Origin of the sequence: Micromonospora sp. NPDC049274, assembly GCF_040678875.1 — a bacterium.
In the GTDB taxonomy this organism is placed as follows: domain Bacteria; phylum Actinomycetota; class Actinomycetes; order Mycobacteriales; family Micromonosporaceae; genus Micromonospora.
The window spans coordinates 57672-115342 of sequence record NZ_JBFAQS010000021.1; the positions used below are offsets into that span (position 1 = coordinate 57672).

Annotated in this window: 49 protein-coding genes and 1 tRNA gene (2 of these 50 cut by a window edge); 30 read left to right on the forward strand and 20 right to left on the reverse strand. The window is 71.6% G+C overall.

The window, feature by feature from the left end; translation table 11 throughout:
* Positions 1 to 310 carry the 3' end of an alpha/beta fold hydrolase gene (locus AB0K10_RS29155; protein ID WP_363688755.1) on the forward strand. 494 nt of this gene lie to the left of the window's left edge, so the window shows 310 of its 804 coding nt (coding positions 495–804); its start codon lies off the left edge, out of view; its stop codon occupies positions 308 to 310.
* Between the two features lie 45 nt (positions 311 to 355).
* On the opposite strand, the gene AB0K10_RS29160 is transcribed toward AB0K10_RS29155, so the two are convergent.
* A complete protein-coding gene (locus AB0K10_RS29160) occupies positions 356 to 1228 on the reverse strand; it encodes an aldo/keto reductase (protein ID WP_363688757.1) in 873 nt (290 codons plus the stop codon).
* A gap of 189 nt (positions 1229 to 1417) precedes the next feature.
* On the opposite strand from AB0K10_RS29160, the gene AB0K10_RS29165 reads away from it, so the two are divergent.
* The 5 genes from AB0K10_RS29165 (at position 1418) to AB0K10_RS29185 (ending at position 9959) form a co-directional block, all read left to right on the forward strand.
* Positions 1418 to 5374, forward strand: coding sequence for a CHAT domain-containing protein (locus AB0K10_RS29165; protein ID WP_363688759.1), 3957 nt, complete (start codon positions 1418 to 1420; stop codon positions 5372 to 5374).
* Positions 5375 to 5547: 173 nt separating this feature from the next.
* Positions 5548 to 5913 (forward strand): YciI family protein, encoded by a 366-nt coding sequence (locus tag AB0K10_RS29170; RefSeq protein WP_363688761.1) that lies wholly within the window; start codon positions 5548 to 5550, stop codon positions 5911 to 5913.
* Between the two features lie 131 nt (positions 5914 to 6044).
* Positions 6045 to 7430, forward strand: a complete 1386-nt coding sequence (locus tag AB0K10_RS29175; protein ID WP_363688763.1) for an FAD-binding protein — start codon at positions 6045 to 6047, stop codon at positions 7428 to 7430.
* 199 nt (positions 7431 to 7629) lie between these two features.
* Entirely contained in the window at positions 7630 to 9078 is a 1449-nt protein-coding gene (pyk, locus tag AB0K10_RS29180; RefSeq protein WP_363688765.1) for a pyruvate kinase, read from the forward strand.
* Entirely contained in the window at positions 9075 to 9959 is an 885-nt protein-coding gene (locus AB0K10_RS29185) for an acyl-CoA thioesterase II (protein ID WP_363688767.1), read from the forward strand. Before pyk ends, AB0K10_RS29185 begins: the two co-directional genes overlap by 4 nt.
* A 55-nt stretch (positions 9960 to 10014) precedes the next feature.
* Here AB0K10_RS29185 and AB0K10_RS29190 read toward each other — a convergent pair whose 3' ends face one another.
* Positions 10015 to 10677 carry a YceI family protein gene (locus AB0K10_RS29190; RefSeq protein WP_363688769.1) on the reverse strand — a complete coding sequence of 221 codons (663 nt, stop codon included), beginning with the start codon at positions 10675 to 10677 and terminating at the stop codon, positions 10015 to 10017.
* Between the two features lie 235 nt (positions 10678 to 10912).
* On the opposite strand from AB0K10_RS29190, the gene AB0K10_RS29195 reads away from it, so the two are divergent.
* Entirely contained in the window at positions 10913 to 11377 is a 465-nt protein-coding gene (locus tag AB0K10_RS29195; protein ID WP_007462839.1) for an Rrf2 family transcriptional regulator, read from the forward strand.
* 206 nt (positions 11378 to 11583) lie between these two features.
* Positions 11584 to 12645 carry a sulfite exporter TauE/SafE family protein gene (locus tag AB0K10_RS29200; protein ID WP_363688771.1) on the forward strand — a complete coding sequence of 354 codons (1062 nt, stop codon included), beginning with the start codon at positions 11584 to 11586 and terminating at the stop codon, positions 12643 to 12645.
* 487 nt (positions 12646 to 13132) lie between these two features.
* Here the strand turns inward: AB0K10_RS29200 and AB0K10_RS29205 are convergent, their stop codons facing one another.
* Positions 13133 to 14572 (reverse strand): pyridoxal-dependent decarboxylase, encoded by a 1440-nt coding sequence (locus tag AB0K10_RS29205; RefSeq protein WP_363688773.1) that lies wholly within the window; start codon positions 14570 to 14572, stop codon positions 13133 to 13135.
* A gap of 236 nt (positions 14573 to 14808) precedes the next feature.
* On the opposite strand from AB0K10_RS29205, the gene AB0K10_RS29210 reads away from it, so the two are divergent.
* On the forward strand, positions 14809 to 17094 hold the full coding sequence (locus AB0K10_RS29210; RefSeq protein WP_363688775.1) for a cellulose binding domain-containing protein: 2286 nt from the start codon (positions 14809 to 14811) through the stop codon (positions 17092 to 17094).
* Positions 17095 to 17293: 199 nt separating this feature from the next.
* Here AB0K10_RS29210 and AB0K10_RS29215 read toward each other — a convergent pair whose 3' ends face one another.
* Entirely contained in the window at positions 17294 to 18316 is a 1023-nt protein-coding gene (locus AB0K10_RS29215) for an LLM class flavin-dependent oxidoreductase (RefSeq protein ID WP_363688777.1), read from the reverse strand.
* Between the two features lie 81 nt (positions 18317 to 18397).
* Entirely contained in the window at positions 18398 to 18877 is a 480-nt protein-coding gene (locus AB0K10_RS29220) for an Lrp/AsnC family transcriptional regulator (protein WP_007462834.1), read from the reverse strand.
* A gap of 83 nt (positions 18878 to 18960) precedes the next feature.
* Between AB0K10_RS29220 and AB0K10_RS29225 the strand changes: the two genes are divergently transcribed.
* Entirely contained in the window at positions 18961 to 20139 is a 1179-nt protein-coding gene (locus AB0K10_RS29225) for an aminotransferase class I/II-fold pyridoxal phosphate-dependent enzyme (protein ID WP_363688779.1), read from the forward strand.
* On the opposite strand, the gene AB0K10_RS29230 is transcribed toward AB0K10_RS29225, so the two are convergent.
* The 3 genes from AB0K10_RS29230 to AB0K10_RS29240 form a co-directional block, all read right to left on the reverse strand.
* Positions 20140 to 20790 (reverse strand): epimerase, encoded by a 651-nt coding sequence (locus AB0K10_RS29230; protein ID WP_363688781.1) that lies wholly within the window; start codon positions 20788 to 20790, stop codon positions 20140 to 20142.
* A gap of 126 nt (positions 20791 to 20916) precedes the next feature.
* A complete protein-coding gene (locus AB0K10_RS29235; RefSeq protein ID WP_363688783.1) occupies positions 20917 to 21552 on the reverse strand; it encodes a transcriptional regulator in 636 nt (211 codons plus the stop codon).
* A gap of 146 nt (positions 21553 to 21698) precedes the next feature.
* Positions 21699 to 21774 (reverse strand) — tRNA-Leu (locus AB0K10_RS29240).
* A gap of 96 nt (positions 21775 to 21870) precedes the next feature.
* On the opposite strand from AB0K10_RS29240, the gene AB0K10_RS29245 reads away from it, so the two are divergent.
* The 10 genes from AB0K10_RS29245 to polA all read left to right on the forward strand — a co-directional run bounded on the left by AB0K10_RS29245 (position 21871) and on the right by polA (position 33323).
* Positions 21871 to 22494, forward strand: coding sequence for a response regulator (locus AB0K10_RS29245; protein ID WP_363688860.1), 624 nt, complete (start codon positions 21871 to 21873; stop codon positions 22492 to 22494).
* Positions 22495 to 22799: 305 nt separating this feature from the next.
* Positions 22800 to 23963: a branched-chain amino acid ABC transporter substrate-binding protein gene (locus AB0K10_RS29250; protein WP_363688785.1), complete on the forward strand. Its 1164-nt coding sequence runs from the start codon at positions 22800 to 22802 to the stop codon at positions 23961 to 23963.
* A gap of 113 nt (positions 23964 to 24076) precedes the next feature.
* A complete protein-coding gene (locus AB0K10_RS29255; protein WP_363688787.1) occupies positions 24077 to 25027 on the forward strand; it encodes a branched-chain amino acid ABC transporter permease in 951 nt (316 codons plus the stop codon).
* 38 nt (positions 25028 to 25065) lie between these two features.
* Positions 25066 to 26121: a branched-chain amino acid ABC transporter permease gene (locus AB0K10_RS29260; protein ID WP_363688862.1), complete on the forward strand. Its 1056-nt coding sequence runs from the start codon at positions 25066 to 25068 to the stop codon at positions 26119 to 26121.
* Positions 26122 to 26224: 103 nt separating this feature from the next.
* Positions 26225 to 26989: an ABC transporter ATP-binding protein gene (locus AB0K10_RS29265; RefSeq protein WP_363688864.1), complete on the forward strand. Its 765-nt coding sequence runs from the start codon at positions 26225 to 26227 to the stop codon at positions 26987 to 26989.
* Positions 26979 to 27689, forward strand: a complete 711-nt coding sequence (locus tag AB0K10_RS29270) for an ABC transporter ATP-binding protein (RefSeq protein ID WP_363688789.1) — start codon at positions 26979 to 26981, stop codon at positions 27687 to 27689. The genes AB0K10_RS29265 and AB0K10_RS29270 overlap by 11 nt, the downstream gene beginning before the upstream one ends.
* A gap of 37 nt (positions 27690 to 27726) precedes the next feature.
* A complete protein-coding gene (locus AB0K10_RS29275) occupies positions 27727 to 28629 on the forward strand; it encodes an ABC transporter substrate-binding protein (protein WP_363688791.1) in 903 nt (300 codons plus the stop codon).
* 6 nt (positions 28630 to 28635) lie between these two features.
* Positions 28636 to 29625, forward strand: coding sequence for an amino acid ABC transporter permease (locus tag AB0K10_RS29280; protein ID WP_363688793.1), 990 nt, complete (start codon positions 28636 to 28638; stop codon positions 29623 to 29625).
* On the forward strand, positions 29622 to 30431 hold the full coding sequence (locus tag AB0K10_RS29285) for an amino acid ABC transporter ATP-binding protein (RefSeq protein WP_363688795.1): 810 nt from the start codon (positions 29622 to 29624) through the stop codon (positions 30429 to 30431). Before AB0K10_RS29280 ends, AB0K10_RS29285 begins: the two co-directional genes overlap by 4 nt.
* Before the next feature lie 192 nt (positions 30432 to 30623).
* Positions 30624 to 33323, forward strand: a complete 2700-nt coding sequence (gene polA, locus AB0K10_RS29290) for a DNA polymerase I (RefSeq protein ID WP_363688797.1) — start codon at positions 30624 to 30626, stop codon at positions 33321 to 33323.
* Positions 33324 to 33596: 273 nt separating this feature from the next.
* Here the strand turns inward: polA and AB0K10_RS29295 are convergent, their stop codons facing one another.
* Genes AB0K10_RS29295 through AB0K10_RS29310 form a run of 4 tightly spaced genes read right to left on the reverse strand, consistent with a single transcriptional unit; the run spans position 33597 to position 35655 of the window.
* The gene (locus AB0K10_RS29295; RefSeq protein ID WP_363688798.1) at positions 33597 to 33947 is read right to left on the reverse strand and encodes a DUF3140 domain-containing protein; all 351 of its coding nucleotides are present in this window, start codon (positions 33945 to 33947) and stop codon (positions 33597 to 33599) included.
* A complete protein-coding gene (locus tag AB0K10_RS29300; RefSeq protein ID WP_363688799.1) occupies positions 33934 to 34152 on the reverse strand; it encodes a DUF2945 domain-containing protein in 219 nt (72 codons plus the stop codon). The genes AB0K10_RS29295 and AB0K10_RS29300 overlap by 14 nt, the downstream gene beginning before the upstream one ends.
* 36 nt (positions 34153 to 34188) lie before the next feature.
* A complete protein-coding gene (locus AB0K10_RS29305) occupies positions 34189 to 34791 on the reverse strand; it encodes a Uma2 family endonuclease (RefSeq protein ID WP_363688800.1) in 603 nt (200 codons plus the stop codon).
* Positions 34792 to 34848: 57 nt separating this feature from the next.
* Positions 34849 to 35655 carry a class I SAM-dependent methyltransferase gene (locus AB0K10_RS29310; protein ID WP_363688801.1) on the reverse strand — a complete coding sequence of 269 codons (807 nt, stop codon included), beginning with the start codon at positions 35653 to 35655 and terminating at the stop codon, positions 34849 to 34851.
* A 449-nt stretch (positions 35656 to 36104) separates the two neighbouring features.
* On the opposite strand from AB0K10_RS29310, the gene rpsA reads away from it, so the two are divergent.
* Together rpsA and coaE are read left to right on the forward strand one after the other, a co-directional pair.
* Positions 36105 to 37604, forward strand: a complete 1500-nt coding sequence (rpsA, locus tag AB0K10_RS29315; RefSeq protein ID WP_363688803.1) for a 30S ribosomal protein S1 — start codon at positions 36105 to 36107, stop codon at positions 37602 to 37604.
* Positions 37605 to 38049: 445 nt separating this feature from the next.
* The gene (coaE, locus tag AB0K10_RS29320) at positions 38050 to 39234 is read left to right on the forward strand and encodes a dephospho-CoA kinase (RefSeq protein ID WP_363688805.1); all 1185 of its coding nucleotides are present in this window, start codon (positions 38050 to 38052) and stop codon (positions 39232 to 39234) included.
* Between the two features lie 31 nt (positions 39235 to 39265).
* On the opposite strand, the gene AB0K10_RS29325 is transcribed toward coaE, so the two are convergent.
* On the reverse strand, positions 39266 to 40717 hold the full coding sequence (locus AB0K10_RS29325) for a hypothetical protein (protein ID WP_363688806.1): 1452 nt from the start codon (positions 40715 to 40717) through the stop codon (positions 39266 to 39268).
* A 444-nt stretch (positions 40718 to 41161) separates the two neighbouring features.
* Here AB0K10_RS29325 and uvrB point away from each other — a divergent pair, with 444 nt between their 5' ends.
* Complete coding sequence (gene uvrB, locus AB0K10_RS29330) at positions 41162 to 43270, forward strand: excinuclease ABC subunit UvrB (protein WP_363688808.1); 2109 nt, start codon at positions 41162 to 41164, stop codon at positions 43268 to 43270.
* Positions 43271 to 43409: 139 nt separating this feature from the next.
* A complete protein-coding gene (locus AB0K10_RS29335) occupies positions 43410 to 44267 on the forward strand; it encodes a helix-turn-helix transcriptional regulator (RefSeq protein WP_363688810.1) in 858 nt (285 codons plus the stop codon).
* A gap of 108 nt (positions 44268 to 44375) precedes the next feature.
* Here the strand turns inward: AB0K10_RS29335 and AB0K10_RS29340 are convergent, their stop codons facing one another.
* Positions 44376 to 44669, reverse strand: a complete 294-nt coding sequence (locus AB0K10_RS29340; protein ID WP_358111217.1) for an antibiotic biosynthesis monooxygenase family protein — start codon at positions 44667 to 44669, stop codon at positions 44376 to 44378.
* A gap of 96 nt (positions 44670 to 44765) precedes the next feature.
* On the opposite strand from AB0K10_RS29340, the gene pnuC reads away from it, so the two are divergent.
* The 3 genes from pnuC to AB0K10_RS29355 all read left to right on the forward strand — a co-directional run bounded on the left by pnuC (position 44766) and on the right by AB0K10_RS29355 (position 47843).
* A complete protein-coding gene (gene pnuC / locus AB0K10_RS29345) occupies positions 44766 to 45428 on the forward strand; it encodes a nicotinamide riboside transporter PnuC (RefSeq protein WP_363688812.1) in 663 nt (220 codons plus the stop codon).
* A complete protein-coding gene (locus tag AB0K10_RS29350; RefSeq protein ID WP_363688814.1) occupies positions 45425 to 46549 on the forward strand; it encodes an AAA family ATPase in 1125 nt (374 codons plus the stop codon). The genes pnuC and AB0K10_RS29350 overlap by 4 nt, the downstream gene beginning before the upstream one ends.
* Before the next feature lie 295 nt (positions 46550 to 46844).
* On the forward strand, positions 46845 to 47843 hold the full coding sequence (locus AB0K10_RS29355) for a TerC family protein (protein ID WP_363688816.1): 999 nt from the start codon (positions 46845 to 46847) through the stop codon (positions 47841 to 47843).
* A gap of 51 nt (positions 47844 to 47894) precedes the next feature.
* Here AB0K10_RS29355 and AB0K10_RS29360 read toward each other — a convergent pair whose 3' ends face one another.
* Entirely contained in the window at positions 47895 to 48812 is a 918-nt protein-coding gene (locus AB0K10_RS29360) for an NlpC/P60 family protein (RefSeq protein ID WP_363688818.1), read from the reverse strand.
* A 60-nt stretch (positions 48813 to 48872) separates the two neighbouring features.
* Positions 48873 to 49970: a dipeptide epimerase gene (locus AB0K10_RS29365; RefSeq protein ID WP_363688820.1), complete on the reverse strand. Its 1098-nt coding sequence runs from the start codon at positions 49968 to 49970 to the stop codon at positions 48873 to 48875.
* Between the two features lie 44 nt (positions 49971 to 50014).
* Here AB0K10_RS29365 and AB0K10_RS29370 point away from each other — a divergent pair, with 44 nt between their 5' ends.
* The gene (locus AB0K10_RS29370; protein WP_363688822.1) at positions 50015 to 50812 is read left to right on the forward strand and encodes a tyrosine-protein phosphatase; all 798 of its coding nucleotides are present in this window, start codon (positions 50015 to 50017) and stop codon (positions 50810 to 50812) included.
* Here AB0K10_RS29370 and AB0K10_RS29375 read toward each other — a convergent pair.
* From AB0K10_RS29375 to typA, 3 genes are all read right to left on the reverse strand, one after another.
* Positions 50781 to 51470 (reverse strand): lysoplasmalogenase, encoded by a 690-nt coding sequence (locus AB0K10_RS29375; RefSeq protein ID WP_363688824.1) that lies wholly within the window; start codon positions 51468 to 51470, stop codon positions 50781 to 50783. The two genes, AB0K10_RS29370 and AB0K10_RS29375, sit on opposite strands and share 32 nt — an antisense overlap.
* 55 nt (positions 51471 to 51525) lie before the next feature.
* Positions 51526 to 52377 (reverse strand): serine hydrolase, encoded by an 852-nt coding sequence (locus AB0K10_RS29380; RefSeq protein ID WP_363688826.1) that lies wholly within the window; start codon positions 52375 to 52377, stop codon positions 51526 to 51528.
* Between the two features lie 113 nt (positions 52378 to 52490).
* Positions 52491 to 54359, reverse strand: a complete 1869-nt coding sequence (gene typA, locus AB0K10_RS29385) for a translational GTPase TypA (RefSeq protein ID WP_363688828.1) — start codon at positions 54357 to 54359, stop codon at positions 52491 to 52493.
* A gap of 133 nt (positions 54360 to 54492) precedes the next feature.
* On the opposite strand from typA, the gene AB0K10_RS29390 reads away from it, so the two are divergent.
* Both AB0K10_RS29390 and AB0K10_RS29395 read left to right on the forward strand, forming a co-directional pair.
* Positions 54493 to 55884: a DedA family protein gene (locus AB0K10_RS29390; RefSeq protein WP_363688830.1), complete on the forward strand. Its 1392-nt coding sequence runs from the start codon at positions 54493 to 54495 to the stop codon at positions 55882 to 55884.
* A gap of 33 nt (positions 55885 to 55917) precedes the next feature.
* On the forward strand, positions 55918 to 56799 hold the full coding sequence (locus AB0K10_RS29395) for a transglycosylase SLT domain-containing protein (protein WP_363688832.1): 882 nt from the start codon (positions 55918 to 55920) through the stop codon (positions 56797 to 56799).
* A 46-nt stretch (positions 56800 to 56845) separates the two neighbouring features.
* Here AB0K10_RS29395 and AB0K10_RS29400 read toward each other — a convergent pair whose 3' ends face one another.
* A protein-coding gene (locus tag AB0K10_RS29400) for an efflux RND transporter permease subunit (RefSeq protein ID WP_363688834.1) crosses the window boundary here: on the reverse strand, positions 56846 to 57671 show its final stretch. It continues 1301 nt past the right edge of the window; only the last 826 of its 2127 coding nucleotides appear in the window; its start codon lies off the right edge, out of view; the stop codon is at positions 56846 to 56848.

Consider the following 57671-nt stretch of genomic DNA (forward strand, 5'->3'; position numbering starts at 1 on the left):
CGGCAGCTGCGCCGGCATCGTGGCCTGCCAACAGATGACCATCGGCTCCGGCTTCCTCGCCGACCTCAACGCCGGCGACGACACCCCCGGGTCGGTGCGCTACACGACCATCCGCACGCTGCAGGACGAGCTGGTCCGGCCGACAGGCAACGCCGCCGTCAACGACGGGGCAACGAACGTCCTCATCCAGGCGTACTGCCCGCTGCGGGTGGTCGGCCACCTCGGCCTGGTGCTCGACGGCACCGCGTACACAATCGTGCGCGGCGCCCTGGTCGACGGCCCGGTGCGACCCAACTGCCTCGCGGTCTGAGAGCCGTGCGGGTGGTCCCCGCCGGGACCACCCGCGCGGCCTCGCTCAGCTCGCCTTGGCCAGCGACTCGAACTCGTCGTCGGTGAGCCGCACGTCGGCCGCGGCCACGTTCTCCTCCAGGTGCGCCACCGAGGACGTGCCGGGGATCGGCAGCATGACCGGCGAGCGGCGCAGCAGCCACGCCAGCGCGAGCTGCGCGGGCGTCGCCCCGTGCCCGGTGGAGATCGCGTCCAGCGGGCCACCCGGTCGGGCCAGCTCGCCGGTGGCGATCGGGAACCACGGGATGAACGCGAGGTCGTTGCGCTCGCAGTACTCCAGGACGTCCTCGGCGCTGCGGTTGGCGAGGTTGTACAGGTTCTGCACCGAGGCGATGGTGGTGATCGCCCGGGCCTGCTCGATCTGCTCGACGCTCACCTCGGACAACCCGATGTGGCGGATCTTGCCCTCCTGCCGCAGCAGGGCCAGCTCACCCAACTGGTCGGCAAGCGGCACCTGCGGGTCGATCCGGTGCAGCTGGTAGAGCGGGATGCTGTCCAGGCCCAGGTGACGCAGGCTCAGCTCACACTGCTGACGCAGGTACTCCGGACGGCCCACCGGACGCCAGTCGCCCGGGCCGGAGCGGGTCAGCCCGGCCTTGGTCGCGATGACCAGGTCGTCGGCGTACGGGTGCAGAGCCTCGCGGATCAGCATCTCGGACACGAACGGGCCGTACGAGTCGGCGGTGTCGATGAATGTCACGCCCAGCTCGACCGCCCGGCGCAGCACGCGCAGCGCCTCGGCCGGGTCCTTCGGATCACCCCACACGCCCGGCCCGGTGATCTGCATCGCCCCGTAACCGAGCCGGTTGACAGTGACGTCGCCCCCGATCCGGTACGTGCCGGACGCCTTCGCGGGCTGCTTGCTGATGTCGGTCGCCATACGCGCATCCCCAATCGTCTTCGTCGCGGCGGGGGAGAAGGACAGCCCACCACCTCGTGATCATCCCCCGGAAATCGCCCGTCATGCCGCCACCGGCTCGACCGAGGACTTTGACACAGGCTCTGGCGTCCGTCCTGTCCGGTCTGCTACGCCTGATCCGAGTCGGTGCGGCCGGCCGGGGGAGGCGCGATGTGGCGACGGTTCAGACCCGACCCGGTAAGTCGGCTGGGGGAGCGGCTGGACCGCTTCGACGCCACCCGCGACCCCCGGGCGGTCCTCGACTCCGGCGCGATCCGCGACGCCGAGGCGGTCATCGACCTGGTGACCGCCACGCCCACGGACGGGCCGCTGCCCGAGCGGGTCGCCGAGGGCGTGTTCCTCCTGGCCAGCCTGCACTGGTACCGCTACCACCTGCTGCCCTCGGGCGAGGACGCCGACGACCTCGCCCAGGCGCTCGGGCTCACCGAATTCCTGCTGCACTTCGCCCCGGAGCGGGTCCCGCCCGCGATGCGGGCCCTGCTGCACGCCCATCGCGCGCCGGACGCCGGCACCCCACCCGCCGGCGTGCAGCCGACCCGGCCCGGCCCACGCTCGGCCGGCCCGGGCGCCGACACCGCCGGCGCTTACTACGTCGAGGCGGTCCTGCTGATGGCCGCCGCGGAGACCAGCCGCGACTACCGGGCGACCGACCAGGCCGAATCGCTGCTGCGGCAGGCGATCACGGATACGCCGCCGGGGGCGCCGGAGCGGGTGCACTTCCTGTCCGCCCTCGGCAAGGTCCACCGCGACCAGTTCCAGCACCTCGGTAGGCGGCGGGCACTCCCGGCGGCAGTCGCGGCACACCGGGAGAGCCTGGAGGCCACCGCGGTCGGCGACCCGGAACGTCCGGTGCGGCTGTTCAACCTCGGCAACGTCCTGGGCGACACGTACGACGTCGACCGCGACCCGGCCGCGCTCGACGAGTCGATCACGTCGCTGCGCGACGCCGTCCGGACCGCCGCCACGGGCGCGCCGGTACGAACGATGGCGCGGATGAACCTCGGCCAGCGGCTGCGCGACAGGTGGCGGTTGCACGGGCGGCCGAGCGACCTCGACGAGGCGGTCGACGTCCTCGGCGCGGCCCGGGACAGCGACGACCCCCGCGTCGCCGCGCTGCGCGGCACCGTGCTCGCCGAGCGGTTCCTGCGCGACCGGACGCCCGCCGACCGGAATGCCGCCATCGAGGCGTACCGGTCGGCGCTGACCGGGTTCGGCGGGCTCGATCCGGAGCTGGCCGGCAGCGCCCAGGTCGGGCTCGCCGCTCTGCTGGCCGAACGGCACCGGGCCGACGGCGACCCGGTCGACCTCGACGCGGCGATCGAGGCCTACCGGGCGACGCTCGGTGCCGGGCCGACTCCCGGCGGAGCGGACCTCGACGAGCTGCGCCACGCCCTGGCCAGCCTGCTGGTGACCCGCCACGAGCGGCGGCGACGCCCCGACGACGTCACCGAGGCGGTGCGGCTGCTGCGCGACGGCGTGGCCGCCGCCCCGACCCCCGAGAGGCGGGCGCGCCGGCTCGCCGACCTCGGCCACGCGCTCGCCGCCGGCCACGCCGACCTGGGCGGCGTACGCGCGCTGCGCGCCGGTCGGGACGCGCTGACCGAGGCGGAACGGCTGTTGCCCCGCACCGACCCGCTGCGCCACCAGGTGCTCAACAACCTCGGCAACACCCTGCGGGAACTCTCCGACCAGGCCGGGGAACCGGCGCTGCTGGAACCGGCCGCGGTCGCGCTGCGGGCCGCCGTGGCCGCCGCCGAGCCGGACTCCACGCTGCTGCCCCGGTACCGCTCGAACCTCGGCCTGGTGCTGCAGGCGCTGTTCGCCTCGATCCAGGACCTCGCGACGTTGACCGAGGCCGTCGGGGTGCTGGCGCAGGTGACCGACACCACCCCACCGGGTCACCCGGACCGGCTGCCGGCGCTCACCAACTACGGCGCCGCCCTGAACCGCCGGGTCGAGCTCTTCCTGGACGACGCGTTGCCCGTCGGCGGCCAGCCCGCCGAGCAGGTCGCGGCTGGTGTCGCCGCGGACTCCGACGCCGCGGTGACCGCGCTGCGCGAGGCCGCCGAGCTGGCCGAACGGGAGGCCGGCCCGGTCGAGTACGCCCAGACGGTCGCCACCCTCGCCCTGGCCCACCTGCTGCGGCATCGACTGCGCGACGACCCGGCGGCGCTGGACGAGGCGATCGACCTGTTGGCGGGGTTGAACGATCGGCAGATGGCCGACATCGACAGGCATCGCATCCGTACGAACCTCGGCAACGCGCTGCTGCTGCGCTTTGAGGCGGGACACGCCGAGGCCGACGCCGACGCCATGCTGGCCGCGTACCGGGGGGCCGTCGACGTGCTGGCCGACGAGCATCCGGCCCGCACCATGTGCCTGAACAACCTCGCGACCGCCCTCGAAGCGGTCGCCGACGTCGCGGCCGACGGGTCCGCGGCGTCGGCCGAGGCGACCGAGGCGCTGCGCCTCGCCGCCCAGGTGGAGTCCGCCCCGTCGTTGCTGCGCGCCAGGACGGCCGCGCGGTACGCGACACGCGCCGCTGCGGCGGGTGATCTGACGGCGGCGCTCGACGGGTACGCCGACACGATCGAGCTGATCGACCTGGTGGCCTGGCACGGGATGGACCACGACGACCAGGCCCGCCTGCTCGGGCTGTTCTCCGGGCTGGCCACCGACGCGGCGGCGGTCGCCATTGCCGTCGAACAGCCGGAACGCGCGGTCGAGCTGCTGGAGTACGGCCGGGGCGTCCTGCTGACCCGGGCCCACGACGCCGGCGCCGACCTGGCCGCGCTGCGCGCGCGGGCACCCCGGCTGGCAGCCCAGCTCGCCGAGGTGCAGGGCGCCCTCGACGACTTCGCCGTCCCCTCGGCCGGTGCGCTGTCACCTGTCGGGGTGACCGGACCCGCGCCGGAGCGGCGGTACGACCTCGCCGTACGCCGGCGCGACCTGGTGACCGAGATCCGCGACCAGCCCGGGTTCGCCGACTTTCTCCGCCCGCCGCCGTTCGCCGCGCTGGCCACAGCCGCCGTCGACGGTCCCGTGGTGCTTGTCAACGTGGCCGCCCGGCGCTGCGACGCGCTCGTCGTCGTCGGCGGTCGGGTCGACCCGGTGCCCCTGCCCGAGCTGACCCTCGCCGAGCTGGTCACCCGGACGGCTGCCTTCCTCACCGCGATCGCGGTGCTGACCGGCCCGGCGGCGCCGAACGCCTCCGAGTCGGAGACACAGCGCCGCCGTGAGGCGGCGCGGGCCGAGGTCGGCGACACCCTGGACTGGCTGTGGCGGACGGTGTCGGCGCCGGTGCTCGACACGGCCCTGCCCGATCCGGCGCCGTCCGACCCGGACTGGCCACGTCTGTGGTGGTGCCCCACCGGGCTGCTCACCCTGCTGCCGTTGCACGCCGCCGCGCCACGGGACGGCGGCGAGGGGGTTCTGGACCGGGTGGTGCCGTCGTACACGGCCTCGTTGCGGGCGCTGACGCACGCTCGGCGCGGTGTGCCGGCCCGACCCGAACCGGTCGACTCGGCGCTTGTGGTCGGCATGCCGCAGACCCCGGGCCTGGCCGACCTGCCCGGCGTCGGGAGGGAGGAGAAGATCGTCCGCCGGCATGTGCCCCGGGTTCGTTCGCTGCTCGGCCCGGCGGCCACCCCGGCGGCGGTGCTGGCCGCGCTACCCGACCAGCCGGTCGTCCACCTGTGCTGCCACGGCACGCAGGACCTGCACGCCCCGGCGTGGGGGCGGCTAGCGTTGGCCGGAGGCGCGCTGCACGTCAGGGACCTGTGGCGACCCGCCGGCAACCCGGCCGCGCTGGCCGTCCTCTCCGCCTGCGAGACGGTACGCGGCGGGGCGGCCCTGCCCGACGAGGCGCTCACCCTTGGCACCGCGTTCCAGCTCGCCGGTTTCCGGCAGGTCATCGGCGCGTTGTGGTCCATCTCGGACGCGATGACCGTGCGGCTCTGCGCCGACGTGTACGACGGTCTGGCGGTGCCCGACGGGATCGCACCCGACCGGGCGGCGGTGGCCCTGCACCGGGCGGTCCGCCGACTCCGCGCCCGCCTGCCCGGCGTACCCGAGGTGTGGGCCGGCTACGCCCACCTCGGCCCCTGACGACCCGGGACAGCGGTGGGACGGGGCGGACCAGGTCACCCCCACCGCGGCGGGGCCAGTTGCGCGGAGCGACAGGTACCGCAGTCGTCGGCGTGCGACGCTGGGCGCGTGCCGGTGACGCCGGCTCGGGCGGCCGGCCCGGTGCGTGCCGGCGCGACGGCGGAGGGAGCACCATGGCGGGAACGCCGCAGGTCGACTTCGCGCTCGACACGTACGAGTGCATCGTGCTCTATCCCGGAGCGGCCGCACGGGCGCTGCCCCCGGAGACGGTGCAGCGGTTGCAGGCCGAGCACACCGAGCACATGCAGGCGTTGCAGCGCAGCGGGATCATCCTGGTCGCCGGCTCGGTCGACGGCCCGGCCCGTGAACCGGAGCCGCCGATCGGCTTCGGGCTGGCCCGCACGGGCAGCGTCGAGGACGTACGCAGCGTGCTGGAGGCCGACCCGGCGGTACAGGCCGGCCTCTACCGGGTGGACGTGCTGACCTTCCTCTGCCCGGCCGGCTCGTTGGAGTTTCCGCTGGTCAAGGCCGAGAGCTGACGGTCGGTTCAGCGACGGGTGTCGTGATGGTGACGGCGATCAGCCGTCCGCCGGTGCTACGGTCGCGCGCACCGAGGACCGCAGTCGGGGCGCACCCGGCGTCATCGGCCGGACCCGGTCGAGGAGACGCCATGAGCTCCGCCGCCACCGGAGATGTCGCGTCCGCCACCGCGCGGCTGCGCGCCCTGCTCGGCGACCGCCTGCACGAGCCGGGCGAACCCGGGTTCGACACCGCCACCCACCTGTGGAACGCCGCCGTCGACCGTGCGCCCGCCCTGGTCGCCCGCTGCCTGGACGCCGACGAGGTGGCCGCGGCGATCCGCGTCGCCGCCCGGTGCCACCTGCCGGTCTCGGTCCGCTCCGGCGGCCACGACTGGGCCGGCCGGGCGCTGCGCGACGGTGGCCTGGTGCTCGACCTGACCGGCCTGCGCACGGTCCGGGTCGACGCGGACCGGGGCACGGTGACGGTGGCCGGCGGAGCCACCGCAGCCGACCTGCTCGCCGCCGCCGCCCCGGACGACCTGGTGGTGCCCACCGGTGTGGTCCGGGACGTGGGCATGGCCGGGCTGACCCTGGCCGGCGGGTACGGGCCGCTCTGCGGACGGTTCGGCCTGGCCCTGGACAACCTGCTCGGCGCGGAGGTCGTCCTTCCCGACGGTCGTCGGGTCACCGCCGATCCGCGCCACGACGCCGAGTTGTACTGGGCGCTGCGCGGCGGTGGCGGCAACGTCGGCGTGGTCACCGAGCTGCGGTACCGGGCGCACCGGCTGCGCGCCGTGCTCGCCGGCATGATCATGTTCGCGCTGGCCGAGGCGCCGGCCGTGCTGCGCGGGTACGCGGCGCTGCTCGCCGACGCCCCGGACGAGTTGACAGTGATGGCCGGTTTCCTGCCTGGCCCGGCCGGCGAACCGGTGGTCTTCGTCTGCCCCTTCTACAGCGGCCCGGACCTCGACGCCGGGCGGCCGTGGCTGGACCGGCTGCGGGCGCTGGGCACCCCGCTTGTCGACCAGGTCGACCCGCTGCCGTACGCGGACGCGTTGCGGATGTTCGACGGCGGAATGGTCGACGGAAACCACTATCTGCTGCGCACCCGCTGGCTGCCGTCCCCGCTCGCCGACGGAGCGGTGGACGCGCTTGTCGACGCCGCCCGGCAGGTCACCTCGCCGTTCTCCGCGCTGGCCCTGCACCACTTCCACGGCGCGGCCACCCGGGTCCGACTCGGCGACACGGCGTTCGGCCTGCGCGCCGAGCACCTGCTGACCGAGATCATCGCGGCGTGGCCGCCGGGCGGGGACGCCTCGCCGCACCACGCGTGGGCCGAGCGCACGTCGGCGGCGCTCGCCCCGCTGGCCCTGCCCGGGGGCTATCCGAACCTGCTCGCCCCGACCGAGACCGAACGCGTCCGGCTGGCGTACGGCGCGAACTGGGCGCGTCTGCGCCGGGCCAAGCGGCACTACGACCCCCGTGACCTGCTCACCGCCGTGCCTACGCTGCCCCCGTCGGGGCACCCGGAATGAGCCGGGGCCGGGAGCGCCCCGACACCGCCCGCCACGACAGGCGTACGATTCCCGGCGCGCGGTCGCCGTTGCCCGTCGCCACAACGTTCCCGGTGCGGTTCCGCCCGCCGGTCCGACGCGCGCCGCGCGTTGTTGGACACCTGTTCCGCTGCCTGCAAGGGGTCGGCCCCGAGTCCGACCTGAAGGAGAGACTAGCCTGATGGGCGTGACACGCCGCGTAAAGATCGTCTGCACTCTGGGTCCCGCCACCTCGTCCCCGGAGCGCATCCGGGGTCTTGTCGAGGCCGGCATGAACGTGGCGAGGCTCAACTTCAGCCACGGCAGCCACGCCGACCACGAGGCGGTCTACCGACTGGTCCGGGAGGCGTCCGAGGCGGCCGGCAAGCCGGTCGCCATCCTCGCCGACCTGCAGGGCCCCAAGATTCGGCTCGGTAAGTTCGCCGACGGCCCGCACGAGTGGCGCACCGGTGACTCCGTCGTGATCACCGGCGACGACGTCATCGGCACCAAGGAGCGGGTCTCCTGCACCTACACGAAGCTGCCGCACGAGGTGAAGCCCGGCGACCGGCTGCTGATCGACGACGGCCGCGTCGCCGTCGAGGTCACCGACGTCACCGGCAACGACATCCGCTGCCTGGTCACCGAGGGCGGCCCGGTCTCCAACAACAAGGGCGTGTCGCTGCCCAACGTGGCGGTCAGCGTGCCCGCCATGTCGGACAAGGACGCCGAGGACCTGCGCTTCTCCCTGGGGCTCGGCGTCGACCTGGTCGCCCTGTCCTTCGTGCGCTCGGCCGAGGACATCAAGCTCGTCCACAACATCATGGCCGAGGAGGGCGTGTACCGCCCGGTGCTGGCCAAGGTCGAGAAGCCGGAGGCCGTGGAGCACCTGGAGGCCATCGTGCTGGCCTTCGACGGCGTCATGGTCGCGCGCGGCGACCTCGGCGTGGAGATGCCGCTGGACGAGGTCCCGCTGGTGCAGAAGCGGGCCGTGCAGCTGTGCCGGGAGAACGCCAAGCCCGTCATCGTGGCCACCCAGATGCTCGACTCCATGATCGAGAACTCGCGCCCCACCCGGGCGGAGGCCTCCGACGTCGCCAACGCGGTGCTCGACGGCGCGGACGCGGTGATGCTCTCCGGCGAGACCAGCGTCGGCAAGTACCCGGTGCTGACCGTCAGCACCATGGCCAAGATCGTGACGACCACCGAGGCCGGCTCGATCGGCGTGCCCCGGTTGCAGCACGACCCGCGTACCCACGGCGGCGCGCTCACCGTGGCCGCCTCGTCGATCGCCCGGGCCATCAACGCCAAGGCGCTTGTCGCCTTCTCGCAGACCGGCGACACCGTCCGGCGGCTCTCCCGCCTGCACTGCGACCTGCCGCTGCTGGCGTTCACCCCGGTCCCCGAGGTGCGCGACCAGCTCGCCCTGACCTGGGGCGTGGAGACCTTCCTCATGCCGTTCGTGCAGCACACCGACGACATGTTCCGCCAGGTCGACCAGGCGCTGCTCGGTCTCGACCGGGCCAACCCCGGTGACTACGTGGTGATCGTGGCGGGCAGCCCGCCCGGCACCCCCGGCTCGACCAACACGCTGCGCGTACACCAGCTCGGCTCGCTGGTCGACGCGGCGTCGGCGCGGGCGCTGCAGTGAGCGACGGTCGGGTCGCGGTCGGCCAGGCAGCGGTCGACCAGCTGCTGGAAGTGCTGGACCTCGACCCGACCGGTGACATGACCTTCCGGGGGATGAGCCCCCCGGTCGGCCCACAACGGGTGTACGGCGGCCAGGTTGCCGGTCAGGCCCTGGTCGCCGCCGGCCGCACGGTGGACCCGGAGCGGTTCGTGCACTCGCTGCACGGCTACTTCGTCCGCCCCGGCGACCCGGTCGAGCCGATCGAGTACCAGGTGGAGAACATCCGCGACGGCAGGTCCTTCTCGGTGCGCCGAGCGGTCGCCCTCCAGCACGACAAGCCGATCTTCTTCATGTCGGCGTCCTTCCAGCGGGCCGAGGAGGGGCTGGACCACCAGGCCCCCGCGCCGCTGGACGTGCCCGCTCCGCAGGACGTGCCGACGATGTCCGATCGGCTCTCCCGCTACCCCGAGCGCCTGGGCATCTGGGGGCAGATCCCCCGCCCGATCGACGTGCGCTACGTGGGGGAGCCCGGCTGGGTCCGCCCCGGCGACCGGCCGGCCGACCCGCACCAGCGGGTCTGGATGCGCATCGACGGCAAACTGCCCGACGACCCGCTGCTGCACGCGTGCGCCCTCACGTACGCCTCGGATCTCACCCTGCTCGACTCGGTGCTCTCCGTGCACGGCGAGGTGTGGGGGCCGGGCGGTGTGGTCGGCGCGAGCCTGGACCACGCGCTGTGGTTCCACAGGCCGTTCCGTGCCGACGAGTGGTTCCTCTACGACTGCTGGAGCCCGTCGGCCTCCGGCGCGCGGGGCCTGGCCACCGGCCGGATGTTCACCACCGACGGCCAGCAGATCGCCAGCGCCGTCCAGGAGGGTCTGCTGCGCCGCGTCGGCGCCTGACCCCGCCCCGGCCCGGGCTCAGGACGCCTCGTCGCGGGGATGGGCCCTCGGGCGGTCACGCCTCGTGGATGGCCTCGCCGGCGATCTCGATCTGCACGGTCTTTCCGACCAGAACGCCGCCGCTCTCCAGCGCGACATTCCAGAGCAGGCCGTAGTCCTCCCGGTTGATCTCGGCCGTCGCGCTGAATCCGAAGATGTTCTGTCCGTACGGATCACGACGGGCGCCGCCGAAATTCACCTGAAGGTCCACCGCGCGGGTGATCCCCTTTACCGTCAACTCACCGGTGAGCACGAATCGACCGGGCTCGGACTGCGGCGGAGGATTGTGACTTCTGCCTCGTCCGCCGAGTCGGTGGTTTCGCAGCCGGGCCCAGTAGAAAATCGGGTCCTCGTTGGTCTGCCAACTAATGCCCGTGCTTCGATATTCGAGTGTGGGATAACTCTCCACGTCAAGAAAGTCGGCGCTTTTCAGGTGGGTGTCCCGGTCGACACTCCCGGTGGAGATGCTCGCCGCCTGGATGGTGGCGGTCACCCCGGAGCGCAGCGGATCCTCCGCCACGAAGATCTCCGCGGTCGCCTCGGCGAACTCCCCTCGGACGGGGCTCACCATCATGTGGCGGGACAGGAAACCGATCCGCTTGTGCGCCTGATCGAGGCGGTAGGTGCCGGCGATCGGGATCGTCATGCCGTCCCAGGTGCGTGTGGCGACATCGGTCATCGTGGTGCCCTCCCCCCGGATGGAACCGGGTTTTCATCAACGTCCTGCCCGAGCCCTCGTAACCGCTCCGGCAGTCATACCGCCCGCCCAGCATAAGGACGCTCCGAATCAGCATTCCGGGCCCCACCTGTCGGTGGATAACGGCGTACGACGTTATCGGCTATTCGTCGATGCGTGACCGATCGGCCGAGGGTCGCCGACCCGGCCGGATGACCTGCGGGCTAACCTTGCCGGCATGCGTCTCTCCGCCCGGGTCGATTACGCCCTCCGCGCGGCCGCCGAACTCGCCGCGACGGCCAGTGGCCCCGGGCGGGGGCGGCCGGTCACCGCCGACCAGATCGCGCGTGCGCAGGAGATCCCGCCGAAGTTCCTGGAGAGCATCCTGCTGCAACTGCGTCGGGGTGGCATCGTGCACGCCCAGCGCGGCCCGGAGGGCGGCTACTGGTTGGCTCGCCCCGCCGAGGAGATCTCCCTGGCCGAGGTGATCCGGGTGATCGACGGGCCGCTGGCGCACGTGCGGGGTCAGCGTCCGGAGCAGCTCGGTTACCACGGTCCCGCCCGTGCCCTGCAGGAGGTCTGGATCGCGCTGCGCGCCAGCGAGCGGGAGATCCTCGAACTGGTAAGCGTCGCCGACGTGGCCGCGGGCACGTTGCCCGCCCGGGTCACCGAGCTGGCCGCCGACCCGCGCGCCTGGATCTGACCCCGCTTCGGGACGGCAGCCCCGCGCGGCGCTGACCTCGTCCCGTTCCCGGCGCTGACCTCGCCCCGTTCGCGGCGCTGACCTCGCGTCACGCCTCGCGCTGACGTGCCGGCGTCCCATCCACCGATCAGACCCTTGACCGGAGTCCTGCCGTGGCGCATTGTCGACCAAGTCGATAGGAGATACCGAAAAGTCAGGGGGCGCTCGTGCGCAAGCTGCTGGTTCTCGCTCTGGTCGGGCTCGCCGCGCAGTTGGTCGACGGCTCGCTCGGGATGGCGTACGGGCTGACCTCGTCCACTCTGCTGCTGGTCGTCGGTGTCGCGCCGGCCGCCGCCTCGGCCTCGGTGCACCTGGCCGAGATCGGCACCACCCTCGCCGCGGGCGTGGCGCACTGGCGGTTCGGCAACGTCGACTGGCGCGTGGTGTCCCGCATCGCGCTGCCCGGCGCGGTCGGCGCTTTCGCCGGCGCCACCCTGCTCAGCTCGATCTCGACCGAGTCGGCCGCGCCGTGGATGGCCGGCATCCTCTTCACGCTCGGCGCGTACCTGCTGGTCCGCTTCGCCCGACCGCTGCGTACCGACCGGATCGGCGGGCGGCTGCGCGGCCGCTTCCTCGGCCCGCTCGGCCTGGTCGCGGGCTTCGTCGACGCCACCGGCGGCGGAGGTTGGGGCCCGGTGGCCACCCCGGCGCTGCTGGTCTCCGGCCGCCTGGAGCCGCGCAAGGTGATCGGCTCGGTCGACACCGCCGAGTTCGTGGTGGCGGGCGCCGCCAGCGTCGGCTTCCTGATCGGGCTGGGCACCGAAGGGTTCCTGCTGCCCACCGTGCTCGCCCTGCTGATCGGTGGGCTCATCGCCGCTCCGCTGGCCGCCTGGCTGGTCCGCATCGTCCCGGCCCAATTGCTCGGCGCGGCTGTCGGCGGCGTGATCGTGCTGACCAACGCCCGCACCCTGATCCGATCCGCCGAGCTGGCCGGTCCGGCCCGGCCCGCGCTCTACGCCCTCCTGGCCGCCGGCTGGCTGGCCGCACTGGTGTTCGCCGTGCGGGCCCTGCGCCGTACCCGTCGAGCCCGCACCCCAGCCGCGGCCGCCACCGCGGCCACCCCCGCCACCGCGGCCACCGGCGCCGCGACCACAGCGGCCACCGGCACCGGGCCGTTGGCCAGTGCCCCTGAGACGGGTGCTGCCGATTCGGGTACCGCTGATCCGAACGCTGCCGACGACGAGGCGCGGGTTGGCCTCACCGTTGCCGCCACACCGGCTGCCCGCTGAGGCTGGGCACCCTCTCCCTTGCGAGCGGTATACCTGTGAGTCATAAATATGACTCACAGGTATACCGCTCAACCGAGTCTTCGTGCCCGTGGGCCGGCACGCTGCTCTGACCGCCGGCCCCACCAGCCTGATGGTGGTCGCCACCCACCACCCACCACCCGCGACTCGTGACCGGCCCGTCGCCTGTGACCGGCCGTCGCCTGTGACCGGCCGTCGCCTGTGACCGGCCGTCGCCTGTGACCGGCCGTCACCTGTGACCGGCCGTCGCCTGTGACCGGCCGTCGCCTGTGACCTGCCGTCGGACCGCGCCGACCCTGGGCCGCTGACATATCGGTCGGGGCCGGCTCCGCTGGCGCTGCGGCGGACGATCGGCTCCGGGTCGGCAGCCCTAGGCTGATCTTCCGTCCGCCCTAGGCGACCCGGGCCGCGATCTGGCGGCCGGGATGCCGCGACATCGGCGACCCGGGGCTGAAGAGCGCCCGCGAGGTCAGCGGGCGAGCAGTTTGTCCGCGGCCTCGGCGAGCAGCGTCCAGGCCTCGTCGACGTGCGTCTCGGTGGTCTGCGGTGCGCCCACCGCCAGTCGCAGCACGTACCGGCCGTCCACCCGGGTGTGCGTCAACAACACCCGCCCGGTGCCGTTCACCTGGGCCAGCAACTCGGCGTTGGTGTCGTCGTCGGCGCGCAGCCGGAAGCAGACCAGCGCGAACGGGTGCGCCGCGGCCAGCTCGAACCGGTCGTCGGCGCGGACCCGATCGGCGAACCGGGCGGCCAGCGCCACCCCGGAGCGGATGTGCGCCCGCAGCCCCTCGGCGCCGTACCAGCGCAGCACGAACCACAGCTTCAGGGCCCGGAAGCGGCGACCCAGCGGAACCTGCCAGTCCCGGTAGTCGATAACCGCCCCGGATTCGGAGGCGGCGTTGCGCAGGAACTCCGGGAGCACGGTCAGCGCCTCGATCAGCTCACCGCGGTCGGCCACCCAGAACGCGTCGCAGTCGAAGCCGGTGAGCAGCCACTTGTGCGGGTCGAAGCAGTAGGAATCGGCGTACTCCAGGCCGGCGTGCGACCAGCGCAGCTCGGGGCAGACGGCGGCGGAGCCCGCGTACGCGGCGTCCACGTGCAGCCAGATCCCGTACTCGGCGCAGATCGCCCCGATCTCGGGCAGCGGGTCGACGGCGGTGGTGGACGTGGTGCCGATGGTGGCGACCACGACGGCGGGCACGTCCCCGGCGGCCAGGTCCGCCTCGATGGCGGCGCGCAGCGCGTCCGGGCGCAGCGCCTGGGTGTCCGGGTCCACGTCGATCGACCGGATTCCATCGGCGCCCAGCCCGGCGATCCGCACGGCCTTCTCGATCGAGGAGTGCCCGTGTACGGAGGCGTACGCGCGGTAGCGCCTGTCGACGCCAGCGACGCGCCAGTGGCCCGCGCTGGCGCGGTGCAGCGCGGCCAGGGTGGCCACCAGCGTCGCGGAGGAGGCCGAGTCCTGGATGACGCCGCCACCGGCGCCGCTCGACCGGAAGCGCTGCGGCAGGTCGAGCAGTTCGGCCAGCCAGTCCATCATGACCGTCTCCAGCTCGGTGCAGGCCGGGCTGGTGGCCCACAGCATGCCCTGCACACCGAGGCCGGAACTGACCAGGTCTCCGAGCACGCTCGGGCCGGAGATGTTCGCGGGGAAGTAGCCGAAGAAGCCGGGGTGCTGCCAGTGGGTCAGCCCCGGCAGGACTATCGCGTCCAGGTCGGCGAGGACCGCCTCGACGGGCTCGCCGCCGGTGCTGGGCGGCGTGCTCGGCAGGGCCTCGACGACCGTCCCGGGCGGGTCGGCCGGGGCGACCGGCCGCTGGTGCAGCGTCGTCCAGTAGTCGGCGATCCAGTCGACGACGGCGTGGCCGGCGCGGCGGAACTCGTCCGGGTCCATGTGCGGGGCGCTCATTCGTACGAGTTGATCAGGCATCCCACCGCGGGGCAAGAGCACACGGTGTGACAGTCGTCGATATTGCGCAGCGGAAAGCGCTTGCCCTACGATGCGGCTGAGCCGGATCCGTGAGTTCCAGGGCGTTCACCCGACCAGATCGCCGTTCGTCGCCGTGGCGACGGGCCGTTCACCGTGCTTCCCGGGCAGGGCAGGTGGACCACAGCGGTCATCACCGGATCCTCCGGAGGCAGTTCATGCACCCGTCCAGACAACGGCTGACCCTGCTGGCCGCGTCGACGGCCGCCGCCGTCGTGGCCGGCACCGTCGGCGCGGTCGTCGCCTCGGCCGCCGCCGTCGGCTGTCGCGTCGACTACCAGGTCACCAACTCGTGGCAGGGCGGCTTCGGCGCCAACGTCACCATCACCAACCTCGGCGAGCAGGTGAACGGCTGGGCCCTCACCTGGTCGTACGCCGCGGGCCAGCAGGTCGCGCAGGCGTGGAACGCCACAGTCACCCAGTCCGGCGCCCAGGTGACCGCCCGCAACGTCGACTACAACGGCGTCCTCGACACCTTCGGCACCGCCTCGTTCGGGTTCAACGCCTCGTGGACGAGCAGCAACCCGGCGCCGGCCAGCTTCGCGCTCAACGGCGTCACCTGCACCGGGGCGCCGGCCACCGACGGTCCGACCACCCCGCCACCGACCACGCCACCACCCGCGACGGCACCGCCCACCACGCCACCGCCGACCACTCCACCCCCGACGACGCCGCCGCCCACCACACCGCCGGCGGGGGCGAAGCAGATGGAGGACCTGGACCGAGGGCTGATCAGCGTCCGCGCCGGCAGCGGCAACCTGGTGTCCTGGCGGCTGCTCGGCACCGAGACCTCAGGCGTTTCGTTCAACCTCTACCGGGGCTCGACCAGGATCAACGCCAGCCCGATCACCGGCGCCACCTCCTATCTCGACAGCGGCGCCGCGGCCGGTTCGGCGTACACCGTGCGGGCCGTCGTGGGCGGCGCCGAGCAGGCGGCGTCGGCTCCCGCCCTGCAGTTCGGCAACGGCTACCTGGACGTGCCGTTGCAGGTGCCGGCCGGCGGGACGACCCCCAGCGGGGAGAGCTACACGTACAGCGCCAACGACGCCTCCGTCGGTGACCTCAACGGCGACGGCACCTACGAGATCGTGCTCAAGTGGGATCCGTCGAACGCCAAGGACAACTCCCAGTCCGGCTACACCGGCAACGTCTACGTCGACGCGTACACCCTGACCGGCACCCGGTTGTGGCGGATCGACCTGGGCCGCAACATCCGCGCCGGCGCCCACTACACCCAGTTCCAGGTGTACGACTACGACGGCGACGGCCGCGCCGAGGTGGCCATGAAGACCGCCGACGGCACCCGCTCCGGTACAGGCCAGCTCATCGGCTCGTCGTCGGCGGACTACCGCAACTCAGGCGGCTACGTGCTCTCCGGCCCGGAGTACCTGACCATGTTCAACGGCCAGACCGGCGCGATCCTCTCCACAGTCAACTACGACCCGCCGCGCGGCACCGTCTCGTCCTGGGGCGACTCGTACGGCAACCGGGTGGACCGGTTCCTCGCCGGCACCGCGTACCTGGACGGGCAGCGCCCGTCGCTCATCATGGCTCGGGGTTACTACACCCGCGCGGTGATCGCGGCCTGGGACTTCCGCAACGGCGCGCTTACCAAGCGCTGGACGTTCGACTCGAACTCGTCCGGCAACGGCGCCGCCGCCGGCCAGGGCAACCACCAGCTCTCCGTGGCCGACGTCGACGCCGACGGCCGCCAGGAGATCGTCTACGGCGCCGCCACCATCGACGACAACGGTCGGTTGCTCTACTCGACGGGCAACGGACACGGCGACGCCATGCACGTGGGGGACCTCGACCCGGGTCGGGCCGGCCTGGAGGTGTTCAAGGTCGACGAGGACGCGAGCAAGCCCAGCTCCTGGTTCGCGGACGCCCGTACCGGTCAGATCCTGTGGTCCACGCCGGCCTCCGGCGACAACGGCCGGGGCGTCTCGGCGGACATCTGGGCGGGCAGCCCCGGCGCGGAGTCGTGGTCGGCGTCGGTGTCCGGCCTGGCCAACACCCGCGGGCAGAACGTGGGGCGCAAGCCGTCGTCGATGAACTTCCTCGCCTGGTGGGACGGCGACCCGGTCCGCGAGCTGCTGGACGGCACGAAGATCGACAAGTACGGCACCGGCGGCGAGACCCGGCTGCTGACCGGCGACCAGGTGGCGTCCAACAACGGGACCAAGTCCACGCCGGCGCTCTCCGGGGACATCCTCGGCGACTGGCGGGAGGAGGTGATCTGGCGAACCACCGACAGTCGGGCCCTGCGCATCTACAGCACGCCCACTCCGACCAGCACCCGGATCCACACGTTGATGCACGACCCGCAGTACCGCGTGGCGATCGCGTGGCAGAACACCGCCTACAACCAGCCGCCACACCCGGGGTTCTTCATCGGCGACGGAATGGCCAGCCCACCGACCCCGAACATCTACCTACGCTGATCTAACTCTGGCGGTCCTGATCGGGTTCGCCTAAGGTGGCAGGCACCGGGCCGCAGCCGCGGAATCCGCACAGCTCCGGCCCGGTGCTCCACACCGCGGCATTCCCGACCCGTCCCGACCGGGAATGCCGTACCACCACCGGCACCAACATTAGGCACCGTCGGGGTCGCGGGGGTGACGCTGACGTGAAGATCGTGTTTCACGCGTCCCGGCGCAGACCCCCCGCCACCTGCTCGGCGATCAACTCGTACGACCGCACCCGGTCCTTCACGTCGTAGACCAGGGTGGTGAGCATCAGCTCGTCCGCACCGGTGCGCTCCTGCAACTCGGTCAGCTGCCGGCGCACCGTCTCCGGCGAGCCCAGCGCCTGACCGTCGCGCCGCTGCAGTACGAACTCCCGCTCGATCTCCGTGTACGGGTACGCCGCCGCCTCGTCGGGCGTCGACAGCGGCTCCGGTCGACCGGAGCGCAGCTTCAAGAACGACAGCGCGCTCGGCCCGGCCAGCCACTCCGCCCGCTCGTCGGTCTCGGCGCACACCGCGTTGACGGCCACCATGGCGTACGGCTTGTCCAACCACTGCGACGGCCGGAAGTTCTGCCGGTACAGCGCCAGCGCCGGCAGCGTGTTCGCCGAGCTGAAGTGGTGCGCGAAGGAGAACGGCAGGCCCAGCAGGCCGGCCAGTTGGGCGCTGAAGCCGCTGGAGCCGAGCAGCCACACGGCCGGCTGCTCACCGCGACCCGGGGTGGCGATGATCTGCCCCGGCTTCTCCCCGCTGAAGTAGTTCATCAGGTCCGTCAGTTCGCGCGGGAAACCCTCCGCCGACAGGCCCTCCATGGTGCGCCGCAATGCCAGCGCGGTCACCTGGTCGGTGCCCGGCGCACGTCCGATGCCCAGGTCGATCCGACCGGGGTGCAGCGCCTCCAGGGTGCCGAACTGCTCGGCCACCACCAGCGGCGCGTGGTTGGGCAGCATCACCCCGCCCGACCCGAGGCGGATCGTCGAGGTGTTCGCCGCCAGGTGCGCCAGCAGCACCGCCGGCGCGGAGCTGGCGATCGCCGGCATGTTGTGGTGCTCGGCCACCCAGAACCGGTGGTAGCCCAGCTCCTCGGTGCGCCGGGCCAGCTCGGTGGTGGCCTCCAGCGCGGCGCCGGCGGTGGTCCCCTTGGCGACCGGGGCAAGATCAAGAACAGACAACGGTACGGTGATCACACGCAATGCCAACTCCCCGACCTGCCCGTTCATTCCGGCCGCCGCTCGGCCCATCCCGCGAACCGGCGCTCAGCCCACGCTGTGGGCCGCCGCTCAGCCCATCCCGCGGGCCTGTTCGAAGATCAGGCTGGTCTGTGTGTGCTGCACCACCGGGTCGACCGCGAGATGGTCCAGCACGAAGTCCCGCAGCGCGTCCCCCGACGCCGCCCGCACGTGCAGCACATAATCCTCCGCGCCCGCCACGTGGAACACCGAGACCACCCCGGGCAGCCGCACGGACCGGGCCCGGAACGCGTCCACCGCCGCCCGCTCGTGCGCGGTCAACCGCACCGACACCAACGCCTGTAGCGGCAGGCCCAGCGCGGCCGGATCCACCTCCGCGTGGAAACCCCGGATCGCCCCTCGCTCGCGCAACGCCCGCGTCCGCGTCAGACACGTCGACGGCGCCACCCCCACCCGCTCGGCGAGCGCGTTGTTCGGCAACCGGCCGTCCGCCGCCAACTCGGCGAGGATCGCGCGGTCCACCTCGTCCAGGGCCGGATACGGCCGCACTTCGTTCGGCTCGGGGGGCATCCGACCATCCTTCACCGAATGTCTCGACGAAGCCAGCGCCCGGCCCAGAATTATCCACCAAGTCATTGCCTCACCGGCACCGGATGTTCGACGCTACCGCCATGACGACGGTGGACACCCGGGCCGTGCACGCCGGCCGCGACGACCTGCGCACGCTCGGCGTGCACGTGCCACCTATCGACCTCTCCACCACCAACCCGCTGCCCTCGGTCGACGACGGCGGCGACGCCTACGAACAACTCGCCACCGGCGGCACGCTCCCCGCCGACGGCAGTGCCGTCTACCAGCGGCTCTGGAACCCCACAGTCGCCCGCTTCGAAACCGCCCTCGCCGAGTTGGAGGGCACCGCCCAGGCCGTCGCCTTCGCCAGCGGCATGGCCGCCCTCACCGCCACCCTGCTCGCCGCGACCCGCGACGGCCAGCGCCACATCGTCGCCGTCCGGCCCCTCTACGGCGGCACCGACCACGTCCTCGCCACTGGCCTGCTCGGCACCACCGTCACCTGGACCCACCCCGACCAGGTCGCCGCAGCCATCCGCCCCGACACCGCGCTTGTCGTCATCGAGACGCCCGCCAACCCCACCCTCGACCTCGTCGACATCGCCGCCCTCGCGACCGCCGCCGGCGACGTGCCTCTGCTCGTCGACAACACAGTCGCCACCCCCGTGCTCCAGCAACCCGCCCGGCACGGCGCCACCCTCGTCCTGCACAGCGCCACCAAGAGCATCGGCGGGCACGGCGACGTCCTCGCCGGGGTCGTCGCCTGCGACGCCGACTGGGCCGTCCGACTACGGCAGGTCCGCGCCGTCACCGGCGCGATCCTGCACCCGCTCGGCGGCTACCTCCTGCACCGCGGCCTGCAGACCCTGCCGCTGCGGGTCCGCGCCCAACAGGCCACCGCCGAGAAACTCGCCGGCTGGCTCGCCGGCCACCAGGCCGTACACCGGGTGCACCACCCCTCGGTGTACGACCCGGCGGCGCTTGTCGGCCGGCAGATGGCCGGCCCCGGCAGCCTGCTCGCCTTCGAGGTACGCGGCGGCGCGCCCGCCGCCGCCACCGTCGCCGCCGCCTGCCGGCTGATCACCCACGCCGTGTCCCTCGGCGGCGTGGACACCCTCATCCAGCACCCCGCCTCGCTCACCCACCGGCCGGTCGAGGGTGACGCGAAGCCCGACGGCGCGCTGCTGCGCCTCTCCGTCGGCCTGGAAGACCCCGACGACCTGCGCGCCGATCTCGCCCAGGCGCTCGACGCGATCGCCTGATCAGCGCAGCTCGCGGTTGCCCAGCACCCGGGTCGGCGCGCCCTCCCGGGCCACCCGCAGCATCGCCCGACCGATCCCGTCCGTCGTGGTGACCTGGTTGGGGAAGGCGCGCCGCAACACCGGGAACAGTGGACGGGTGACCGCGTATCCCAACCGGTACCACCGTGTCTTCGACACCACCCCGTACGTCGGCTGGATGAAACCTGGTCGCGCCGCGTACCCGTTGGGCAGCAGGTCGATGATCGCGTTTTCGGCACGCCCCTTGACCCGCGCCCACATCACCCGACCCCGCTCCGACGAGTCGGTGCCCACACCCGAGACGTAGATGAATGTGACAGGAGGGCTCACCTCGGCCAACAGCCGCGCGGCCGCCACCGGATAGTCGTAGCTGATCCGGGTGTACGCCGCCTCGTCCAGGCCCAGCGACGAGACCCCCAGGCAGTAGAAGCACGCGTCGACGCCTGTCAACTCCGCGCGGACCGCCTCCAGGTCACCCACGTCGGGAACCGTCAGCTCCCGCAGCTTCGGGTCCTGCCGACCGGTCGGCCGCCGACCGACGGTGAGCACCTCCCGCACGTCCTCGGCGAGCAGGCACTCCCGCAGTACGCCCTGCCCGACCATCCCGGTCGCACCGAAAATGACCACCCGCATCAGGTCCCGCTCCTGTCGTCGACGCCGCCCCGCCTCTGGGTCAGGCTCGCACGCATCGCATGGCCGCCGCTGTCCGGGCGGTGCCGCGCTCGCCGACATGGCGGCTGTCGTCGGCGTGCGCAGCGGTCAGGACTTCGGGCCGACGTGCCGGTCCAGCGCGGCGACGGCGTCGCGTCGCGCCACCGACAGGGAGTTGCGGCGGTTCATCCGCCAGGCGATGCCGAGCCTGTCGAGACTCCACTGGCAGAGCCCCATGATGTCGCTCGACTCGTTGACGAACATGTAGCGCGGGTAGACGTAGTGCCTGCCACGCACGGTGACCCGGTTGGCGGACCGGCAGCCGTCGGAGTGGAACAGCCCGCGCAGGAAGGCCTCCGTGTGGCCCTCGACGATCGGTCGTTGCCAGTCGGTGAGGACGATCGGCCGCTCGTGCTTCTTGCCGGGCCCGTGCTGGGGGACCAGGCACGGCCAGTGCTTGCCGCTGCTCTCGACCGAGATGCAGCCATGCTTGGGGATCCTCCGCACACGAGCGGCGAGCACCGCGAGCATTGCCGCCTCGCACGCGTCGACGAGATGTGGGTAGATCGCCGCGCAGGCGATCCGAAGCACGGGCACCGTCGGTGAGACGGCCAGGTGACCGTCGCCCAGGTAGAGACCGAGCAGGTAGGCGTAGGCGGCGGGGTCGGTCGGATTCTCGACATCCGGGAGGCAGCGGAAGCACCGGAGTTCGGTGCCGAGCCGGACGCGTTCTGGTCGGTCCACACACCAGTGCCAGACCGTGGCGTACGGCAGGGAGAGTGTCCGCGCTACGGAGTGGATGTTGTGTCCGCGAGCGCGGAGAGCGTGGGCCTGTAAGCGCAGTTCAGGTGGGTGCACAGCTAGATTTTGGAACAGCCGTACGACAAATTTGGTGCCCCCGGTGGGATTCGAACCCACACTATATGCAGTTTGAGTGCATCGTCTCTGCCATTGGACTACAGGGGCCGTCGGTTTCCCGGCCTGGATAGATTACCCACTACGCTGAGGGCGGTGACACCCGGCTGGGCGGGTGTCAGGTTCTAACTGGTGGGGGTAGGGCTGGTGGCCGAGATGCCGACGGATGCCGAGCGTAGGCGCGTACTGATCGCCGAGGACGAGGCGCTGATCCGGCTGGACCTCGCCGAGATGCTTGTCGAAGAGGGCTACGAGGTGGTGGGGGAGGCCGGCGACGGCGAGACCGCCGTGCGCCTCGCCGAGGAGTTGAAGCCCGACCTCGTCATCCTCGACATCAAGATGCCGATCATGGATGGGCTGGCCGCCGCCGAGCGGATCGCCGGCGCCCGGATCGCCCCCGTGATCATCCTGACCGCGTTCAGCCAGCGGGACCTGGTGGAGCGGGCGCGGGCGGCGGGCGCGATGGCGTACCTGGTGAAGCCCTTCCAGAAGAGTGACCTGGTCCCGGCGGTGGAGATCGCGCTGTCGCGCTACTCGGAGGTCGCGGCCCTGGAGGCCGAGGTCGCGAGCCTGACCGACCGTCTGGAGATCCGTAAGACGGTGGAGCGCGCCAAGGGCGCGCTGATGACGACGTACGGAATGACCGAACCGCAGGCGTTCAAGTGGATCCAGCGCACGGCGATGGACCACCGGATGACCATGAAGGAGGTCGCCGAGCGGATCCTCGCCGAGACCGCCGGCGGCGAGGTCACCCTGCCGGCAGAGTCCTGATCGACAGGCCTGCCGCTGCCGAACGAGCGACGACGATCACCATCTGACGATGGCTCGCATCGTCGCTCGTCGAGGGTGCTGTCAAGGGCGGAGATGACCTCCGGTTCTTACAGCTACTCCAATCGATCGGCCCTTCCGTGTAACGGTTAGGTCAACCCCGCCGCGCAGGTCTACCCCGCCGATCGTCCGGTGGGATAACGTCCCGCCCCAGACTGGGTACGTGGTTAGTTTCATCACGCCCACCCCATCGGTTCGTCCAGGGGATGGCGCGACTCGACCGCGGTTAGGGAGAAGGGGTTCGTGCCTTGAGGCAGAAGCTCGTGCGGGTTATCGGCGGGGTCGCCCTCGCTAGTGCGTTGGTGGCAGGTGCTGCCGGCTGCAGCAGCAGCGGGGACGGCGGAGGTTCGGCATCCGGCGACAAGTGTGGCCTGAAGATCGCCTTCTTCGGTGCGCTGACCGGTGACGCCGCCAACCTGGGCATCAACATCAAGAACGGCGCGAAGCTGGCGATCGAGGAGTACAACGCCAAGCACGCCGACTGCAAGGTCGAGCTGTTGGAGAAGGACTCGCAGGGCGACGAGAAGCAGGCCGCGGGTCTGGCCCGTGAGATCGTCAAGGACAAGAAGACGATCGGCGTGGTCGGTCCGGCCTTCTCCGGCGAGACCGAGGCATCTGGTCCGATCTGGGAGGAAGCCAAGCTTCCCATCATCTCCCCGTCGGCCACGCGGACCAGCCTCAACACCAAGGGCTGGAAGACCTTCCACCGGGGTCTCGGCAACGACGACTCGCAGGGCCCGGCCGCGGCGGCCTACATCAAGGACGTGATGAAGGCGCAGAAGGTCTACGTCATCGACGACCAGACCGCGTACGGCGCCGGGCTGGCCGACAACGTGAAGACCGCCCTGGGCGCGACGAAGGTCGGCGAGGACAAGGTCGAGCGCAACGTCACCAAGGACTTCAACCCGGTCATCACCAAGATCAAGTCCACCGGTGCCGACGCGGTCTTCTACGGTGGCTACTACCAGGAGGCCGGTCTGCTGGTGAAGCAGATGCGGGCCGCTGGCGTCACCGCGAAGCTGGTCGCCGCCGATGGTGTCAAGGACCCGGGCTACGTCGAGGGTGCTGGCACCGCGGCCGCCGAGGGTAGCGTCCTGACCTGCCCCTGCGCCCCGGCCTCCGAGGCCAAGGGCAACTTCGCCGCGAACTACAAGACGAAGTGGGGCCAGGAAGCCGGCACCTACAGCGACATCGCCTACGACGTGGCGGGCATCTTCCTCAAGGGCATCGAGGAAGGCAACACCACGAAGGACAAGATGCAGAGCTTCATCACGGGCGTGACCTTCGAGGGCGTGGCCAACACCTACAAGTTCACCGACAAGGGTGAGCTGGACCCGCAGTACCTCAAGATCTGGGCCTACACGGTGGCCGGCGGCGAGATCAAGGCCGACCAGCCGATCAAGACGCCGTGACCTGGGGTCGGATCGTCACCCTCTAGGGCGGTAACGATCCGCCACCGACTGATGGCGCGGCCGGGAGGATCCTCCCGGCCGCGCACTCTGTCCGATCCCGTTCGGAGACCGATGTGAATTTCGACCAACTATTCTCCAATTTTGGAGACCTGAGCATCCAGGGATTGGCCCAGGGCGCGATCTACGCGCTGTTCGCCCTCGGCTACACCATGGTGTACGGCGTGCTCCGCCTGATCAACTTTGCCCACTCCGAGGTCTTCATGGTCGGCACGTTCGGGGCGATCGTCGTCTGGAACTGGCTGGGCCTGGACCAGAACTCACCCGTTCCGGCGCTCGGGCCGGCGCTGCTCTACCTGCTCGTCGGTCTGCTGGCGGCCTGTCTGACCTCCGGCGTCACCGCCGTCGTGCTGGAACGGGTGGCCTACCGCCCGCTGCGCAAGCGGAACGCGCCGGTGCTGACCTTCCTGATCACCGCGATCGGGGCCTCGGTGGTGATCTCCGAGGCAGTGGGCATCTGGAGCAACCGCAAGCCGAAGGCAGCGCCTCGGCTGTTCACCCAGCACGAGTTGTTCACCGTCGCCGGCACGACGATCACCAACCTCCAGGTGTTCCTCGTCCTGCTGGCGGTGGTGCTGATGATCGCCCTGGACCTGTTCATCAACCGCACCCGCCTCGGCCGCGGCGTCCGGGCCATCGCCCAGGACCCGAACACGGCCGCCCTCATGGGCGTCAACAAGGACCGGGTCATCGCATTGGTCTTCCTGCTCGGTGGGATCATGGCCGGCGCCGCGGCGCTGATGTACAACATCAAGATCACCGGTACACACTTCTTCGCCGGCTTCGACCTCGGCATCAAGGCCTTCGCGGCCGCCGTGCTCGGCGGTATCGGCAACCTGCGTGGCGCGCTGATCGGCGGTCTGCTGCTGGGGATGCTGGAGGGCTGGGGCTCCGGCCTGCTCGGTACCCAGTGGACCGGCGTGGTGGCGTTCGTCGTCCTCATCCTGATCCTGCTGTTCCGGCCGACCGGCCTGCTCGGCGAGTCGCTGGGGAGGTCCCGCGCATGACGACGATCTTCGAGCGTCTCCGTTCCGGAACGGACGTCGTGGGCGACAGGTGGCGTTCGCTGCCCGCGCCGGCGCGCTGGGTGAGCCTGATCGTCGTGGCGGTCTTCTTCTACGCGTTGCCGAACCTCGCCATCCCGGGCCTGGTCACCACCGAGACCGACTGGGCCACCACCCTGTTCACGGTCTCGTACTACGTGCTCCTGGCCCTGGGCCTGAACGTCGTGGTCGGCAAGGCCGGCATGCTTGATCTGGGCTACGTCGGCTTCTTCGCGCTCGGCGCGTACACCACCGCCCTGCTCTCCTCCCCGGACAGCAGCCTCGGTACGAAGTGGAGTTGGCTGGCCACCGTGCCGGTGGCGGTCGCCGTCGTGATGGTCTCCGGGGTGCTGCTCGGGTGGCCGACCCTGCGGTTGCGCGGTGACTACCTGGCGATCGTCACCCTCGGCTTCGCGGAGATCATCCGCGTGTTCGCGACCGCCAAGCCGGAACTGCGCGGGCAGCGCGGGTTCGGCGAGATTCCGCACCCGCCCGGTGAGAAGGCCGACGGCAGCCCACTGTTCGGCGTGATCGACGCCCGGCCGTACTACTGGCTCGGGCTCAGCCTGATCATCCTGGTGATCGTGGCGGTGCGGAACCTGGACCGCAGCCGGGTCGGCCGGGCCTGGGTCGCCGTCCGCGAGGACGAGGAAGCGGCCGAGGCGATGGGCGTGCCGACGTTCCGCTTCAAGCTCTGGGCGTTCGCGATCGGCGCGGCCATCGGATCGCTCTCCGGCGTCATGTTCGCTGGGCAGCAGGGCTTCATCAACTCGCGCAACTTCGACCTGTTCTTCTCGATCCTGGTGCTGGCCGGAGTGGTGCTGGGCGGCTCCGGCAACATCGTCGGGGTGATCGTCGGTGGTGCGCTGATCGCCTATCTGCCGGAGCGGCTGCGCGGCATCTCGATCGCCGGCAAGGACGCATTCGAGTACCGGTTCCTGTTCTTCGGGCTGATCCTGATCCTGGTCATGATCTTCCGTCCGCAGGGTCTGATCCCGAATCGACGACGGGTGCAGGAACTCAAGGATCGCGAGAAGGAGGTGACCGTCGGTGAGTGACGTCGGTACGCCGGCCACCAACCCGGAGACCACCGGGGCGGTCACTCCGGCGCAACGGAGCGGAGCGGAGTCCGTCCCGGTTGCCGCCGCGGACCGGCCACCGCTGCTCGAGGTCGACGACCTGGGTCTGCGGTTCGGAGGCGTGGTTGCCCTCGACGGTGTCTCGTTCCAGATCCGCGAGGGTGAGATCCTCGGGCTGATCGGCCCGAACGGTGCGGGCAAGACCACCTGCTTCAACGCCATCACCGGGGTGTTCCGCCCGACGTCGGGCGACATCCGCTTCCGTGGCGAGTCGTTGCCGGGCAAGAAGAAGCACGCCATCACCAAGGCGGGCATCGCCCGCACGTTCCAGAACGTGCGGCTCTTTCCCGAGATGACGGCGATGGAGAACGTCCAGGTCGGCGCGGACGCCCACCACCGCACCAGCGTGGTGTCCGCACTCCTGCGGTTGCCCCGGCACCGTCGGGAGGAGCGCGACGGGCGGGATCGGGGGTACGAGCTGCTGGAGTTCGTCGGTATCCGCAGGCGCGCGGGCGAGCTGGCACGGAACCTCTCGTACGGCGAGCAGCGCCGGCTGGAGATCGCCCGGGCGTTGGCCACCCGACCGGCTCTGATCTGCCTGGACGAGCCGGCCGCCGGCTTCAACCCGGCGGAGAAGGAAGAACTGCTCCAGCTGATCCGCAAGATCCGCGACAGCGGAGTGACAGTACTGCTGATCGAGCACGACATGCGGCTCGTCATGGGTGTCACCGACCGGATCGTGGTGCTGGAGTTCGGCAAGAAGATCGCGGATGGGCTGCCCGCCGAGGTGCGGGACGACCCGAAGGTGATCGCGGCGTACCTGGGGGTACCGGACGATGCTGCTTGAGATCGACAACGTCAGCCTGTTGTACGGGCGGATCGAGGCTCTACACGAGGTCTCGCTGACCGTCGGCGAGGGTGAGATCGTCGCGTTGATCGGGGCCAACGGCGCCGGCAAGACCACCACCATGCGAGCCATCTCCGGTATCCGTCCGGTGTCGGCCGGCCGGATCCGGTTCGACGGGCAGGACATCACCAAGCTGCGCGCGGACCTGCGGGTGGTCCGCGGGATCAGCCAGTCGCCCGAGGGCCGCGGTGTGTTCCCCGGAATGACCGTGCTGGAGAACCTGGAGATGGGTGCCTACACCCGTCGGGACAAGCCGGGTATCGCGGCCGACCTGGAGCGGGTGTTCGGCCTGTTCCCCCGCCTTCTGGAACGGCGCAAGCAGCCGGGTGGGACCCTGTCGGGCGGTGAGCAGCAGATGCTCGCCGTGGGTCGCGCGATGATGAGCCGCCCGAAGCTGATGCTGCTCGACGAGCCGTCGATGGGGCTGGCGCCGATGCTCATCCAGCAGATCTTCTCGATTATCACGTCGATCAATGAGCAGGGTACGACGATCCTGCTGGTGGAGCAGAACGCTCAGCAGGCGCTGTCCCGGGCCCACCGGGCGTACGTGTTGGAGACCGGCCGGATCGTCAAGAGCGGCACGGGGACCGAACTGCTGCACGACTCGTCGGTCAAAGAGGCGTACCTCGGCGTGGCCTGATCGACCGTCACCCTCCACCCCCTCAAGGAGTAAAGACATGTTCATCACGAACGCTGGCCGGCGGGCGGCGATCGGCACCGCCGGCGTGGCGCTGCTGGCTCTCTCGATGACCGCGTGCGGCGACCAGGAGAACGAAGAGCCCGGCACCGGCCCGGCGGTGACGGCGTCGGCGGACGCCAGCCTGACGTCCAAGGTGCCGGACTCGATCAAGTCCGACGGCAAGATCCTCGTCGGTACCGACTCGACGTACGCGCCGGCGGAGTACCTCGACATCGACGGCGAGACGGTCGTCGGCTTCGATGTGGAGCTGTTCACCGCGGTCGCGGCCAAGCTCGGTCTGAAGGCCGAGTTCGTCTCCGCGCCGTTCGGCGACATCATCTCCGGTGTCAACTCCGCCAAGTACGAGATCGGCGTCTCGTCGTTCACGGTCAACGACCAGCGCAAGGACCAGGCCAACATGGTCAGCTACTTCCAGGTCGGCACGCAGTGGGTGACCAAGAAGGGCAACCCGGGCGGAGTGGCACTGGACAACGCCTGCGGCAAGAAGATCGCCGTGCAGAAGGACACCATCCAGGTCGAGGACGTGACCAAGCGTTCGAAGGCGTGCACCGCCGCCGGCAAGCCGGCGATCACCCTCGAGCAGTTCCCCGGCCAGGACGCGGCGACCGCCGCGGTGGTGTCCGGCAAGGACGATGCCATGCTCGCCGACTACCCCGTCGGCGTGTACGCGGTGACCCGGTCCAACGGCGCCCTGGAACTGCTCGACAAGCAGTACGAGGCGGCGCCGTACGGCTACGTGGTGGCCAAGGACCAGGCGCAGTTCGCCGAGGCGATCCGGGACGCCACCAAGGCGCTCATCGCCGACGGGTCGTACAAGACGGTGCTCGACAAGTGGAAGGTTGGGGACGGCGCGATCACGGATCCCGCGATCAACCCGTAACGAGACATGACAACCGAGGAAGCAACACCCGTACGGGCACGGCCGGAACCGATCCAGGCCGTGCCCGTACGGCACCCGGGCCGCTGGCTCGCCGTGGCCGTGCTCGCCGTGCTCGCCGCGATGTTCGTCCACCTGCTGGTCACGAACGACGCCTTCGGGTGGGCGTTCATGGTCGACAAGATGTTCCGACCCCCGATCATCGAGGGGCTGCTGCGCGGCACCGTGCTGATGACGGTGAGTGCGATGCTGATCGGCGTCACGCTCGGCGTGGCGATCGCCGTGATGCGCCTGTCGGACAATCCGATCCTGCGGGGCGTGGCGTGGCTGTACACCTGGTTCTTCCGGGCGGTACCACGGCTGGTGCTGCTGGCGGTGTTCGGCAACATCGGCATCCTGTGGAGTCGGGTGGAGTTCGGCGTGCCGTTCGACACCCAGCTCGGCCAGCTGTTCGGCATCGACAACCTGCACCTGCGGCTGTTCGGGTTCTCCTCGCGGGACATCCTGACCGGCTTCCTGGCCGGCCTGCTCGGTCTGGCGCTCTCCGAGGCGGCGTACATGGCGGAGATCGTCCGGGCCGGCATCCAGTCGGTCGACGGCGGCCAGACCGAGGCGGCCCAGGCTCTCGGCCTGAGTCGGGGCCAGACGTTGCGGCGGGTGGTGCTGCCGCAGGCGATGCGGGTCATCATCCCGCCGACCGGCAACGAGACCATCGCGATGCTGAAGGACACGTCGCTGCTGCTCTACGTTCCGGTGAGCATGGAACTCTTCTTCCAACTGGACGCGGTCGGTAAGCGGACGTTCCAGATCTTCCCGATGTACGTCGCGGCCTGCCTGTGGTACCTGTTCCTGACCAGCATCCTGCTCGTCGGGCAGTATTTCCTGGAGCGCCACTTCGGCAAGGGCGACAGCCCGTCCGGACGGGCCAGGCTGCGGCTGCGCGGCATGACCGCCGAGACCGGCGGCGGAGGTAACGCGGGAATGGTGGAACCGTCATGACCGAGCTGATCGTCCCCGCACAGGGGGGCACCCCGGCGGCGGAGTCGGGCGTGATGGTCCAGGCCGAGCAGGTGCACAAGGCCTTCGGGCCGCTGGAGGTGCTCAAGGGCATCGATCTGGAGGTGCGCGCCGGCGAGGTCTGCTGCCTGCTCGGCCCGTCCGGGTCGGGAAAGTCGACCTTCCTACGCTGCATCAACCACCTGGAAAAGATCAACGCTGGTCGCATCCGGGTGGACGGTGACCTGATCGGTTACACCGAGCGCGGCGGGAAGCTGCACGAGATGCGCGAGAAGGACATCGCCGCGCAGCGCCGCTCGATCGGCATGGTGTTCCAGCGGTTCAACCTGTTCCCGCACATGACCGCGCTGCAGAACGCCATCGAGGCGCCGGTGCTGCTGGGTCGGGAGAAGAAGGCGCAAGCCCGCGACCGGGGCGCGCAGTTGCTGGAACGGGTGGGACTGGGCGACAAGCTCGGGGCGTACCCCGGGCAGCTCTCCGGTGGGCAGCAGCAGCGAGTGGCGATCGCCCGCGCCCTCGCGATGCAGCCGAAGTTGATGCTCTTCGACGAGCCGACAAGCGCGCTCGACCCCGAGCTGGTCGGCGAGGTGCTGGACGTGATGAAGGGCCTGGCCCGGGACGGCATGACCATGATCGTGGTGACCCACGAGATCGGCTTCGCCCGGGAGGTCGGCGATTCGCTGGTGTTCATGGACGGCGGGGTGGTGGTCGAGTCCGGCGTCCCGCGTGAGGTGATCGCGAACCCCCGACACGACCGGACGAAGGAGTTCCTGGCCAAGGTGCTCTGAACCGGCGAGCCGGCGCTGTCCTCGGACGGTCGCGCCGGCCGGCGCTCTGGTCGCTCGCCTGCTCGATCGCGAGCGCGGGCAGGCCAGGGTGGTGCGCCACGGCCGTCGGTGCTGGCGCACCACCCTGGCCCTGGTGGTCTCGCGGACGTGGCGTTGGCGGACCTGTCAGGGGTACGGACTAGAGTCGCTGCCGTGACAGCTACGACGCCGCGCCTGCTCCTCGTCGACGGACATTCCCTGGCATACAGGGCGTTCTTCGCCCTGCCGGTGGAAAACTTCTCCACCACGACGGGTCAGCCGACCAACGCGGTGTACGGCTTCACCTCGATGCTGATCAACGTCCTGCGCGACGAGCAGCCCACGCACATCGTCGTCGCCTTCGACGTCTCCCGTCGGTCCTTCCGCACGGAGAAGTACGCGGAGTACAAGGCCGGCCGCAGCGAGACCCCTACCGACTTCAAGGGCCAGGTCAGCCTCGTCAAGGAGGTCCTGGCGGCGCTGCAGATCCCGGTGGTCGAGAAGGAGGGCTTCGAGGCCGACGACGTCATCGCCACGCTCGCCTGCCAGGCCCGCGACCAGGGCATGTCAGTGCTGATCAGCAGCGGCGACCGCGACGCGTTCCAGCTGGTCGACGACCAGATCACCGTCCTCTACCCGCGTAAGGGCGTCTCCGACCTGGCCCGGATGGACCCGGCGGCGATCGAGGCGAAGTACGGCGTCGGCCCACAGCAGTACCGGGACCTCGCCGCGCTTGTCGGCGAGACAAGTGACAACCTGCCCGGCATTCCGGGCGTCGGCCCGAAGACCGCCGCCAAGTGGATCACCACGTACGGCGGGGTGGAGGGCGTGATCGCCCGCGCCGACGAGATCAAGGGCAAGGCCGGTGACAGCCTGCGGGAGCGGCTCGCCGACGTGATCCGCAACTACGAGATCAACCGCCTCGTCTCCGACCTGGAGCTCCCGCTGCGCCCCGAGGACACCCGCTGGGGCGGCTGGGACCGGGAGGCGGTGCACCAGGTCTTCGACACCCTGGAGTTCCGCATCCTGCGCGACCGCCTCTACCAGTACCTGGAGGCCGTCGAGCCGGAGGCCGAGTCGGGCTTCGACCTCACCGGCGAGGTGCTCACCGAGCCGGGAGGGCTCGCCACCTGGCTGGGCACCCACGCCCCGACCGGCACCTCGGTCGGGCTCGCCGTCAAGCTCGACACCGGCCCCAACCGCCGGCACACCGCTTCGATCACCGGGCTGGCGCTGGCCAGCGCCGGTGGCGCGGCCGCCTGGGTCGACCCGACCGGGCTCGACGCCACCGACGAGGGTGCCCTCGCCGGCTGGCTGGCCGACGCGCAGCGGCCAAAGGTGCTGCACGACAGCAAGCCGGCGGTGCTGGCCTGCGCCGCACACGGCTGGGAGCTGGCCGGCATCGTCCGCGACACGCAGATCGCCGCGTACCTGGCCCGCCCCGACCAGCGGTCCTACGACCTGACCGACCTGGCTCTGCGCTACCTGCACCGCGAGCTGCGGGTGGACGCGCCCGAGACCGGCCAGCTCACCCTCGACGGGCTGGGCGACGAGGGCGTGGCCGAGCAGAACCTCATGCTCCAGGCCCGCGCCACCCTCGACCTCGCCGACGCGATCGACGCCGAGCTGTCCCGCGACGGTGAGCAGTCCGCTCGGCTGATGGCCGGGGTGGAGCTGCCGCTGATGCGGGTGCTCGCCGGCATGGAGAGCACCGGCATCGCCGCCGACAACGACTACCTCCAGGAGTTGGAGGCGCACTTCGCCGGCGAGGTCAAGACCGCCGCGCAGGGCGCGTACGAGGCGGTGGGTCGGGAGTTCAACCTCGGGTCGCCCAAGCAGCTCCAGGAGATCCTCTTCACCGAGCTGGGTCTGCCGAAGACCAAAAAGATCAAGACCGGCTACACCACCGACGCCGACGCCCTGCAGTGGCTCTACGCGCAAAATCCGCACCCGGTGCTGGCCCACCTGCTGCGCCACCGCGACGTCGCCAAGCTCAAGTCCACGGTGGACGGCCTGCTCAAGTCCGTCTCCGACGACGGCCGGATCCACACCACCTTCAACCAGACGGTGGCGGCCACCGGGCGGCTCTCCTCGACCGAGCCCAACCTGCAGAACATCCCGATCCGCACCGAGGAGGGCCGGCGCATCCGGCGGGCCTTCGTGGTGGGCGACGGGTACGAGTGCCTGCTCACCGCCGACTACAGCCAGATCGAAATGCGGATCATGGCGCACCTGTCGTCGGACGACGCGCTGATCGAGGCGTTCAACTCCGGAGCCGACTTCCACGCCGCCACCGCCTCGTCGGTCTTCGGTGTGCCGGTCGACGAGGTCACCCCGGACCAGCGGCGCAAGATCAAGGCGATGAACTACGGCCTGGCGTACGGGCTCAGCGCGTTCGGCCTGTCCCAGCAGCTCAGCATCGGCACCGAAGAGGCGCGCGGCCTGATGGAGAACTACTTCGCCGGCTTCGGCGGAGTACGCGACTACCTGCACCAGGTCGTCGCCAAGGCCCGTCAGGACGGCTACACCTCGACAATCCTGGGTCGCCGCCGCTACCTGCCCGACCTGGTGAGCGACAACCGGCAGCGCCGCGACATCGCCGAGCGGATGGCTCTCAACGCCCCCATCCAGGGGTCGGCCGCCGACATCATCAAGGTGGCGATGCTGCATGTCGACACCGCCCTCGTCGACGCCGGCCTGCGTTCCCGCATGCTGTTGCAGGTGCATGACGAGCTGGTCTTCGAGGTCGCCCCGGGTGAGCGGGAGGCGTTGGAGGCGTTGGTGCGGCGCGAGATGGGCGGGGCGCACCCGCTGTCCGTGCCGCTGGAGGTGTCGGTCGGTCTGGGTCGGGACTGGAATTCTGCTGACCACTGATTTCTCGGTTGCGGTGTGGGGTTCCGGGGCGGCCCGCGGTGGTTGGGGTGTGGGGGGTTCCGGGGCAGCCCGACCCACTCCGGGCGGTCAGGCTTGATCCCTGCGTGGGTCGGGCTGCCCCGGAACCCCTGACCTGGTCGTCCTGGTCGTGGCCGTCGGCCTGGTGGGGGTGCACCCCTCCAGGATCGGCGCGACTTTGGGGAAAGTGCTGCGTCGGGGCGTTCTGAGGCAGCGACTTCACCGATGTTGTGCGGATCTTGCGCGAATCACCTGCTACTTCAGGGGGTCGTGCCCCCAGTTCATGAGCGACCAGCGCCACTTGGTGTCGCGGACGTCGCCGGAGGGACGCTGGGCCATGTGCCGGCGGACGTAGCCGACCACCTTGCGCATGTGCTTGTAGTCGCCCTCGGACAGGTCGGCGCGCTTGCGGCGCAACAGGTTGATGATCTTCCGGCCGGATTCGTGCCCGACGGACTCGCCGCCGCCGGAGCGACCACCCTTGTGCCAACCGACCTGCTTCGACTCGTCGGTCTCCAGCCAGGACGACAGCTCGCCGGGCTTCATGTTCACGGCCTCGGTGAACTCCCGGTAGGTGTCCCGGCCCTGCTCCTCACCTTTGCTCATGACGCAGCGCCTCCGGGCGGTGGGCCACGTCGCGGCCCGTACCGTCACTCCGGACCCGGTACTGCGGATCGCCGGGGGCAGCGTTCACTGCCCGCCCGCGGATCCGCGTCCGGTCGGTGATCTCCTCCTGCACCACGCCATACGCGCGGCTGCCGTGGGCCGACCAGGAGACATGGTCGCCCTTGTGGAACCTCTGCTCGGCCATGCCCCTCGGCTACCCGACACCGCCGAGGCGAAACGGCTACGGGGTGATCTCGGAGACGGGCAGCTTGATGTCGAACGGTTCGGCCAGCTCGATGACGTCGCCGCCGTCGATGACCAGCTCGTACTGCCGCTCACCGCCCGGCCCGACCCGGTCGCCGATCCGGTACGCGTACACGTGCACCGGGTCCTGCTCGATCCGCCAGTAGAACGGAATGCCGGCGGCGGCGTACTCCCCGGGCTTCGCGAACCTGTCGATCCGTCGCGTCCCGGGTGAGACGATCTCCACGGCGAGTACGACGTCCGCCGGCCGCAGGGTGGACCGGTTGGACGGGATCTCGGCGCGGCAGAGCAACACGTCCGGCTGCCGGCTCGTGTTGCGGCTGAGCGCGACTCCGACTGCCTGGGCGGCACGAAGGTTCGCCGGTCCGTGCGTGTGGAGCCACATACGCAGTAGAAACGAGATGTCTTGATGGCCCAGGGTGGGGGAGGGCGTCACCTGGATAACTCCGTCGACGAGTTCGACGCGGGGGGCGTCGTCCGGCAGGGTGAGCAGGTCCTCCAGCGTGTAGTCGGCACGCTGCTGCCGCATCGGATCCGGACACCAGGGGCCAGGTGATGTCGGGATGGGCTCGGCGCTCATGGGCCTGAGCCTACCGGCGATCGATGGCTCGCACGTCGGACCGCGGGTGCGACGCGCTCACCGGGCGGGCTTCTCGGTGACGAAGATGGCGGTGCCGGGGAACAGTCGTCCGCGCAGCGGGCTCCACTGCCCCCAGATTCCCTCGTGCTCCTCCGGCCACTCCGGCTCCACCAGGTCGAGCAGCCGGAACCCGGCGCCTACCAGTTCGCGGATGCGGTCACCGAGGGTCCGGTGCTGCTCGACGTAGGTGGCGACGCCGGTGTCGTCCTGCTCGACGTAGGGGGAGCGGTCGAAGTACGAGTGCACGGCCGTCAGACCGCCCTCGCCGGGATCGTCGAGGAAGATCCAGCGCATCGGGTGGGTCACCGAGAACACCCACCGGCCACCCGGGCGCAGCACCCGGTGCACCTCGGCGAGCAGGGCCGCCGAGTCGTCCACGAACGGGATCGCGCCGAACGCCGTGCAGGCCACGTCGAACGAACGGTCGGCGAACGGCAGGGCGAGCGCGTCGGCCTGCACCAGCGGTACGCGTACCCCGGTGCGGTCGGCAGCCTGCGCGGCGTGCCGCAACATGCCGGCGGACAGGTCGAAGGCGACCGGCCGCGCGCCCTGGGTGGCGAGCCAGCGGGCGGCGGCCGCCGCGCCGCAACCGACCTCCAGCACCCGTCGCCCCGACACGTCGCCGAGCAGGTGGGCGTCGGCCTCCCGCAGCCCCTCCGGGCACCAGACGAAGTCCACGTCGCCGAGGAACCGCCCGTGCTCGGCCTGGTAGTCGTCGGCGTCCGTGTCCCACCAGCCGCGGTTTGCCCGCCGGGCCTCGGCGTCACCCACCCGGCGCCGGGTCACCCGGCTGTCGTCATCCACGCGCTCACGCTAGGCCCCGGTCGTCCGGTTGGGGACGGCGGCGCGGCTCGATCGACTCGGTTTCCCTGAAGTCGCGGTGTTCGGGCCGTCGGGACACGCCGGTTTCCAGGAGATCGAGGCGATCAAGCGCGCGGGGCAGAGGTGGTTGCTGGGGCCGCTGTGACGTACGAGACAGGAGGGGTCGTTTCCGGGCGATTGTTCGGCTTTCGCAGGGCGTCACACGGCGACGAGTCGGGAGGGCTTGCACGCTGTGGTAATGCGCACGGTAGGCTAGACGATGCGCTCGCGGATCGTGTGTCTCGGCAGGGAGCAGGTGCGCGGTCGACGGAGCACATCATGATCCCAGTAGGTGATCGTTCGGTGTGCCCGGCGACGGATCCGCTGGCGCGAACAGGTCACTGCGACACCAGCCTGCTGTGACAACCCATCCGACCGGAGCAACCGCCCACATGACGAGCAGCATCGAGGCCCCCTCGAGCGCCACCCGGGTCACCCACGACGATCTCGGTTCCGAGGAGGCATTCCTCGCCGCGATCGACGAGACCATCAAGTACTTCAACGACGGCGACATTGTCGAAGGCACCGTCGTCAAGGTCGATCGGGACGAGGTCCTGCTCGACATCGGCTACAAGACCGAGGGTGTCATCCCCTCTCGGGAGTTGTCGATCAAGCACGACGTGGACCCCGCCGAGGTTGTGACGGTTGGTGACCACATCGAGGCCCTGGTCCTCCAGAAGGAGGACAAGGAGGGTCGTCTGATCCTCTCCAAGAAGCGGGCGCAGTACGAGCGGGCCTGGGGCACGATCGAGAAGATCAAGGACGAGGACGGTGTCGTCCGCGGCTCGGTCATCGAGGTGGTCAAGGGTGGCCTCATCCTCGACATCGGGCTGCGCGGCTTCCTGCCCGCGTCCCTGGTCGAGATGCGGCGCGTGCGTGACCTGCAGCCGTACGTCGGGCGTGAGCTCGAGGCCAAGATCATCGAGCTGGACAAGAACCGCAACAACGTGGTCCTGTCCCGCCGGGCCTGGCTGGAGCAGACGCAGTCCGAGGTGCGCACCGAGTTCCTCAACAAGCTGCAGAAGGGCCAGGTCCGCAAGGGCGTCGTGTCCTCGATCGTCAACTTCGGCGCCTTCGTGGACCTCGGCGGCGTCGACGGTCTGGTGCACGTCTCCGAGCTCTCCTGGAAGCACATCGACCACCCGTCCGAGGTCGTCGAGGTCGGCCAGGAGGTCGAGGTCGAGGTCCTGGACGTCGACCTGGACCGCGAGCGCGTCTCGCTGTCGCTGAAGGCGACGCAGGAGGACCCGTGGCGGCAGTTCGCCCGCACCCACGCGATCCAGCAGATCGTGCCGGGTAAGGTCACCAAGCTGGTGCCGTTCGGTGCGTTCGTCCGGGTGGACGACGGCATCGAGGGCCTGGTCCACATCTCCGAGCTGGCCGAGCGCCACGTGGAGATCCCGGAGCAGGTCGTCCAGGTCGGCTCCGAGGTCATGGTCAAGGTCATCGACATCGACCTGGAGCGCCGCCGGATCTCGCTGTCGCTCAAGCAGGCCAACGAGGGCTTCGTCGAGGGCGAGGAGCACTTCGACCCGACCCTCTACGGCATGGCCGCGACGTACGACGCCGAGGGCAACTACATCTACCCGGAGGGCTTCGACCCGGAGACGGGCGAGTGGCTCGAGGGGTACGACAAGCAGCGCGAGACCTGGGAGAACCAGTACGCCGAGGCCCGTCAGCGTTGGGAGGCCCACACCAAGCAGGTGCAGACCTCTCGCGCCGCCGACGCCGAGGCCGCTGCCAACCCGACTCCGGCCGTTCCGGCCGCGAGTGGCGGCACCACCTCCTCGTCCAGCCCGGCCCCGAGCCGGCAGACCGAGGAGCCGGCCGGCACCCTGGCCACCGACGAGGCGCTCGCCGCTCTGCGGGAGAAGCTCGCCGGCGGCAAGTGACCCGCTGAACGACGACGGGCCCCGTCCCCGCGATCTCACGATCGCCGGGGGCGGGGCCCTCGCCATACCCGCGCTCCGCACCCGCCTCCGCGCCCCGCCCACCACCGGCCGCCCGCGCTCGCCCTCGCGCTCCGCACCCCGCGCTCCGCGCTCCGCACCCCGCGCTCCGCGCAACCGCGTCCCGGTTGCAAGATCGCGCTCGATCGTGGATGTAGGGGCCTCTGAGCGATTGGGATGCCACTACATCGAGGATCGAGCGCGATCTTGCGGGCACCGCGGGCACCGGGCACCGGGCACCGGGCGCATGGCCGCGACGACCGCGCAGGCGGCGCGGCGCGCAGGCGGCGCGGGGCGCGCGGGCGGCGTGGGCCAACCCGGCGCAACAGGGTCGCCGCGGGCGGGGGCGGGTTTGGCGGGGAGGCGCGTGATCCGGTTGACTGGTCGGGTGCTGAGGGTGGGTTTGACCGGCGGAATCGGGTCGGGCAAGAGCGCGGTGGCCGCGCGGCTGGTGGAGTTGGGTGCGGTGCTCGTGGACGCGGACCAGGTCGCCCGGGAGGTCGTCGCGCCGGGCACGGAGGGCCTCGCGGAGATCGTCGCCGCCTTCTCCGAGAAGGTGCTGGACGCCGACGGCGCGCTGGACCGCGCCGCGTTGGGTGCGGTGGTGTTCTCCGACGAGGCCGCCCGCCGTCGGCTGGAGGCGATTACCCATCCCCGGGTGCGGGCCCGTACGGCCGAGCTGGTCGCCGCGGCGGCCCCGGACGCGATCGTGGTCAACGACGTACCGCTGCTGGTGGAGGTGGGGCTCGCCCCGACGTACCACCTGGTGGTCGTGGTGCAGACGGCCGTGGCGACCCGGCTGGAGCGGCTGACGCGTGACCGGGGGATGGATCGCGCGGAGGCCGAGCGGCGGATCGCCGCGCAGGCCGACGACGCCCGTCGGCGCGCCGCGGCGGATGTGGTGCTGACAAATGACGGAAGTCTGGTGGCGTTGCACGCCGCGGTGGACACGCTGTGGCGGCAGCGGCTGCAGCCCTACGAGCACAACCTGCGGCAGCGGCGGGTCGTGCCGCCGTTCGGCCGCGGCGACGAGGTGGAGGCCGATCCCGGCCGGTCCGAGCAGTACGCGCGGCTGGCCGCCCGGATCCGTCACGCGCTGGCACCGGCGGACCTGCGGATCGACCACATCGGTGCGACAGCGGTGCCCGGTCTCGCCGCTGCCGACGTCATCGACGTGCAGATCGCTGTGCCCCGCCTCGCCGACGCCGACGGGCTCCTGGCCGAGCGGCTGGCGAACGCGGGGTTTCCCCGGGTGCCGGGGCACTGGTGGGACGATCCGCGCCCGGCCGGTCGGGGTCGGTGGGAGAAGCGGCTGCACGGCAGCGCCGACCCGGGTCGCCCGGTCCGCCTGCACGTGCGGGAGGCCGAGTCGCCGGGTTGGCGGTACGCGCTGCTGATGCGGGACCACCTGCGCGCCGATCCGGATCAGCGGGCCGCGTACCTGCTGTTCAAGCGGGATCTGGTCGACGCGGCGCCGCCCGTCGGCGACTCCGGTACGGCCCGCGACCCTTGGTTCGACGAGGAGTACCTGCGCGCCGAGCAGTGGGCCGCGCGGACCGGCTGGCGGCCCTGAGGCCCCCCGCCCGCCGGGCGGCAAGGCGTGGTCAGCGCCGGGGCGCGCCGCTCGGTGGGGTGGCGCGCGGCGGCGGGCCGAGGCGGGGCACCACGGTGGGACTGAGGTCCACCTGCGCCCACGCGCCGGGGGCGGTGCGCAGCTCGACCCGGCGCAGCGAGCCGTCCCGGTCGATCCAGTAGCGCAGTCGCGCATCGGCCGTGCGGAGCTCCACGACGTCCACGGTCCGTCCGGCGGCGAGGTCCTCACGTACCCGCACGGCCGCGCCGCTCTGCCGCACCGGCCCGGCGGCGGCCACCGCGGCGTCGACCAGTAGGTCGAGGTCGTCGCGGGCGGACCGGGTGGGTCGCCACGATCCGGCCGGGACCGGAAACGGCGGCCGGCCGGGACTCTCGGCGGTGCCGCCGCCAGCGGGCTCGGCCGGCAGATCCGTTCGGTACAGACCGCGGGCGTCGCGGCGCAGCAGGGTCCGGCGATCCGGTACGCCCAGGTCGGCGACAGCCACGTACGCGGTGCCGGCGGCCCAGCTCAACCAGCCGGCACCCCGCAGGTTGGTGTCCGTGCCCACCGGGGCGCTTAGCGTCAGCGTGGCACCGCGCTGGCCGCGCAGCCGGGCGGGCAGCCGGTCCAGCCGGCGCTGCTCGGCGTCCGTGAGCGCGCGCGGCAGTCCGGGGCGGCCGCCGAGCGCGTCGACCGGGCGCAGCGTGGGGCGGTCGACCCGGTTGAGGAGCACCGTGACCGGGCCGACGCCGGGCAACCGGGTCACGAGCTTGTGCAGTCGGCCATCCCGGTCGAGCCAGTAACGGGTCGACCCGTCCCGACCGGTCGCCGCCGTGCTGACCGGTGCCGGGCTGCCGGGGGCGGGTGGGCTCGCGGTGGGCAGCGGCGCCTGGAGGACGTCCACCGGCCCTGCCGCCACCACGTCCGAGGCGACCCAGCGGGCGTCGCCGCCGTCCAGCGCGGGGTCGGGGCGGTCGGCGGCGAGGCCGAGAAGCAGGTCGAGGACCGGCGCCAGCCCCGAGCCGGGCGTCAGGTGGCGCAGCCGCCAGCGGTCCGCCGGTGGCACCAGCGGTGGCGCGGCCGGGGTGGGCACGGCCGCCGGGTCCGGTCGGGTGACCAGCACCGGACCGGCGCTCTGCAGCAGGCCCCGCTCGGCGCCCGCCCCCGGCCCGCCCACATCCAGGTAGAGAAGGGGCCGCGACCAGTCCACCCAACCCACCAAGTCGGTACGGGAGGCGCCGGCGCCGGCCGTGACATGGACGCCGGCGCGCAGGTCCCGAAGGTTGGTGACCCGCATGGCGGCCAGCCGCTCGGCCTCCGGCACGGTCAGCGGTCGGGCCGGCGCGGGCGGGTCGGGAGCCCAGCTCAGCAGCCCGATCACCAGCGCCGTGGCGGACGTCACCGCGGTCAGGGCGAGCAGCAGCAGCACCGTACGCCGACGACGGCTCGCCCGGGAGCGGCCGGGGCTGTCGTTGGCGTCCATCTCGAGCGTGCGACTGCCAGGGTCGGGAGGGGGGCCGCCGGCGCCTGTGGTGTCGGGGGAGGGGCCGCGCGCCGGTGCCGGGGAGGTGTCCACGGATGTGAAACGGGCGGGACGGCAGCGGGTGACGAGCCGAAGCAGGACGAGCCGAGGGGCGCCTAGCTGAGGGCGGAGCGGCCGGGGCGGCAGGGGCGCTCGCGGCGGCCGGTCTGCGCCTCGAGCGCGACCACACGGGTGCGCACGCCGGACGAGCCGGGTGCTGCGACCGCTGTGCCGGGGGCGGCCGGCCTGATGATGGCCTGGCCTCCGGCCCGGTCGGCCGCCGCGAGCGGCCTACATGAAGAGGGTAGTCCCGGTGACATGGGCCACACAATGGGAATATTGAAGCCGATCACACACCCTGCGCGACGACCGAACCTGTCGGACCTGCGGCGTACCGTTGAGGTCATGGCGCTCGACATTCCCCGGCTCGACGGCCGCTTCCAGGTCGTCAGTGAATTCCAGCCGGCCGGCGACCAGCCGGCCGCCATCGACGACCTTGAGCGCCGGGTGCGGCGCGGCGACCGTAACACGGTGCTCCTCGGCGCGACCGGCACCGGCAAGAGCGCCACCACCGCGTGGCTGATCGAGCGGCTGCAGCGCCCCACGCTGGTGCTCGCCCCGAACAAGACGCTCTGTGCGCAGCTGGCCAAGGAGTTCAGCGAGCTGCTGCCGCACAACGCGGTCGAATACTTCGTCTCGTACTACGACTACTACCAGCCCGAGGCGTACATCCCGCAGACCGACACCTACATCGAGAAGGACTCCTCGATCAACGAGGAGGTCGAGCGGCTGCGGCACTCGGCGACGATGTCGCTGCTCACCCGCCGCGACGTGATCGTGGTGGCGACCGTCTCGGCCATCTACGGTCTGGGCACCCCGGAGGAATACCTCAACCGGGCGGTTCGGGTCGGGGTCGGGCAGGATCTTGACCGCGACCAGCTGCTGCGCCGGCTGGTCGACATCCAGTACACCCGCAACGACATGGCCTTCCAGCGGGGCACCTTCCGGGTCCGTGGCGACACGTTGGAGATCATTCCGGCGTACGAGGAGTTGGCGGTCCGCATCGAGCTGTTCGGCGACGAGGTGGAGAAGCTCTACTACCTCAACCCGTTGACAGGTGACGTGGTCCGTGAGGTCGACCAGTTGGTGATCTTCCCGGCGACGCACTACGCGGCAGGTCCGGAGCGGATGGAGCGGGCGATCCGCGACATCGAGGTGGAGCTGGCCGAGCGGCTGGCCGAGCTGGAGCGGCAGGGCAAGCTGCTGGAGGCGCAGCGGCTGCGGATGCGCACCACGTACGACATCGAGATGATGCGGCAGGTGGGTTTCTGCTCCGGCATCGAGAACTACTCGATGCACATGGACGGGCGGCTGCCCGGCAGCCCGCCGCACGCCCTGCTCGACTACTTCCCGGACGACTTCCTCACGGTGGTCGACGAGTCGCACGTGACGATCCCGCAGATCGGCGGCATGTACGAGGGTGACGCCTCCCGTAAGCGCATGCTCATCGACCACGGCTTCCGGCTGCCCAGCGCCGCCGACAACCGGCCGCTGCGGTTCGACGAGTTCCTGGAGCGGGTCGGCCAGATGGTCTACCTGTCGGCGACCCCGGGCACGTGGGAGCTGGAACAGGCCCAGGGGGAGTTCGTCGAGCAGGTCATCCGCCCCACCGGGCTGGTCGATCCGCAGGTCGTGATCAAGCCGACCAAGGGCCAGATCGACGACCTCATGCACGAGATCAAGCTGCGGACCGACCGCGACGAACGGGTGCTGGTCACCACGCTTACCAAGAAGATGGCCGAGGACCTGTCGGACTACCTCCTGGAGAACGGCGTCCGGGTGCGCTACCTGCACTCCGAGGTCGACACGCTGCGCCGGGTGGAGCTGCTGCGCGAGCTGCGCAAGGGCGAGTACGACGTGCTGGTCGGCATCAACCTGCTCCGCGAGGGTCTGGACCTGCCCGAGGTGTCCCTCGTCGCGATCCTGGACGCCGACAAGGAGGGCTTCCTGCGCAGTGGCCGGTCGCTGATCCAGACCATCGGGCGGGCCGCCCGTAACGTCTCGGGCCAGGTGCACATGTACGCCGACAAGATCACTCCGTCGATGGCGGCGGCGATCGACGAGACCGACAGGCGTCGCGCCAAGCAGATCGCGCACAACGAGGCACACGGGATCAGTCCGGAGCCGCTGCGCAAAAAGATCCACGACATTCTGGACGACATCTACCGCGAGGCGGAGGACACCGAAAACTCCCGGGTCGGCGGCGCGGCGCGTCAGCTCTCCCGGGGCAAGGCGCCGGTCAAGGAGACCCGCAGCCGCAGTAGGTCCGCCGCCACCACCACGTCCCGGGAGGGGATGGCCCGCGCCGACCTCGCCCAGCTCATCCAGGAGCTCAACGACCAGATGCTGGCCGCCGCCCGCGAGCTGCAGTTCGAGCTGGCGGCGCGGATCCGCGACGAGGTCGCCGACCTGAAGAAGGAGCTACGCGGAATGGACGCCGCAGGCGTGAAGTGACGGCGGGCCGGGCTGCCCGAACGGCAGGCGTGCGGCGTCCTCGCCCGGCTCGTCGCCCGAGCGTTCCGATTGCGGTGCGCAAGCAAACTATTGCACTGGGTGATCGTCCTGCGTACGCTCCCTCGATGGGGAGGCGGGGATGCCGTTGCCAACAAGTCCTGTCATTCGACGCGCGCGGCTCGGCGCCGAGCTGCGTCAGTTACGTCGGCGCGAGGCGCTGACCCTGGAGCAGGTCTGCGACCGGCTGGGCTGGGCCTCGACCTCGAAACTGTCCCGCATCGAGCTGGGGCAGAGCCGTCCGGATCTCGCCGATGTGCTGGACCTGCTCGACATCTACCAGGTGCCGGCGGCGGCCCGAGACGCGCTGATCGTGATCGCGCGAGATGCCGCCACCAGCCGCGGCTGGTGGAAGACGCTCGGCGAGATGAGCGAGCGGCAGCGCGTCTACGCCGAGTTGGAGGCGGGCGCGGCCGACATCGTCGAGTACCAGCCGGCGGTCGTGCCGGGGCTGCTCCAGACGCCGGCGTACGCCCGGTCGCGGGTCGCCGCCGGCACTCTGCTCGCGCCGGAGGTCGACGTGGAGACGGAGGTGCGCGCTCGGGCGCTGCGCCAGGAGGTGCTGCGTCGGGCCGAGCCACCGCGCTACACGGCGGTGCTCGCCGAGGCCGCGTGCGACAGGGGTGACCTGCCGGCCGACGTCTGGCGTGAGCAGTTGCGACACCTGGTGACGGTGACCGGGCTGGCCCACGTGACGGTGCGACTCGTGCCCCGCGGGGTGGCCGGCAGCGGGCTGCACCCGCTCACCCCGTACTCCTGGTATGCCTTTCCCGACCCGGCGGACCCGCGGACGGTGATGCTGGAGGCGCTGACCACCGACGTCCGGCTCGCGACGGTGCTCGACGTCGACAGGTACGAGCGGATGACCGAGGCGCTGCTGGCGGCCGCCCTGTCACCCGAGGAGACGGTCACCGCGCTGGCCCGTCGGGTCGGCGAGTGACGGCCGGTGCCGCCCGCGCGGCCCCCGGACCCGGCGCCCCCGAGTCCGTCGGGGCCGGCGGCCAGCGCGTGCGGAAGGCACGATAACCGCGGGGTACGACAGCTCCACTCAGGCCGGTACGTCGAGGAAGTGCTCGACGAGCGGCGGCCCGGCGAAGTGCGGCCCGATCAGCGCCCGCCACTGGGCGAACCGCTCGGTGTCCCGGAAGTTCTTCTCGTGCGCCTCGACCGAGTCCCACTCGACCAGCAGCACGAAGCGGGTCGGGGACTCGATGCCCCGGGTCATCCGCACCGACCGGCAGCCGGGCGTCCCGGCGAGCACCGGGTGACCCTGGGCGTACGCGGCGGCGAACGCGTCCTCGTGTCCGGGCAGTACGTCGATGAGCGCGACCTCAAGCACCATGCCGGAAAGCCTCCCACGACGGCGGACCGCCCCGGTGTCGCGGGGTCTGTTCCCGTGTCGGCGCAGACCCTAGGGTGGGTGCCCGGGAGGAGCATTGTGATCATCGACTGGCTCACCGGCACCGCGTTCCGGATGGCCGGCACCGGCACCACGTGGGCGGAACTGCTGGGGTTCGCCACCGGCGTGGTCAACGTGTGGCTGGTGGCCCGGCAGCGGATCGCCAACTGGCCGATCGGCATCGCCAACGTGCTGCTGCTCATGCTGCTGTTCTGGGCCGCCGGCCTGTACGCCGACGCCGGGTTGCAGGTCGTCTACGTCGCGCTCGGGTGCTACGGCTGGTGGCACTGGCGCTTCGGCGGCGAGCGGCGGAGCCGACTTGAGGTGAGTCGGACCGGCCGGGGGGAGTGGCTCACGCTGGCCGTCGTCGGGGTGCTGCTCACCGGCGCGCTCTGGGCCCTGCTGGACCGGGCCACCGACTCGACGGTGCCGCTGCCGGACGCGCTGACCACGGCGCTGTCCCTGCTGGCGACGTACGGTCAGACCCGCAAGCGGGTGGAGAGCTGGTGGTTCTGGATCACCGCCGACCTGATCTACATCCCGCTGTACGCGTACAAGGGACTGCACCTGACCGCCGTGCTGTACCTGGTGTTCCTCGCCCTGTGCGTGGTCGGGCTGCGTGCCTGGCGGGCCGACCTGCGCCGCCCCGACCGCCCGACTCCGACCCCGGTGCCGCCCGGCCCGGCTCCGGCCACCGCGTGACGGCCGGGACACCCGAGCGCACGCCGACACCGCGCCGGCCGGGGCGGGCGCCGGTTCCCGAGTTCGGGCACGGGCTGGTGGTGGGCAAGTTCTACCCGCCACACGCCGGGCACCACGCGCTGATCGCGGCCGCCGCGGCCCGCTGCGCCACGGTCACCGTGGTGGTGGCACCGTCGCGGCGGGAGTCCATCCCCCTCGACCTGCGGCTGGACTGGCTGCGGGAGGTGCACGCGGACACGCCGTGGGTCCGGTTCGTCGGTCGGTATGACGACCACCCGGTGGACTACGCCGACCCGGCGATCTGGGACGCGCACTGCGCGGTGTTCCGCGAGGCGGTCGGACCGGGGTCGGTGGACGCGGTGTTCTCCTCCGAGGCGTACGGCGTGGAGCTGGCCCGCCGCTTCGACGCCGTACCCGTGGCGGTGGATCCGGATCGGCGGACCGTGCCGGTGTCCGGCACGGCGGTCCGCGCGGACCCGGCGGGATCCTGGCGGTTTCTGAGCCCGCCGGTGCGGGCCTGGTTCGTGCGGCGGGTGGTGGTGGTCGGCGCCGAGTCGACGGGCACCACCACGATGGCGGCGGCGCTCGCCGCGCACTATGACACGTCCTGGGTGCCGGAGTACGGCCGGGAGTTGACGGCCCGCAAACTCGCCCGGCTGCGGGAGCGGTCGCCGGAGGCGAGTGTCTTCGACGTCCGCTGGGACTCCGACGACTTCCGCGCGGTGGTCCGCGAGCAGCAGGCGGCCGAGGACGCGGCGGCCCGCTCGTCGGGGCCGCTGCTGATCTGCGACACCGACGCGCGGGCCACAGCGGTCTGGGAGGAGCGCTATCTCGGCGCCGCGTCGCCGCAGGTGCGGGCGGCGGCCCGCCGACCCGCGCTGTACCTGCTGACGGACCACCGGGGCGTGCCCTTCGACGACGACGGACTGCGCGACGGCGAGCACCTGCGGAGCTGGATGACCGAGCGGTTCCGGGCCGAGCTGGCGGGCTGCGGCGTGCCGGTGGTGGAGCTGACCGGGTCGCACGCCGCGCGGCTGGCGCGGGCCGTGGAGGCGTGTGACGCCCTGCTCGCCGCCGGTTGGTCCCTCTCCGACCCCATCGCCGCACCCCATACGAACTAGCCTCCTAGGATTTCCTGCGGAGTGTGTGGCGCCACCGTCCCCCTGGGTGTGATCACGGCGAGTGGTGGGCAACAATGGTCACCAAGGAGGGGAGTATTCCCCCGCGACGAAGTCGTCAGCACGGACGTCCGCCGGCATCTCGGCGCTCGACCCGGCTTCGTCGGTCGCCGGCCCGTTCGCGGGTCGGGGGCGGAAGAGACCTCCGACAGTCACCAGAGTGAGCGACAGCGGCACGCCAGCCCTCGCGGGGGCGTACGGTGTGCCCGACGCCGCGTGTCTGCCGGAGGAATGAACGTTGGACGTGTCCGGATTGGTGTGGGCGGGGACCCTCGTCGCACTGACTGCGGTGCTGCTCGTCGACCTGTTGATCATCGGTCGGCGCCCGCACGAGCCGAGCGTGCGGGAGTCGAGCCTCTGGGTCGCCTTCTACGTGGGCCTCGCGCTGCTCTTCGGCGCCGGGGTGTGGCTGACCGCCGGGGCCAGCTCCGCCGGGCAGTTCTACACCGGCTGGCTCACCGAGTACAGCCTCTCGGTGGACAACCTGTTCGTCTTCGTCATCATCATGGCCCGCTTCGGGGTGCCCCGGCAGTACCAGCAGAAGGTGCTGCTCATCGGCATCGTGCTGGCGCTGGTGATGCGTGGCGGGTTCATCGCCGCCGGCGCGGCGTTGATCTCGCAGTTCTCCTGGGTGTTCTACATCTTCGGCGCGTTCCTCATCTACACGGCTGTCAACCTGGCCCGTCAGGGTGAGCCGGACGAGGACGAGTTCTCCGAGAACCTGCTGATCCGCTGGAGCCGGCGGGCACTGCCGATCTCCAAGGGCTATGACGACGCGAAGCTGACGACCCGCGAGGGCGGGCGGCGGCTGTTCACTCCGATGCTCATCGTGATGATCGCGATCGGCACCACCGACCTGATCTTCGCTCTGGACTCGATCCCGGCGATCTTCGGCATCACGCAGGAGCCGTACCTGGTCTTCACCGCGAACGTCTTCGCACTGATGGGTCTGCGCCAGCTCTACTTCCTGCTCGGTGGCCTGCTCGACCGGCTCATCTACCTCAGCTACGGGCTGGCCGTCGTGCTGGGCTTCATCGGCGTCAAGCTGGTGCTGGAGGCACTGGCCGACAACAACCTGCCGTTCATCAACGGCGGGAAGCACGTCGGGTGGGCGCCGCACATCCCGATCTGGCTGTCCCTGCTTGTCATCATCGGCACGCTGGGCATCGCCACCATCGCCAGCCTGGCCAAGTCCGCCCGGGACCGGCGTCGCGAGCTGGCCGGGGTTCGACGCTGAACCGTCGTCGGCCGGGCCCGGAGACAGGCCCGGCCGGTGTGCGGCCCGCAGCTAGACCCGGTGCGCGCCGACGAGGGTGGCGAGCCGGTCGGCCGGTAGCGCTTCCTCCAGCACCCGCCGCCGCCGGTAGCAGGCGTGCAGCATCCGCCGGTCCGTCGGACCGTCGGCGACGGCGGTGACGATGCCGATGTGGTGGATCTTCCGGCCGGGGCGGGCGAAGAAGTAGAGGTCGCCGGGGCGCTCCGCGCCCAGGGGCAGCGGGGTCGTGGCGACGGCCTGGTCGTCGGCGTCGCGGGGCAGCAGCACGCCGAACCGACGCCAGGCCAGGTGGACGAGGCCGGAGCAGTCGATGCCGTACACGGAGAGCCCGCCCCAGATGTAGACCACGTCCAGCAGCCGCTGGGCCACCGCGAGCGCGTCGGCGGCGCTGGGTGGCGCGGTCGGCGCCGGGACGAGGTGCCCGTCGGGCAGCCAGTGCGGCGTGGCCTGAGCGGGGACGTGGACCGGCCGCCAGCCGTCGCGGGCCGCGCCGGCCGGGACGAGGCGGGTGCCGACGACGACCCCGGGCAGCGCCACCGGCCCGTCCGGGGCGGTGCGTAGCGCGGTGACTGTGGCGTCCACCACCAGCGGGTCACCGCTGACTGTGGGATCCACGGCTGTCAACTGGTCGGTGGGCAGCCAGCCCGGGTAGCCGCGGGGATCGAGCTTGGCGGCCGGCTGCTCGACGGCGACAACCCGCGCCCAGCCGTCCGGGCGCAGCTCGTCGATCAGCACCCGCTCGCCGAGCAGGAGCTGACTCAGCACGCAGTCGCCGACCTGCTGGTCGGTGTTCATCCCGCTCACCCAGGTCGGGATGTCGACGCCGGCGCCGAGCGCGGGACCGTCGACCGGCCGGACCGCCTCGGGCGAGGACCAGAGCGTCGCCACCGCGACTCGGACGATGGCCTCGCGGCCCGGTCGGAGCTCCACGTCAACCCCCAGCTCGTGTCGGCTGTCCCGGGGGCACCCTATGAAAGAAACCAACGATCATCAACCACGGCCCTGCATCTTTACTTCAGCAAGGCCGGAGATGCCCAGGCCAGGCGCGTCCGGCAACACCACCGTCGGCCCCTCGTAGCGGATCCCGCCCTGCACCGGCGACCAGGCCAGCCACCAGGCGGCGTCCAGGTCGGCGACCGCCGTGGTGCCGTACGCGGCGACCAGGCTCGCCGCCGCGCCGATGCCTACCTGACTCTCCATCATCGACCCGACCACAGTGCCGAGCCCGTGCGCGGTAGCCAACTCCAACAGGGTGCGCGCCGGGTGCAGCCCGCCGCACTTGGCCAGCTTCACGTTGACCAGGTCGGCGGCCCGGCGGCGGATCACCTCGACCAGGTCGCGGACCCCGAAGACCGCCTCGTCGGCCAGGATCGGCACGGACACCCGGTCGCTGACCCACGCCAGCCCGTCCAGATCCCAGCGGGCGACCGGCTGCTCGACCAACTCCACGTCCAGCCCGGCGTCCTCGATGCCACGGATCACCCGGACCGCCTCGCGCGGCGTCCAGCCCTGGTTGGCGTCGAGCCGGATCCGGATCCCGGTGCCGACCGCCGCACGGACCGCGCGTACCCGGTCCAGGTCGCCGGCCGCGTCCGTGCCCACCTTCAGCTTCAGCACGCCGAAGCCGTCGGCCTGCCGCTGGCGGGCGGCCGCCGCCAGATCCACCGCGTCGCCCGCGGCGAGGGTGACATCCGTCGGCACCCGCAGGGTGGTGCCGCCGAGCAACCGCACCAGGGGTACGCCCAGCCGCCGCGCTGCCAGGTCGTGCAGGGCCACGTCCACCGCCGCCTTCGCGGCCTCGTTGCCGACCACCGCGCGCTGCACCTCGGCGCAGCGGGCCACCAGGTCGTCCGGGTCACGCCCGGTGAGCAGCGGGCCGAGCAGTTCCCGTACGCACGCCTGCGCGCCGGCGACCGACGCGCCGGTGACCTGCCACACCTGCGGCGCCTCGCCGAAGCCGGAGCGACCATCGGCATCGATCAGCTCCACGACCAGGGTGTCCACGGTGGTGGTGCGGCGCAGCGCGGTGACGAAGGGGGTGTGTAAGGGGGCAGAAACCCGGTGGGTGCGTACCGCCGAGATCGTCATGTCGGGCACCCTATACGCAGGCACACGGCGGGAGGGGACACCGGATGGTCGCGCGGGACTGGGAGCTGGTGGGCGCACCGAACGCCCGTGACCTTGGCGGGCTGCTCGGCGCCGACGGTCGGAGGGTGCGCGTCGGACGGCTGATCCGCACCCCGGCGCTGGGTCGGCTCACCGACGAGGATCTGCTGGTGCTGGCCAAGCTGGGGCCGGCCTGCGTGCTCGACCTGCGCGCCTCCGCGGAGATCGACGTCGCCCCGGCCGACCGGCTGACCGGCCAGCCGCGGATCGTGCACCTGCCGGTGCACGACCCGGACCACCCGGTCTTCACGTACGTGTCGGCGGTGCTGCTCGGCCACGACCTCGACGCGTACGCGGAGCTGGCCCGGCAGGGCACGGCGGGGGCGATGGCCGAGATCTACAGGTGGTTCGTCACCGGCGAGTCGGCCCGGGTCAACTTCGGCGCGGCGGTGCGGCTGGCCGCGCGGCCGGAGAACCTGCCGCTGCTCTACCACTGCTCCGCCGGTAAGGACCGCACCGGCTGGCTCACCGTCGTCCTGCTCAGCGCGCTCGGCGTGGACGAGGCGGCGATCCGCGCCGAGTACCTGCGCAACAACGCGCTCACCGACAGCCTCCGCGCGGTGATCATCGAGGCGATGCGTCGCCGGAACCCCGAGCTGGACGTCGACGCGGTGCTGCCGGTGCTGGAGGTCCGCCCCGAGTATCTCGACGCCGGCTACCACGAGGTGCGCCGGGTGCACGGCTCGTTCGACGGCTACCTGCGCGACGGTCTCGGGCTGACCGAGGACGTCCTCACGGCGTTGCGGGCGCACCTGCTGGAGTGACCGGCGCCTCGGCGCGGGCGGCCCGACCGGTGACGATCAGCGCCTGGCCGGCCGCGTACGTCGCCATCACCAGGACCGGCGCGCCGGGTGGCTCCGCCACGCCGGCCACCCCGGCGGCGATCAGCAGGTCGGAGCCGAGGAACAGGGCGGCGCCGAGGCCGACCCGCCGGCCCTGGGTGACGGCGGTGGTGGCCATCGCGGCCAGGGCGAGCGCGTAGCCGGCCACCGGCACGGCCAACCCGGCGTCGGTGAGCCCGGACCACATCCAGGCCAGCGCGACGACGGTGAGCACCGCGTACCCCACCGGCACCGCGACCAGCGGTGGGCGGCGCAGCGCGGTCGCGGCGCCGTCTCGGGCGAAGGCCGCGAGGTAGCAGAGGTGCGTGCCGAGGAAGCAGGCCATGCCGGCGAGGAACCAGCCGCTGCCGGCGACCAGCAGCGCCACGTCGCCGCCGGTGGCGAAGGCCAGCCCGGCGAGCACCAGCCGGTCCGGCCGGGCGCCGCGGTCGGCGGTGACCCGCCAGAGGTACGCGGCGAGCAGCGGCATCAGCAGCGGCTTGGTGAGCGTGAACGCCAGGTCGCTGCCGGTGGCGTTGGCCAGCAGGTTCGCCGCGGTCACGGTGAGGAAGGCGGCCAGGATGGTGCGGCTGCTGGGCATCGGCGGCTCCGGGGTGGGGGGTCCGGGCAGCCTAGCCGGATCGGCGGGGGTTGGGTCAGAGGTGGTGGCGGGCGGCCCACACCTGGGCCGAGATGTGCGCGAGCAGCCGGCAGGCGTCGTCCTCGACATCGTCGTCGCCGCCGGCCAGGTCGGTGGTGGTGCACACGGCGAGCACGTACGGCGGGGCGTCTTCGGGCAGCACCACGCCGGCGCTGTGGCGCACACCGCGTACCCAGCCGTTCTTGAGCGCGATGCGGGTGCCCTCGGGCAGGCCGGCGGCCAGGTCCTCGCGGTGCTCCTGGGCGAGCAGCACGTCCAGCATGGCGCCGCAGCTGCTCGGCGAGGCGAGGCGGCCGGGCGTCGTGGCGCCGCTGGCCAGCGCGCCCAGCAGGGCGGCCAGGTCGGCGGCGGTGACGGTGTTGGTGATGCCTGCCTCGCGGGCGGCGAAGTCCTCGATGCCCCGGCCGGTGACGCTGTTGCGGGCGCCGGCCAGCGCCCACACCTCGGCCACCGCGGGCAGTCCGACGTGGCCGAGGACCAGGTTGGTGGCCAGGTTGCTGGATCGCACGATCATCCGCTCGGCGAGCCAGCGCAGGCGCGCGGTGCCGCCGAGCCGGTCCCACACGGCGTCGTCGTTGTCGTAGTGCGGGGCGCAGGAGAACCGGGGCGCGCCGGGCTGGGCCGAGTCGAACTCGTTGACCACCGGGACGTCGGCGTCCAAGTCCAGCGTGCCGGCCTCGGCGGCGCGGTGCAGCGCGGCCAGCACCCCCACCTTCATGGTGCTGGCGGCGTAGTGGCCGGCGTCGGCGTGCCGGGTCCAGGTCGGAAACGCGTCGAGGCGACACACGTACGCCGAGACGGTGCCCGGCACCCGGTCCAGATGGGCGTCGAGATCGTCCCAGGTCATGCCGGTGACCGTAGCCGATCACGGGACGGTCGGGCCCGCGTACCCCCGCCGGAAAACCGACGGGCGCGCCGGCCGCAAGCGGCCGACGCGCCCGGTGTCGGGTGCTGGTGTCCTCAGCCGGCGTGCTTGCGGCGGGCGGTGGCCCGGCCCCGCAGCTGCTGGTCGAGCACCACCTTGCGGATGCGCACCGTGGCCGGGGTGACCTCGACGCACTCGTCCTCACGGCAGAACTCCAGCGCCTGCTCCAGGGTGAGCTTGCGCGGCGGGACCAGCTTCTCGGTCTCGTCGGAGGTCGACTGCCGCATGTTGGTGAGCTTCTTCTCCTTGGTGATGTTGACGTCCATGTCGTCGGAGCGGGAGTTCTCCCCGACGATCATGCCCTCGTACACCTCGGTGGTCGGCTCGACGAAGAGCTGACCGCGCTCCTGCAGGTTGGTCATCGCGAAGGCGGTGACCGCGCCGGCCCGGTCGGCGACAAGCGAGCCGTTGTTACGGGTACGCAGCTCACCGAACCACGGCTCGTAGGACTCGAAGACGTGGTGCAGGATGCCGGTGCCGCGGGTGTCGGTGAGGAACTCGGTGCGGAAGCCGATCAGGCCGCGCGCCGGCACCAGCCACTCCATCCGGATCCAGCCGGTGCCGTGGTTGACCAGCTGCTCCATCCGGCCCTTGCGGGTGGCGAGGAGCTGGGTGATCGCGCCCAGGTATTCCTCCGGGGCGTCGATGGTCAGCCGCTCGACCGGCTCGCAGGTCTTGCCGTCGATCTCCTTGGTGACGACCTGCGGCTTGCCGACGGTCAGCTCGTAGCTCTCCCGGCGCATCTGCTCGACCAGGATGGCCAGCGCCAGCTCACCACGGCCCTGCACCTCCCAGGCGTCCGGGCGCTCGGTGGGCAGCACCCGCAGCGACACGTTGCCGACCAGCTCCTTGTCGAGACGGTCCTTCACCATGCGCGCGGTGACCTTGGCGCCCTTGACCCGACCCACCAGCGGCGAGGTGTTGGTGCCGATGGTCATCGAGATGGCCGGCTCGTCGACGGTGATCAGCGGCAGCGCGACCGGGTTCTCCACGTCGGCGAGGGTCTCACCGATCATGATCTCGGGGATGCCGGCGACGGCGATGATGTCGCCCGGACCAGCCGACTCGGCCGGCTTGCGCTCCAGGCCCTCGGTCATCAGCATCTCGGAGATGCGGACCCGCTGGGTGCTGCCGTCGGTGCGGCACCAGGCCACCGTCTGGCCCTTGCTGATCGTGCCCTGGCGGACCCGGCACAGCGCCAGGCGGCCGAGGAACGGGGAGGCGTCCAGGTTGGTGACGTGCGCCTGCAGCGGCGCGCCGTCCTCGTACGCGGGGGCCGGGATGGTGTCGAGCAGGGTGCGGAACAGCGGCTCCAGCGAGGTGCTGTCGTCCGGCACCGAACCGTCGGCGGGCTGGGTCAGCGAGGCGATGCCGTCGCGGGCGCAGGCGTACACGATCGGGAAGTCGATCTGCTCCTCGTCGGCGTCCAGGTCGAGGAAGAGCTCGTAGGTGTCGTCCACGACCTCCTTGATCCGGGCGTCCGGGCGGTCCACCTTGTTGATCACCAGGATGATCGGCATCCGGGCCCGCAGCGCCTTGCGCAGCACGAAGCGGGTCTGCGGCAGCGGGCCCTCACTGGCGTCCACAAGCAGGACCACACCGTCGACCATGGTGAGGCCGCGCTCGACCTCGCCGCCGAAGTCGGCGTGGCCGGGGGTGTCGATGATGTTGATGGTGACCGGGTCGGAGCCGTCCGCCGGCAGGTAGTGCACGCCGGTGTTCTTGGCCAGGATCGTGATGCCCTTCTCCCGCTCCAGGTCACCCGAGTCCATCACCCGCTCGGTGTTCTCGCCGCGGGCACCGTAGGCGCCGGCCTGCCGCAACATGGCGTCGACCAGGGTGGTCTTGCCGTGGTCGACGTGAGCGATGATGGCGACGTTGCGGAGGTCGGTGCGAAGCTGCATACCCTCTATCCTTCCGCCTGCGCTCGCGCAGGCTGCGTCGGGGTCACCCCCAGGTGCCCCTGATCTATGGTGAAACTGCTGTCCTGGTCGTTGCGCCGGCTGGCATGCTGGCTCCCGTGTCCCGGGGGCCTGAGTGCACGACCTGCTGACCTGGGTGCAGGGTCTGCCCACTCTGTGGATCTACCTGGTCGCCGCGCTGATCGTGGCGGGCGAGACCGCGGTGATCTTCGGCCTGCTGGTGCCGGGTGAGGCTACCCTGCTGCTCGTCGGCTTCCTCACCTACAACGGTACCTTGCGGCTCGGACCGACGTTGCTCGCGATGATCGTCTCGGCGTTCGCCGGGGACGCGCTGGCGTTTCGCGCCGGCCGGCGTTACGGGCCGAAGCTGCGTGCCGGGCTGGGCAACCGGGTCGGGCCGGAGCGGTGGCGCCGGGCCGACGCGATGCTCGCCCGCCTCGGCGGCAGGGGCGTGTTCGCGGCGCGCTGGGTGGCCTTCGCCCGCACCCTGGTGCCCCGGCTGGCGGGCGGGGCAGGCATGTCGTACCGGCGGTTCGCGCCCTGGAACCTGGCCGGCATCGTGACCTGGGTCGGCGGCTCGGTGCTGCTCGGTCACCTCGCCGGTGAGTCGTACGACACGGTCTCCCGGCTGCTCGGCCGGGCCACCGGCGCGGTGCTGGCGTTGCTGGCGGGGCTGCTGGGGGTCGTGCTCGCCGGGCGGTGGCTGGGCCGCAACCCCGATCCGGTGCGCGCCCTGCTGTCCCGGGCCGCCGCGCTGCCGCCGGTGCGCTGGCTCGGCGCCCGCTACGGGGTCCTGTTCTTCCTGGTGGCCATGCGGATCGGGCCGGCCTGGACGCTGCTGCTCAATCTGGCCGCCGGGCTGCTGCTGCTCTTCGCCGCCGGGCTGGCCATCGCCGGTCTGCTCGCCGTGGTGGTACGCAACAGCGGGCTGGCCGCGCTGGACGGGGCGATCGCGGCCTGGTTCGCCGCCCGCCGGACCCCGGACGCCGCCGACGCCACCCTGGTCGTGGTGTCGCTGGTGCGCGGGTGGTTGCTGATCGTGCTGGTGGCGCTGGTGGCGGCGGTGCTCGCGTGGCGCAACCGGCCGTGGCGGGCGGACCTGCTCAGCGTGGTGGGCACGGTGGGCGCGTTCGTGCCGCTGGTCGTGCTGGCAGTGGTGGCCGAGTTGATCGGGGACGAGGCCGTCCTGTTTCCCACCCAGAACGCCATCGTCGCGGCGAGCTTCTGCACCCTTGCCTGGCTGGTGTCCCGCAGGACCCACTGGCCGGTGGCGGTGGCCGCCTGGACGGTCGCCGCCGCGGGTGTGCTGGGGGTCGGCGCGGCGCGGCTCTACCTCGGCCTGGACACCGCGAGCGGTACGGCCGCGGCGGTGCTACTGGGGGTGCTGTGGACTGTGGTGTTCATGGTCGCCTGGGCCACCCGGGACCGCGCGGTGGGCGACCGGGAGCACCAGGCCGACCCGGTGCCGCCGCCGCAGGGGCCCCGCCGGCCGGTCGAACCTTGCTAGTCTGCGGCGACTGTCAGACGGGGGAGGAACACGATGCGTGTACGGACCGGTCGGGTGGGCGCACTCGTGCTCGCCGGGTTCCTGCTCGCCGGTGGCGCGGTCGGCTGCGCCGGTAAGGGGGAACGCCCACAGGACCAGGCCGCCCCCGTCTCCGTCGCCGAGACGCCGGTGGAGGACGCCGCCGCCGACGAGCCCACCGACGAGCCGAGCCCGTCGGCGAGCGCGGTGGCGGCCCTGGGCACCGCCCCGAGCCGCAAGCCGTCCGCGTCGCCGTCGAAGAAGCCGACCCGTTCGACAGGCGCGGCGCCGAAGCCCCGCGCGGTCGCCAAGCCGCCCACCGAGACGAAGGTCCCGCCGCCGCCACCGAAGCCCGCCCCCTCGTCCTGCAAGCCCAGCTACAAGGGCCCCCAGGCGAGCCGCGCCGACGTGAAGGCGGCACTGAGCGCCGCCGCCGGCCGCACCTACTGGCCCAGCTCGGCGCCGGAGCTCAAGATCCCGCTGAACCTGGTCAAGGCCACCGCCTGGCAGGAGAGCGGCTGGCAGTCCAACATCTACGCCTGCGACGGCGGCGTCGGGTTGATGCAGGTGATGCCGGCCACCGCGACCTGGATGAACCAGCGGTTCGAGCAGAGCTACGACATCGCCGACTACCAGGACAACGCGTACCTGGGGGCCAACTACCTGGCCTGGCTGACCAAGTACATCGGCGACATGTACTTCGAGGCCGACTACCGGCTCGACGCGGACCTGTGCACCGCCGAACTGGACTCCTGCCTGCTCAACGCCGTCATCTCCGCGTACAACTACGGGCACGGGGCGGTGGCGCGGGAGGGCAAGCCGCTCGCCATCCCCAATCCGTCGTACGTGCGCAACGTGCGGGCGCTGATGACCGAGTGCGTCTGTCTGGGGTACTGAGCACACGAAAAGGGGCGGGGTCGAGCCCGCCCCTTTTCCGTGCGCGTCAGTCCCGCGCGGTCACCGGCTCGCGCGTCGCCGGGACGTCGGCGCCCGGGTGGGCGTCGACGCGGCCCGGCCACCAGAAGCGGTCCGCGAGCACGAACGCCAGCGCGGGCACCAGCACCGTGCGGACCAGCAGGGTGTCCAGCAGGACGCCGATGCAGACGATGACGCCGATCTGCGTGAGCGTGATCAGCGGCAGCACGCCGAGCACGGCGAACACCGCGGCGAGCAGCACACCGGCGCTCGTGATCACACCTCCGGTGACCCGCAACGCGGACAGCATCCCGGCGCGGGTGCCCGCGCTGCGGGCGTCCTCCCGGGCGCGGGTGACCAGGAAGATGTTGTAGTCCACGCCGAGCGCCACCAGGAACACGAAGGCGAGCAGCAGCACGCCGCTGTCGAGCGCCGGGAAACCCAGCACGTGGTCGAAGAGCAGCCACGCCGCGCCGAGGCTGGCGAAGAACGACGCGATCACGGTGAGCACCAGCAGCACCGGCGCCAGCAGACCCCGCAGCAGCAGCACGAGCACCGCGCCGACCAGCAGCAGGATGATCGGCAGGATCAGCCGCAGGTCACGGTCGTTGGCCCGCTCGGAGTCGTACGTGGCGGCCACGGTGCCGCCGACGATCGCCCCCGAGGGTGCCTCGGCTCCGGCGGCGGCCGGGGGAGCGGAGTCGGGAACGGCGGCGACCGCGTCGCGCAGCGCCTCGATCGTGCGGTCCGAGGCGGTCGTGCCGGGCTCGGCGTCCAGCACCACGTCGACCTGGGCGACGGTGCGGCCGGCGTCGCCGGGCCGCGCCGAGGCGACGCCGGGTACGGCGGCGGCG

Bases quoted from the DNA above. Each gene is read 5' to 3' on its own strand.
- AB0K10_RS29160 (WP_363688757.1), bottom strand. From the start codon at position 1,228: ATGGCGACCGACATCAGCAAGCAGCCCGCGAAGGCGTCCGGCACGTAC.
- AB0K10_RS29165 (WP_363688759.1), top strand. From the start codon at position 1,418: ATGTGGCGACGGTTCAGACCCGACCCGGTAAGTCGGCTGGGGGAGCGG.
- AB0K10_RS29170 (WP_363688761.1), top strand. From the start codon at position 5,548: ATGGCGGGAACGCCGCAGGTCGACTTCGCGCTCGACACGTACGAGTGC.
- AB0K10_RS29175 (WP_363688763.1), top strand. From the start codon at position 6,045: ATGAGCTCCGCCGCCACCGGAGATGTCGCGTCCGCCACCGCGCGGCTG.
- pyk (WP_363688765.1), top strand. From the start codon at position 7,630: ATGGGCGTGACACGCCGCGTAAAGATCGTCTGCACTCTGGGTCCCGCC.
- AB0K10_RS29190 (WP_363688769.1), bottom strand. From the start codon at position 10,677: ATGACCGATGTCGCCACACGCACCTGGGACGGCATGACGATCCCGATC.
- AB0K10_RS29195 (WP_007462839.1), top strand. From the start codon at position 10,913: ATGCGTCTCTCCGCCCGGGTCGATTACGCCCTCCGCGCGGCCGCCGAA.
- AB0K10_RS29205 (WP_363688773.1), bottom strand. From the start codon at position 14,572: ATGAGCGCCCCGCACATGGACCCGGACGAGTTCCGCCGCGCCGGCCAC.
- AB0K10_RS29210 (WP_363688775.1), top strand. From the start codon at position 14,809: ATGCACCCGTCCAGACAACGGCTGACCCTGCTGGCCGCGTCGACGGCC.
- AB0K10_RS29220 (WP_007462834.1), bottom strand. From the start codon at position 18,877: ATGCCCCCCGAGCCGAACGAAGTGCGGCCGTATCCGGCCCTGGACGAG.
- AB0K10_RS29225 (WP_363688779.1), top strand. From the start codon at position 18,961: ATGTTCGACGCTACCGCCATGACGACGGTGGACACCCGGGCCGTGCAC.
- AB0K10_RS29230 (WP_363688781.1), bottom strand. From the start codon at position 20,790: ATGCGGGTGGTCATTTTCGGTGCGACCGGGATGGTCGGGCAGGGCGTA.
- AB0K10_RS29270 (WP_363688789.1), top strand. From the start codon at position 26,979: ATGCTGCTTGAGATCGACAACGTCAGCCTGTTGTACGGGCGGATCGAG.
- AB0K10_RS29275 (WP_363688791.1), top strand. From the start codon at position 27,727: ATGTTCATCACGAACGCTGGCCGGCGGGCGGCGATCGGCACCGCCGGC.
- AB0K10_RS29280 (WP_363688793.1), top strand. From the start codon at position 28,636: ATGACAACCGAGGAAGCAACACCCGTACGGGCACGGCCGGAACCGATC.
- AB0K10_RS29285 (WP_363688795.1), top strand. From the start codon at position 29,622: ATGACCGAGCTGATCGTCCCCGCACAGGGGGGCACCCCGGCGGCGGAG.
- AB0K10_RS29295 (WP_363688798.1), bottom strand. From the start codon at position 33,947: ATGAGCAAAGGTGAGGAGCAGGGCCGGGACACCTACCGGGAGTTCACC.
- AB0K10_RS29300 (WP_363688799.1), bottom strand. From the start codon at position 34,152: ATGGCCGAGCAGAGGTTCCACAAGGGCGACCATGTCTCCTGGTCGGCC.
- AB0K10_RS29305 (WP_363688800.1), bottom strand. From the start codon at position 34,791: ATGAGCGCCGAGCCCATCCCGACATCACCTGGCCCCTGGTGTCCGGAT.
- rpsA (WP_363688803.1), top strand. From the start codon at position 36,105: ATGACGAGCAGCATCGAGGCCCCCTCGAGCGCCACCCGGGTCACCCAC.
- AB0K10_RS29325 (WP_363688806.1), bottom strand. From the start codon at position 40,717: ATGGACGCCAACGACAGCCCCGGCCGCTCCCGGGCGAGCCGTCGTCGG.
- uvrB (WP_363688808.1), top strand. From the start codon at position 41,162: ATGGCGCTCGACATTCCCCGGCTCGACGGCCGCTTCCAGGTCGTCAGT.
- AB0K10_RS29335 (WP_363688810.1), top strand. From the start codon at position 43,410: ATGCCGTTGCCAACAAGTCCTGTCATTCGACGCGCGCGGCTCGGCGCC.
- AB0K10_RS29340 (WP_358111217.1), bottom strand. From the start codon at position 44,669: ATGGTGCTTGAGGTCGCGCTCATCGACGTACTGCCCGGACACGAGGAC.
- AB0K10_RS29365 (WP_363688820.1), bottom strand. From the start codon at position 49,970: ATGACGATCTCGGCGGTACGCACCCACCGGGTTTCTGCCCCCTTACAC.
- AB0K10_RS29370 (WP_363688822.1), top strand. From the start codon at position 50,015: ATGGTCGCGCGGGACTGGGAGCTGGTGGGCGCACCGAACGCCCGTGAC.
- AB0K10_RS29375 (WP_363688824.1), bottom strand. From the start codon at position 51,470: ATGCCCAGCAGCCGCACCATCCTGGCCGCCTTCCTCACCGTGACCGCG.
- AB0K10_RS29380 (WP_363688826.1), bottom strand. From the start codon at position 52,377: ATGACCTGGGACGATCTCGACGCCCATCTGGACCGGGTGCCGGGCACC.
- typA (WP_363688828.1), bottom strand. From the start codon at position 54,359: ATGCAGCTTCGCACCGACCTCCGCAACGTCGCCATCATCGCTCACGTC.
- AB0K10_RS29395 (WP_363688832.1), top strand. From the start codon at position 55,918: ATGCGTGTACGGACCGGTCGGGTGGGCGCACTCGTGCTCGCCGGGTTC.